Source organism: Pseudomonas sp. KU26590, assembly GCF_026153515.1.
Taxonomy (GTDB): domain Bacteria; phylum Pseudomonadota; class Gammaproteobacteria; order Pseudomonadales; family Pseudomonadaceae; genus Aquipseudomonas.
In genome coordinates this window covers 6044017-6101687 of the sequence record NZ_CP110644.1, presented here as the reverse complement: position 1 = coordinate 6101687, position 57671 = coordinate 6044017, and the positions used below count along the sequence as shown (strand labels likewise).

Annotated in this window: 42 protein-coding genes and 1 pseudogene (2 of these 43 only partly in view); 22 read left to right on the top strand and 21 right to left on the bottom strand. The window is 61.2% G+C overall.

Features of this window, described 5'->3' with window-relative positions; translation table 11 throughout:
- From betA to OKW98_RS26995, 6 genes are all read right to left on the bottom strand, one after another.
- Positions 1–1006, bottom strand: partial view of a choline dehydrogenase gene (gene betA / locus OKW98_RS27020; RefSeq protein WP_265387417.1) — the 5' portion only. The gene continues 698 nt to the left of window position 1, outside the view; only the first 1006 of its 1704 coding nucleotides appear in the window; it begins with the start codon at positions 1004–1006; its stop codon lies beyond the left edge, outside the window.
- Positions 1007–1168: 162 nt separating this feature from the next.
- Complete coding sequence (gene betB / locus OKW98_RS27015) at positions 1169–2641, bottom strand: betaine-aldehyde dehydrogenase (RefSeq protein ID WP_265387416.1); 1473 nt, start codon at positions 2639–2641, stop codon at positions 1169–1171.
- 75 nt (positions 2642–2716) lie between these two features.
- The gene (gene betI, locus OKW98_RS27010; RefSeq protein ID WP_265387415.1) at positions 2717–3310 is read right to left on the bottom strand and encodes a transcriptional regulator BetI; all 594 of its coding nucleotides are present in this window, start codon (positions 3308–3310) and stop codon (positions 2717–2719) included.
- A gap of 196 nt (positions 3311–3506) precedes the next feature.
- On the bottom strand, positions 3507–4688 hold the full coding sequence (gene choV / locus OKW98_RS27005; protein ID WP_265387414.1) for a choline ABC transporter ATP-binding protein: 1182 nt from the start codon (positions 4686–4688) through the stop codon (positions 3507–3509).
- On the bottom strand, positions 4685–5530 hold the full coding sequence (gene choW / locus OKW98_RS27000; protein ID WP_065987870.1) for a choline ABC transporter permease subunit: 846 nt from the start codon (positions 5528–5530) through the stop codon (positions 4685–4687). The genes choV and choW overlap by 4 nt, the downstream gene beginning before the upstream one ends.
- A 67-nt stretch (positions 5531–5597) precedes the next feature.
- Entirely contained in the window at positions 5598–6545 is a 948-nt protein-coding gene (locus OKW98_RS26995) for a choline ABC transporter substrate-binding protein (protein ID WP_265387413.1), read from the bottom strand.
- A 476-nt stretch (positions 6546–7021) separates the two neighbouring features.
- Here OKW98_RS26995 and OKW98_RS26990 point away from each other — a divergent pair, with 476 nt between their 5' ends.
- Together OKW98_RS26990 and OKW98_RS26985 are read left to right on the top strand one after the other, a co-directional pair.
- Positions 7022–8398: an L-serine ammonia-lyase gene (locus OKW98_RS26990; protein WP_265387412.1), complete on the top strand. Its 1377-nt coding sequence runs from the start codon at positions 7022–7024 to the stop codon at positions 8396–8398.
- Positions 8399–8858: 460 nt separating this feature from the next.
- A complete protein-coding gene (locus OKW98_RS26985) occupies positions 8859–9962 on the top strand; it encodes a GlxA family transcriptional regulator (protein WP_265387411.1) in 1104 nt (367 codons plus the stop codon).
- Positions 9963–9999: 37 nt separating this feature from the next.
- On the opposite strand, the gene OKW98_RS26980 is transcribed toward OKW98_RS26985, so the two are convergent.
- Complete coding sequence (locus OKW98_RS26980; protein WP_265387410.1) at positions 10000–10266, bottom strand: hypothetical protein; 267 nt, start codon at positions 10264–10266, stop codon at positions 10000–10002.
- A 332-nt stretch (positions 10267–10598) separates the two neighbouring features.
- Between OKW98_RS26980 and OKW98_RS26975 the strand changes: the two genes are divergently transcribed.
- Positions 10599–11438 (top strand): 23S rRNA (adenine(2030)-N(6))-methyltransferase RlmJ, encoded by an 840-nt coding sequence (locus OKW98_RS26975; RefSeq protein ID WP_265387409.1) that lies wholly within the window; start codon positions 10599–10601, stop codon positions 11436–11438.
- Between the two features lie 162 nt (positions 11439–11600).
- On the opposite strand, the gene OKW98_RS26970 is transcribed toward OKW98_RS26975, so the two are convergent.
- From OKW98_RS26970 to aceE, 5 genes are all read right to left on the bottom strand, one after another.
- Complete coding sequence (locus OKW98_RS26970; RefSeq protein ID WP_265387408.1) at positions 11601–12065, bottom strand: REP-associated tyrosine transposase; 465 nt, start codon at positions 12063–12065, stop codon at positions 11601–11603.
- 668 nt (positions 12066–12733) lie between these two features.
- Entirely contained in the window at positions 12734–13396 is a 663-nt protein-coding gene (gene msrA, locus OKW98_RS26965; protein WP_265387407.1) for a peptide-methionine (S)-S-oxide reductase MsrA, read from the bottom strand.
- 129 nt (positions 13397–13525) lie between these two features.
- Positions 13526–16219, bottom strand: a complete 2694-nt coding sequence (locus OKW98_RS26960) for a putative bifunctional diguanylate cyclase/phosphodiesterase (protein ID WP_265387406.1) — start codon at positions 16217–16219, stop codon at positions 13526–13528.
- A gap of 457 nt (positions 16220–16676) precedes the next feature.
- The gene (gene aceF / locus OKW98_RS26955) at positions 16677–18341 is read right to left on the bottom strand and encodes a dihydrolipoyllysine-residue acetyltransferase (protein ID WP_265387405.1); all 1665 of its coding nucleotides are present in this window, start codon (positions 18339–18341) and stop codon (positions 16677–16679) included.
- Between the two features lie 146 nt (positions 18342–18487).
- On the bottom strand, positions 18488–21133 hold the full coding sequence (gene aceE / locus OKW98_RS26950; protein ID WP_265387404.1) for a pyruvate dehydrogenase (acetyl-transferring), homodimeric type: 2646 nt from the start codon (positions 21131–21133) through the stop codon (positions 18488–18490).
- Between the two features lie 385 nt (positions 21134–21518).
- On the opposite strand from aceE, the gene glnE reads away from it, so the two are divergent.
- The 8 genes from glnE (at position 21519) to OKW98_RS26910 (ending at position 31665) form a co-directional block, all read left to right on the top strand.
- Positions 21519–24470 carry a bifunctional [glutamate--ammonia ligase]-adenylyl-L-tyrosine phosphorylase/[glutamate--ammonia-ligase] adenylyltransferase gene (glnE, locus tag OKW98_RS26945; RefSeq protein WP_265387403.1) on the top strand — a complete coding sequence of 984 codons (2952 nt, stop codon included), beginning with the start codon at positions 21519–21521 and terminating at the stop codon, positions 24468–24470.
- A gap of 126 nt (positions 24471–24596) precedes the next feature.
- Complete coding sequence (gene waaF, locus OKW98_RS26940) at positions 24597–25631, top strand: lipopolysaccharide heptosyltransferase II (RefSeq protein ID WP_265387402.1); 1035 nt, start codon at positions 24597–24599, stop codon at positions 25629–25631.
- 1 nt (position 25632) lies between these two features.
- On the top strand, positions 25633–26697 hold the full coding sequence (gene waaC, locus OKW98_RS26935; protein WP_265387401.1) for a lipopolysaccharide heptosyltransferase I: 1065 nt from the start codon (positions 25633–25635) through the stop codon (positions 26695–26697).
- A complete protein-coding gene (locus OKW98_RS26930) occupies positions 26697–27821 on the top strand; it encodes a glycosyltransferase family 4 protein (RefSeq protein ID WP_265387400.1) in 1125 nt (374 codons plus the stop codon). The genes waaC and OKW98_RS26930 overlap by 1 nt, the downstream gene beginning before the upstream one ends.
- Positions 27818–28624 carry a lipopolysaccharide core heptose(I) kinase RfaP gene (gene rfaP / locus OKW98_RS26925; protein WP_265387399.1) on the top strand — a complete coding sequence of 269 codons (807 nt, stop codon included), beginning with the start codon at positions 27818–27820 and terminating at the stop codon, positions 28622–28624. Before OKW98_RS26930 ends, rfaP begins: the two co-directional genes overlap by 4 nt.
- The gene (locus OKW98_RS26920; RefSeq protein WP_265387398.1) at positions 28624–29358 is read left to right on the top strand and encodes a lipopolysaccharide kinase InaA family protein; all 735 of its coding nucleotides are present in this window, start codon (positions 28624–28626) and stop codon (positions 29356–29358) included. Before rfaP ends, OKW98_RS26920 begins: the two co-directional genes overlap by 1 nt.
- Positions 29355–30110, top strand: coding sequence for a lipopolysaccharide kinase InaA family protein (locus tag OKW98_RS26915; protein ID WP_265387397.1), 756 nt, complete (start codon positions 29355–29357; stop codon positions 30108–30110). Before OKW98_RS26920 ends, OKW98_RS26915 begins: the two co-directional genes overlap by 4 nt.
- A gap of 103 nt (positions 30111–30213) precedes the next feature.
- A complete protein-coding gene (locus tag OKW98_RS26910; RefSeq protein WP_265387396.1) occupies positions 30214–31665 on the top strand; it encodes a lipopolysaccharide kinase InaA family protein in 1452 nt (483 codons plus the stop codon).
- Between the two features lie 4 nt (positions 31666–31669).
- Here the strand turns inward: OKW98_RS26910 and OKW98_RS26905 are convergent, their stop codons facing one another.
- The gene (locus OKW98_RS26905) at positions 31670–37714 is read right to left on the bottom strand and encodes a membrane-targeted effector domain-containing toxin (RefSeq protein ID WP_265387395.1); all 6045 of its coding nucleotides are present in this window, start codon (positions 37712–37714) and stop codon (positions 31670–31672) included.
- A 435-nt stretch (positions 37715–38149) separates the two neighbouring features.
- On the opposite strand from OKW98_RS26905, the pseudogene OKW98_RS26900 reads away from it, so the two are divergent.
- The 3 genes and pseudogenes from OKW98_RS26900 (at position 38150) to OKW98_RS26890 (ending at position 42302) form a co-directional block, all read left to right on the top strand.
- Positions 38150–39903: pseudogene (locus OKW98_RS26900) on the top strand (carbamoyltransferase).
- Positions 39896–40804 carry a glycosyltransferase family 2 protein gene (locus OKW98_RS26895; protein ID WP_265387394.1) on the top strand — a complete coding sequence of 303 codons (909 nt, stop codon included), beginning with the start codon at positions 39896–39898 and terminating at the stop codon, positions 40802–40804. Before OKW98_RS26900 ends, OKW98_RS26895 begins: the two are co-directional and overlap by 8 nt.
- Positions 40805–40841: 37 nt before the next feature.
- Entirely contained in the window at positions 40842–42302 is a 1461-nt protein-coding gene (locus OKW98_RS26890; protein ID WP_265387393.1) for a hypothetical protein, read from the top strand.
- On the opposite strand, the gene OKW98_RS26885 is transcribed toward OKW98_RS26890, so the two are convergent.
- Positions 42289–42957, bottom strand: coding sequence for a toluene tolerance protein (locus OKW98_RS26885; protein ID WP_265387392.1), 669 nt, complete (start codon positions 42955–42957; stop codon positions 42289–42291). The genes OKW98_RS26890 and OKW98_RS26885 overlap by 14 nt on opposite strands.
- A 121-nt stretch (positions 42958–43078) precedes the next feature.
- Between OKW98_RS26885 and msbA the strand changes: the two genes are divergently transcribed.
- The 7 genes from msbA to OKW98_RS26850 all read left to right on the top strand — a co-directional run bounded on the left by msbA (position 43079) and on the right by OKW98_RS26850 (position 51396).
- Positions 43079–44899 (top strand): lipid A export permease/ATP-binding protein MsbA, encoded by a 1821-nt coding sequence (msbA, locus tag OKW98_RS26880; protein WP_265387391.1) that lies wholly within the window; start codon positions 43079–43081, stop codon positions 44897–44899.
- On the top strand, positions 44893–45789 hold the full coding sequence (locus tag OKW98_RS26875; RefSeq protein ID WP_265387390.1) for a GNAT family N-acetyltransferase: 897 nt from the start codon (positions 44893–44895) through the stop codon (positions 45787–45789). The genes msbA and OKW98_RS26875 overlap by 7 nt, the downstream gene beginning before the upstream one ends.
- 1 nt (position 45790) lies before the next feature.
- Positions 45791–47194 (top strand): PIG-L deacetylase family protein, encoded by a 1404-nt coding sequence (locus tag OKW98_RS26870; protein ID WP_265387389.1) that lies wholly within the window; start codon positions 45791–45793, stop codon positions 47192–47194.
- A gap of 139 nt (positions 47195–47333) precedes the next feature.
- Complete coding sequence (hldE, locus tag OKW98_RS26865) at positions 47334–48758, top strand: bifunctional D-glycero-beta-D-manno-heptose-7-phosphate kinase/D-glycero-beta-D-manno-heptose 1-phosphate adenylyltransferase HldE (protein ID WP_265387388.1); 1425 nt, start codon at positions 47334–47336, stop codon at positions 48756–48758.
- 73 nt (positions 48759–48831) lie between these two features.
- Entirely contained in the window at positions 48832–49806 is a 975-nt protein-coding gene (locus tag OKW98_RS26860; RefSeq protein ID WP_265387387.1) for a glycosyltransferase, read from the top strand.
- Entirely contained in the window at positions 49806–50516 is a 711-nt protein-coding gene (locus OKW98_RS26855) for a hypothetical protein (protein WP_265387386.1), read from the top strand. The genes OKW98_RS26860 and OKW98_RS26855 overlap by 1 nt, the downstream gene beginning before the upstream one ends.
- 67 nt (positions 50517–50583) lie before the next feature.
- Positions 50584–51396 (top strand): hypothetical protein, encoded by an 813-nt coding sequence (locus tag OKW98_RS26850; protein WP_265387385.1) that lies wholly within the window; start codon positions 50584–50586, stop codon positions 51394–51396.
- A gap of 8 nt (positions 51397–51404) precedes the next feature.
- Here the strand turns inward: OKW98_RS26850 and OKW98_RS26845 are convergent, their stop codons facing one another.
- From OKW98_RS26845 to OKW98_RS26830, 4 genes are all read right to left on the bottom strand, one after another.
- Complete coding sequence (locus OKW98_RS26845) at positions 51405–52370, bottom strand: metal ABC transporter ATPase (RefSeq protein WP_265387384.1); 966 nt, start codon at positions 52368–52370, stop codon at positions 51405–51407.
- Positions 52371–52406: 36 nt separating this feature from the next.
- Positions 52407–53216, bottom strand: coding sequence for an aldo/keto reductase (locus OKW98_RS26840; RefSeq protein ID WP_265387383.1), 810 nt, complete (start codon positions 53214–53216; stop codon positions 52407–52409).
- Entirely contained in the window at positions 53213–54388 is a 1176-nt protein-coding gene (locus OKW98_RS26835; RefSeq protein ID WP_265387382.1) for an NAD(P)/FAD-dependent oxidoreductase, read from the bottom strand. Before OKW98_RS26835 ends, OKW98_RS26840 begins: the two co-directional genes overlap by 4 nt.
- Before the next feature lie 64 nt (positions 54389–54452).
- Complete coding sequence (locus tag OKW98_RS26830; RefSeq protein WP_133774590.1) at positions 54453–54785, bottom strand: DMT family transporter; 333 nt, start codon at positions 54783–54785, stop codon at positions 54453–54455.
- 163 nt (positions 54786–54948) lie between these two features.
- Between OKW98_RS26830 and waaA the strand changes: the two genes are divergently transcribed.
- Positions 54949–56223, top strand: a complete 1275-nt coding sequence (gene waaA, locus OKW98_RS26825) for a lipid IV(A) 3-deoxy-D-manno-octulosonic acid transferase (RefSeq protein ID WP_265387381.1) — start codon at positions 54949–54951, stop codon at positions 56221–56223.
- A 17-nt stretch (positions 56224–56240) separates the two neighbouring features.
- On the opposite strand, the gene OKW98_RS26820 is transcribed toward waaA, so the two are convergent.
- The 3 genes from OKW98_RS26820 to OKW98_RS26810 form a co-directional block, all read right to left on the bottom strand.
- A complete protein-coding gene (locus OKW98_RS26820) occupies positions 56241–56627 on the bottom strand; it encodes a type II toxin-antitoxin system RelE family toxin (RefSeq protein WP_265387380.1) in 387 nt (128 codons plus the stop codon).
- Entirely contained in the window at positions 56611–56838 is a 228-nt protein-coding gene (locus OKW98_RS26815; RefSeq protein ID WP_074892231.1) for a ribbon-helix-helix protein, CopG family, read from the bottom strand. Before OKW98_RS26815 ends, OKW98_RS26820 begins: the two co-directional genes overlap by 17 nt.
- Positions 56839–56915: 77 nt before the next feature.
- Positions 56916–57671, bottom strand: partial view of a TolC family outer membrane protein gene (locus OKW98_RS26810; RefSeq protein ID WP_265387379.1) — the 3' portion only. Its footprint extends 684 nt past the window's final position; only the last 756 of its 1440 coding nucleotides appear in the window; its start codon lies beyond the right edge, outside the window — the gene reads right to left on this strand; the stop codon is at positions 56916–56918.

Sequence of the window (57671 nt, the reverse complement as noted above, 5' to 3'; positions counted from 1 at the left end):
CGAGGAACATCCACTCTGCACCGATGGCCGGCTGGTTCCACCACAGCAGCGAAGGGTACAGCGAGACCGGCTCTGTGCAGGCGTACTGCAAATACATTTCCAGGTGGTCTTGCAGGTTCTCGCCAACGCCCGGCAGGTCGTGAACGACCGGGATGTCGAGCTTCTTCAGCAGCGGCGCAGGGCCGACGCCGGAACGCTGCAGGATCTGCGGCGAGGCAATTGCGCCGCCACACAGCAGGACTTCCTTGCGAGCGCGCGCTTCGATGCGGGTGTCGCTGTCGCCGACCATGTAGGCCACGCCGACGGCGCGCTTGTTATCGAACAGAATCCGGTCGGTCAGTGCGTGAGTGACGATGGTCAGGGTCGAGCGCTTCTTCGCTTCGTCCAGATAGCCACGGGCGGTGCTGGCGCGACGGCCGAACGGCGTGACGGTGCGGTCCATCGGGCCGAAACCTTCCTGCTGATAGCCGTTGAGGTCGTCGGTGCGCGGATAACCGGCTTGCACGCCTGCTTCAACCATCGCGGCGAACAGCGGGTTATTGCCGGCCTTGGGCGTGGTCACGCTGACCGGGCCTTCGCCACCGTGGTAGTCGTTCGGGCCGATGTCGCGGGTTTCGGCCTTGCGGAAGTACGGCAGGCAATCGAGGTAGGACCAGTCGTCCAGCCCCGGGTTTTTCGCCCAGCCGTCGTAGTCCATGGCGTTGCCGCGGATGTAGCACATGCCGTTGATCAGCGACGAGCCACCCAGGCCCTTGCCGCGACCGCATTCCATGCGGCGGTTGTTCATGTGCGGCTCTGGCTCGGTCTCGTAGGCCCAGTTGTAGCGACGGCCTTGCAGTGGGAACGCGAGCGCGGCCGGCATTTGCGTACGGAAGTCAGCGCGATAGTCCGGGCCGCCTGCTTCAAGCAACAGCACGGTGACGCCTGCGTCTTCGGTGAGACGGGCTGCCAGGGTGTTACCGGCCGAGCCGGCGCCGATGATGATGTAATCGAATTCTTGGGACATTGAAATGTTCCCTCTTTGAGATTGGTCTGAAATGAAGCAAATGTGCGCGGTCGAAATCTGTAGGAGCCGGCTTGCTGGCGAATGCGATGAGTCAGGTTCTGCAACGTTGAATGACCTGACGCATTCGCGGGCAAGCGCGCTCCTACAAGGGTCGGTGCGGGATCAGAACACCGACGCGTAATCGCCCAGCTCGACCTGTACCGATTTAATGCGGGTGTATTGCGCCAGCGAGCTGATGCCGTTCTCGCGGCCCACGCCCGACTGCTTGTAGCCACCGACCGGCATCTTCGCGTCGGACTCGCCCCAGGCGTTGATCCAGCAGATACCGGCTTCCAGTTGATGGATCACGCGGTGCGCGCGGTTCAGGTCCCTGGTCACGATGCCCGCAGCCAGACCCATTTCGGTGTCGTTGGCGCGACGGATCACTTCTTCTTCGGTGTCGTAGCTGAGGATGCTCATGACCGGGCCGAAGATTTCCTCTTTGACGATGGTCATTTCATCGGTGCAGTCGGTGAAGACCGTCGGCGCAACGAACGCGCCGTTGCCCAGTTCGCCCTCGGTCAGACGGTCGCCGCCGATCAGCAGGCGGGCGCCTTCTTCCTTGCCCTTGGTGATGTAGCCGAGCACGTTTTCCATGTGTGCGAAGCTCACCAGTGGGCCGAAGTTGGTATTGTCGTCCTGCGGATTACCAACGCGGATGCGTTTGACGCGCTCAAGAATTTTCGCTTCGAAGGCCGCCTTCAGGGCGCTCGGCACGAACACGCGAGTGCCATTGGTGCAGACCTGACCCGAGCTGTAGAAGTTGGCCATCATCGCGATGTCGGCGGCACGATCCAGATCGGCGTCGTCGAAAATGATCAGCGGGGACTTGCCGCCCAGCTCCATGGTCACTTCCTTGAGCGAAGAACTCGACGCGCTGGCCATGACTTTCTTGCCGGTCTGTACGCCGCCGGTGAAAGAGATCTTCTCGATGCGCGGGTGCTCGGTCAGCCAGCTGCCGACCTCGCTGCCGGCGCCAGTCAGCACGTTGAACACGCCGTCCGGCACGCCGGCTGCGGTGTAGATTTCTGCCAGTTTCAGCGTGGTCAGCGAGGTAACTTCGCTTGGCTTGAAGATCATCGCGTTGCCGGCGGCCAGCGCCGGTGCGGACTTCCACAGGGCGATCTGGATCGGGTAGTTCCACGCGCCGATGCCGACGGTGACGCCCAGCGGCTCGCGGCGGGTGTAGACGAACGAGGTGTCACGCAGCGGAATCTGCTCGCCTTCGATGGCGGGCACCAGACCGGCGTAATACTCCAGCACGTCGGCGCCGGTGACGATGTCGACGTATTTGGTTTCGGAGATCGCTTTACCGGTGTCCAGTGTTTCCAGTTCGGCCAACTCATCGTTGCGTTCACGCAGGATGTCGACGGCACGACGCAGGATGCGCGAGCGCTCCATGGCGGTCATGGCGGCCCAGATTTTCTGGCCCTTTTCAGCGCTGACAACGGCGCGTTCGACGTCTTCCTGGGTTGCGCGCTGCACCTGGGCCAGGACTTCGCCATTGGCCGGGTTGATGGCGTCGAAGGTTGCGGTGCTGCTGGCGTCCACGTAGCCGCCGTCAATGTAGAGTTTTTGCAATTCGAAACGGGCCATAAAATCCTCGCAGTAATCTGGAATGGGTGACGACCAGGTGCGCCGCGCGCTGCCTTGGTCGTGGTGCCGGCTGCTTCAGCTCGGCGCTTTTGCCAGTTGAAAGTCCATGTACTCGTAGGCGATCCGTAGCGCTTGTTCGGTGTCGAAGGCGTCGCCCGAAAGCGCGCCGCGCAGCCATAGGCCGTCGATCAATGCCGCCAGCCCCCGGGCTGCGCTGCGTGCTTCGTCCAACGGCAATGCGCGACGGAACTGGCAGCAGAGGTTGGAATACAGGCGGTGATCGTTGATCCGCTGCAGCCTGTGCAGCGAGGGCGAATGCATGCTGGTTGCCCAGAAGGCGAGCCAGGTTTTCATCGCTGGACCGTTGACCTGGCTGGAATCGAAGTTGCCTTCGATGATCACTTTCAGGTGAGCCCGTGGGCTGTCCTCGTTCAATGCCCGGCGCCGCTCGGCGACGCTGGCGATCAGCGCATTCATCAAATGGCGCATCGTCGCTGCGATCAGGCCGTTCTTGTCCTGAAAGTAGTGACTGATGATGCCGTTGGAGACCCCTGCCAGTCTGGCGATCAGCGCAATGCTCGCATCGCCCATCCCAACCTGATCGACCGCCGTCAGGGTGGCCTGGATCAACTGTTGACGCCGAATGGGTTGCATACCGACCTTGGGCATCTGTGGGGCTCCTTGGCGTGCCGGGTGTCGTGAATGGCTGAAAACGGCGTCCACTGTAAAGCTTTTTAATTGAACGTTCAATCAACAAAAAAGCAGGGGCGCACAAAAGCAGCTGCAAGCGGCAAGCTTCAAGCTGCAAGAGTGGGCGTTTAAGCCCTGCTCTTGCAGCTTGCTACTTGCGGCTTACAGCTGACTCTCAGCCGTGATTCTTGCCCAGCAACGCGTGGTACAGCTCGCTGTCGCCGAGGATGCCGACCAGTTGGTTATTCTCCTGCAACACCAGCTTGTTGCCGGTGTGGTAGCGGATCTGCAGAGCGTCGCGCATGCCGATGTCGGAGTGGACAACGGTCGGTTTGCGGCCGAGGGTTTCCACCGACTGGCCCGGCTCCCAGCTCTGCAGATCAAGGGTCGCGCCATGCTGGTGGGCGCCGGTGATGGCGTTGCCTTCAGAGAGATCAATCCATGTGTCGTCGCTCGGGTCCAGGCAGACCTGAGAACCGTTGATGCGCGTGCACTGGGTGATCGGGCGCATCAGGCTGCGACCGCACAGCACGTTGAGCGGGTTGGTGTGGGCGACGAATGTCCGCACGTACTCATCGGCAGGGTTCAGTACGATCTCTTCCGGCACGCTGTACTGAATGATCCGCCCGTCCTTCATGATCGCGATGCGGGTGCCGAGCTTGAGCGCTTCGTCCAGGTCATGACTCACGAAGACGATGGTCTTGTTCAGCTTCTTTTGCAGCGCCAGCAGTTCATCCTGCAAGCCCTGACGGATCAGCGGATCGAGGGCCGAAAACGGCTCGTCCATCAGCAGAATGTCAGCGTCCATCGCCAACGCGCGCGCCAGGCCGACACGTTGCTGCATGCCGCCTGACAGCTCGTCCGGCTTCTTGTTGCGCCACTGGGTCAGGCCCACCAGTTCAAGCTTTTCATCCACCAGCGCGCGCCGCTCTTTCTCGGGGCGTCCCTGCATTTCCAGACCGAAACTGATGTTCTCGCGCACCGTCAGCCAAGGCATCAAGGCGAACTTCTGGAACACCATCGCGATGCGCTTGGTGCGCATCATTTTCAGCTCGGCGGGGGTACAGGCCGCGATGTTGATCTGCTTGCCTTCGTGCTCGACGAACAGCGACCCGCGGCTGACCGTGTTCAGGCCGTTGATGCACCGCAGCAGGCTGGATTTGCCCGAGCCGGACAGGCCCATCAGCACACAGATCTCGCCTTTGTTGACCTCCAGCGTGGCTTTTTCGACGCCGACGATCTGGCCGGTTTTCTTGAGGATTTCTGCCCGCGTAAGGCCCTGGTCCAACAGCTTGAGTGCCTCACGCGGGTCTTTGGAGAAGACGACGTCAACCTGATCGAATTTGATGATGCTCATGCGTCGGTCCTCACTTTGGCGTCCGGTTGTTTGCAGATCCGGTCGAGCATGATCGCCAGCAATACGATCGCCAGGCCCGCTTCGAAGCCCAGAGCGATATCAGCAGTGTTCAGTGCGTTGACCACAGGTTTGCCCAAGCCGTCCGCACCCACCAGCGCGGCGATCACCACCATCGACAGCGACAGCATGATGCATTGGGTGATGCCGGCCGCGATGCTCGGCATGGCATGGGGCAGTTCGATACGGGACAGCAACTGACGACGCGAGCAGCCGAAGGCTTTACCTGCGTCGAGGAGTTCTTGCGGGACATCACAGATGCCCAGATACGTCAGGCGAATCGGCGCAGCGATCGCGAACACCACCGTCGAAATCAGGCCTGGTACCACGCCGAGGCCGAACAGGGTCAGGGTCGGGATCAGGTAAACGAAAGTAGGAACCGTCTGCATCAGGTCGAGCACGGGGCGCATGCAGGTGTAAAACATCGGCTTGTGCGCGGCAATGATGCCCAGCGGCACGCCGATCACCACACAGACCGCCGTGGCGAACAGCACCTGCGCCAGGGTCTCCATGGTTTCCTGCCAGTACCCCAGATTGAGGATCAGCAGGAAGGAAATGATCACAAAGGCGGTCAGGCCCCATTTGCGCTGAATGAAGTGGGCGAGCAGGGCAACCAGGCCGATCAGCACGAAGGGGTTGAACCAGGTCAGCCCGCCGGTCAGGCCGTGAATCATGGTTTCCAGTGAGGAAGCGATGGCGTCGAAGGTGCTGGCGCCGTGTTGCGTCAGCCATTCGACAAAGCCGGCGATGTACTCGCCCAGGGGGATTTTATGATCAGTCAGCATGGTATGGGTTGTCCGCGTGCGGGATGAAAAGAGGACAACAGGCGGGCGTACCCGCCTGCCTGTCGCGTTACTTCGTCAGCTCGGCTTTTGCGGCTTCCAGGCCAGGTTTTCCGTCCACGGTGGTGACACCCGCCAGCCAGGTGTCGAGTACTTGAGGGTTGGCTTTGAGCCACGCTTTGGCGGCGGCTTCAGGCTTTTTCTTGTCGTCGAGGATGTTGCCCATCAGCGCGCTTTCCATCGGCAGCGTGAAGGACAGGTTCTTCAACAGTTGACCGACGTTGCTGCACTCGGTGGTGTAGCCCTTGCGCACGTTAGTGTAGACGGTGGCTTTGCCGAAGTCGGGGCCGAAGAAGTCATCGCCGCCGGTGAGGTATTTGATTTTGAAGCGGGTGTTCATCGGGTGCGGTTCCCAGCCCAGGAACACCACGTCGGTGTTGCGTCGCGAGGCGCGGTCGACCTGGGACAGCATGCCCGCTTCGCTCGATTCGACGACCTTGAAGCCGGCGTCTTTCAGGCCGAAGGCGTTCTTGTCGATCATGCTCTGGATCAGGCGGTTGCCGTCGTTGCCCGGCTCGATGCCGTAGATTTTGCCGTCGAGTTCTTTCTTGAATTTGACGATGTCGGCGAAGTCGTGAAGCCCTTTGTCGTACAGCGCCTGGGGAACGGCGAGGGTGTACTTGGCGTTCTCGAGGTTGGCGCGGACGGTTTCAACGGTGCCGGCGTCGCGGTAGGCCTTGATGTCGTTTTCCATGGTCGGCATCCAGTTGCCGAGAAATATGTCCATGTTCTTGCCATCGGCCAGCGACTTGTAGGTCACGGGCACGGAGATCATCGTGGTTTTGGTTTTGTAGCCCAGCGACTGCAGGACGACGCTGGTGACGGCGGTGGTCGCCGTGATGTCGGTCCAGCCCACATCGGAAAAATTGACCATCTGGCAAGCGGCGGGCTCTGCGGCCTGGGCCAGGATAGGAAGACTCAGCGCAACGCCCAGCAACAGCCTTTGTGAACCTTTCATGTTGGACTCCTTTGGTGTTTTTTTCTCGGCATCAACCGCAGTTGATGCGTTTTCTGGTGTCGGCGAGTCAAGTTGGGAAAACCGCTCCATCACTGCGTCTGGCGATTGAGTCGACAACGATCATGTAACAGGGAAAAACAAACGCCTACAGGGGGCGTCGTATCCAGTACACAGGGCGTCGTATCCAGTATCAGTGACGTCGCTTACAGGTTTTTTCCCTGCTCGCCGAATGATTCCCGGGACAAAAGCAGAGTGACGATACGGCAAAAAGTGCCCGAATCGGCAGCCGATCGTGCTCAGGCGCCGGTTAAAGCAGACGCGACGTTGGTGGGCATGGGTGAGTCGGTGTGAGACGCCGCCCTGCAAAATAAAAGGCTGATGATGCCGCCATCTCGATGGATAGCTGCTTGAGCGTAGCAGCTCCGTCGCCGGCCGCGCGGCGCGCCGGGAGCCCTGTTTATGGAGGTTTGCGGTCAATGGCAATCAGCGTGTTCGACCTGTTCAAGATCGGTATCGGCCCCTCCAGCTCACACACCGTCGGCCCCATGCGCGCGGCAGCATTGTTCGTTCAGGGGCTGCGCGAACGCGATCAAGTGGCGCAGGTGCAACGTGTCGAAATACGGCTCTACGGCTCGCTGTCGGCAACCGGCGTCGGCCATGGCAGCGACAGCGCAGTGATCATGGGCTTGATGGGTGAGTGGCCCGATGCGATTGATCCTGCGCTGATCGGCCAGCGCATCGCCGAACTGCGTGAAACCGACACCCTTAAGCTGAATGGCGATCACCCGATCCCTTTCGTCTGGCAGCGCGACATGTTGCTGATTGATGAGAACCTGCCGTTCCATCCCAACGCCATGACGCTGGTCGCGTTCGATGATCACGGCGAATTTCACCGCGACACTTACTACTCGGTGGGCGGCGGTTTTGTCGTCGATGAAGCCCAGGCCGCCAGTGGCGTGCTGGATCGCGACGAAACCGTGCTGCCCTATGATTTCTCCAGTGCCGACGAACTGCTGAGGCTTTGCGAAACTCACGGCCTGCGGGTGTCGCAGCTGATGATGGAAAACGAGAAGGTCTGGCGCAGCGAAGACGAAATCCGCGCCGGGCTCATGCACCTGTGGCGGGCTATGCAGGCGTGCGTGGAGCTGGGCCTGAAGCATGAGGGTATTTTGCCGGGCGGCCTGAACGTGCGTCGTCGTGCAGCGCGTTTGCATCGCAGCCTTCTGGAGCTGAACAAGCCGAACGTGATTGGATCGACGCTGAGCGCGATGGAATGGGTCAACCTGTTCGCGCTGGCGGTCAACGAGGAAAACGCCGCCGGAGGGCGCATGGTCACGGCGCCCACCAACGGCGCGGCGGGGATCATTCCGGCGGTGCTGCATTACTTCGTCAAATTCAGCGACCAGGTCAGCGAAGCCAACGTGGTCGATTACCTGTTGGGCGCCGCTGCCATCGGCATTCTGTGCAAAAAGAACGCGTCGATCTCCGGTGCCGAAGTCGGCTGTCAGGGCGAGGTCGGTTCCGCGTGCGCCATGGCGGCGGCCGGGTTGGCGGACATCCTGGGCGCCACCCCGGCGCAGCTGTGCAACGCGGCGGAAATCGGTCTGGAACACAACCTTGGCCTGACCTGCGACCCGGTGGGCGGGCTGGTTCAGGTGCCGTGCATCGAGCGCAACGCCATCGCGGCAGTGAAAGCCATCAACGCCGCGCAAATGGCCCTGCGCGGCGACGGCCAGCACTTCATCTCTCTGGACCGGGTCATCCGCACCATGCGCGACACCGGCGCCGACATGCACGACAAATACAAAGAGACGTCCCGCGGCGGGCTGGCGGTCAGCGCCGTCGAATGTTGAGTCGTTAAGGCCCGCTCCCGGGAAAGAGGCAGGTGCGCATGTAGCCGCCTGCTCGCTTTTCGCCCACGGCTCAATGAGGCCGCTACGTTTTGGCGCGTGCTCGCCCATGAGCATGGCGCGATGCCAGCTAAATCCGCGTCCCTTCGGCAGTCGTTTATCACCCCGTGCGTCGGGTGACACTCCCGTACCTTCGGCCTATCCGATGGTTCACAAAAGTGCTACCCAATTGCTCACCCCGCCTGCTGCGTCTGCGGCTCAGCGATCGTGAGGTCGCGAATCGAATCATCATGTCGCTCCTGAATAGACGCTTCGCGACGTCGCAATCAGGGGTTGTTGAATGCCCATTCAACTTTAGGCATGGCATTTGCGTTGCAATGACAAAGCCCTCCACAGATGAGGGCGATACAACGAAAGCCTCTGCTGAGGCCTTCAACCGTTTTACGCGTGAGGAGAAAGTGTGATGACTACGTTCAACTCCGGGGCTCAACCCCAGAACCGTGCGCCCCAATCCATCGGCTTCCTGCTGCTGGACAACTTCACATTGATCTCCCTCGCGTCAGCGGTCGAGCCACTGCGTATGGCGAACCAGCTGTCAGGCCGCGAGCTGTATCGCTGGACCACACTGACGGCGGATGGCGGCCAGGTCTGGGCCAGCGACGGTCTGCAGATCACCCCGGACGCTGCCATGCACAAGGCCCCTGTGCTCGACACCGTAATCGTCTGCGGTGGCGTCGGCATTCAGCGCACCGTTACCCGCGAACACATCAGCTGGCTGCAGAGCCAGGCGCGCCAGTCCCGTCGTCTGGGCGCAGTGTGCACAGGGAGCTGGGCACTGGCCTGCGCGGGTTTGCTGGACGGGTTTGATTGCAGCGTGCACTGGGAATGTCTGGCCGCGATGCAGGAAGCTTTCCCACGCGTCGCCATGAGCACGCGCCTGTTCACCCTCGACCGCAACCGCTTCACCAGTTCCGGCGGCACCGCGCCGCTGGACATGATGCTGCACCTGATCAGCCGCGATCATGGCCGCGAACTGTCCGCCGCTATCTCGGAAATGTTTGTCTACGAACGCATTCGCAACGAACAGGATCATCAGCGCGTGCCGCTCAAACACATGCTCGGCACCAATCAGCCGAAACTGCAGGAAATCGTTGCGCTGATGGAAGCCAACCTGGAGGAGCCGATCGATCTGGACGAACTCGCGGTGTATGTCGCCGTGTCCCGGCGTCAGCTGGAAAGGCTGTTTCAGAAATACCTGCACTGCTCGCCATCGCGCTATTACCTCAAGCTGCGCCTGATACGTGCCCGCCAGTTGCTCAAGCAAACGCCGATGTCGATCATCGAAGTGGCCTCGGTCTGCGGCTTCGTGTCCACGCCGCACTTTTCCAAGTGCTACCGCGAATACTTCGGCATCCCGCCACGGGACGAACGCGTCGGTTCCAACACCGCCCAACAGGTGGCAATGCTGCCGATCCCGCCGTCGCTTGTTCTCGCGCCTTTGTCCGGGCCGCTGTCGGCGCTGAGTCAGGCGCGTAATGAATCGACGTTTGCGAGTGTGCGGTTGTAAGGCGACGTGCCCTTTCGTATCACCGCGCAAGGTTGTCTCAGGCCTGTGCCTGGCCCTGTTTGTAAGTGGCCAGCGACGGCAACAGTTGCTGATCGATCGCCTGCCTCACCGCCGGTAGAATCGTAGCGCTGCCGCTCAGCAGCTTTTCCACCAGTCTGCGTAATTCGCGGGCGCGGTCGTCATTAAGGCCACGCACGGCCTGGGCGCACGCCTGTTCGGCACTGACGCCTGATGGCACATCCAGACCAATCGCTCTGAGTTGGCTGATCAAGTCATCCTGGTCGATGAGGTCTGCGTGCATCATGAGGTGCGCTCCGTCTATTGAGATTGATCCGATTCTGGTGCTGTGCGTGTCGGCTCGGCAAGGGCTGGCTAGGTGGATGTCTGGCATGCGTATAACCGTGTCGTTTTCGGCTATGTAACCGGTTAGTCCATTTGGCATAATCGCCCCACTTACGTTGCGCGGAGTATGGTTTGGTCACCCTCTGGTCCGCGCAAATGCCTCATCCCCGGTTTTGTAACGGCTTAACCGGGGTTTTTTTTGCCTGTCATCTTGACTCTCGCGGTCGGCAGGGCATGAGCGGTCTGCGCAACTTCGGCTGTTTTGATAAACTCCGCAGCCTTCCAGGAGCCGCCATGAATTACCGTCACGCCTTTCACGCCGGCAACCACGCCGACGTCTTCAAACACATCGTTCTGACTCGCTTGATCGCGCTCATGTCGCGCAAGGAGCAGCCTCTCGCTTATCTCGACACCCACGCGGGCATCGGCCTGTATGACTTGCAGGGCGATCAGGCCACGCGCACCGGCGAATGGATCGAAGGTATCGGCCGCTTGTGGGATGCCGATGACGTGCCTGAAATGGCGGCTGGTTACATCGACGCGATCCGCCACATGAACCGCAAGACCGGCGAACTGCGTTACTACCCGGGCTCGCCCGAACTGGCTCGCCGCATCACCCGCGAGCAGGACCGCGTACTGCTCAACGAAAAGCACCCCGAAGACGGCGCGCTGCTCAAAGACAACATGAAATACGACCGGCGTGTCGCCGTGCACCTGGGCGAAGGCTGGCACGTGCCCCGCGCCTTATTGCCGGTTCACGAGAAGCGCGCGGTGATGCTGATTGATCCGCCGTTCGAGCAACTGGACGAGATGAAGCGCTGCTCCGTCGCTCTCAAGGAAACCATCGCGCGGATGCGCCAGACCGTCGCCGCCATCTGGTACCCGATCAAGGACCAGCGCGCGCTCAAGCGTTTCTATCAGGACCTGGCCGAAACCGGTGCGCCGAAGCTGCTGCGGGTCGAGTTGTTCGTGCATCCGCTGGACACGCCCAACAGCCTCAACGGCTCCGGCCTGGCAATCGCCAATCCGCCGTGGGGACTGGAAGAAGAGTTGCGCGAGTTGATGCCATGGTTGGCCAAGATGCTCGGCCAGACCCAGGGTGACTGGAAGATGGATTGGTTGATTGCGGAGTAATTGAGTTGTTGCGGTGACGCGTCCAACGTCTTCCCGGCTAAAGCCAGTCCTACAAGGGATACGCGATCTGTCCGTAGGACCGGCTTCAGCCGGGAAGGTGCCAGTGTGGACACCCTCGATCCTGCGGCGTGACGACCGACGTCTTCTCGGCTAAAGCCAGTCCTACTCGAGCTGCCATTCACAATCCCATAATGCGTAATCCCCCCGCTGCATCACCAGCCCTGCCCGCGTCGGGTTGTTAACGACATAGCGCGCCATCTCAATAAGATCCTCTTCAGCCCTGACCCCGTGATCGTGATAGCCCTTCTGCCATGTCAGCGTTTTTGCGCCGTATGCCTTGTTGATTACAAAAGCGCTTCTGCCCTTCAACAATTGCATAAGCGCAGGCAGCGATCCTGATTTGAGTTCGAACAGCCAGTGGAGATGGTCAGGCATAACCACCCAAGCCAGCGAACGCACGACGCCCGAGTCATGCAGGCGCTTCATCTCCATGACCACCATGCGACCTCTAGGGACATCGCTGAATATGGGAAGGCGGTCCTTCACGGCGCAGGTCACAAGATAGGCGTTCCCTGGTTGGGAATATCGACCTATACGTAGACACCGAGCATGTTTGAGTTCCTGCATTCCATTGCTCCTCTTCGTGTGAGGGCGAACAATAAAAGCAGAAAGGGGATTTAAGTATGGCGAGTGATTGTCAGAAGATTTCTGGCGGCCGGTGATTCAGTAGGACCGGCTTTAGCCGGGAAGAGGCCAGTTGGATCGCCATCAATTCTGCGGCGTGCCGCCCGACGTCTTCCCGGCTAAAGCCAGTCCTACAAGGGATACGCGATCGGTCAGTAGGACCGGCTTTAGCCGGGAGAGGCCAGCTTGATCGCCATCAATCCTGCGGCATGACGACCGACGTCTTGCCGGCTAAAGCCAGTTCTACAATGGTCACGCGCGCTCAGTAGGACCGGCTTCAGCCGGGAAGAGGCCAGTTGGATCGCCATCAATTCTGCGGCGTGCCGCCCGACGTCTTCCCGGCTAAAGCCAGTCCTACAAGGGATACGCGATCGGTCAGTAGGACCGGCTTTAGCCGGGAGAGGCCAGCTTGATCGCCATCAATCCTGCGGCATGACGACCGACGTCTTGCCGGCTAAAGCCAGTTCTACAATGGTCACGCGCGCTCAGTAGGACCGGCTTCAGCCGGGAAGAGGCCAGCTTGATCGCCATCAATTCTCCGGCCTGTCGCCCGACGTTTTCCCGGCTAAAGCCGTTCCTACGAAGAGCGCCCGGTGTATCAGTGGGACTGCTTAGTTACCCGCCAGACTCGGCGGCATACAAACGCCCGTCCCGCCAATACCACAGTAACCTTGTGGATTCTTCGCCAGGTATTGCTGGTGATACGCCTCGGCGAAGTACACGGTAGGCGCCTGGTCGATGTCGGTGGTGATTTCTCCCAGACCGGCCTTGGCCAGTTCGGCTTGATACACTTCGGCGCTGGCCTTGGCTGCCTGCAGTTGCTCAGGCGTTGTGGCGTAGATCACCGAGCGGTACTGGGTGCCAATGTCGTTGCCCTGACGCATGCCCTGGGTCGGGTTATGCAATTCCCAGAACATCGCCAGCAGTGCCTCGTAGCTGACCTTCGCAGGTTCATACACCACAAGGACGACTTCGGAGTGGCCGGTCAGGCCCGAGCAGACCTCTTCGTACGTCGGGTTCGGCGTGAAGCCACCCGCGTAACCCACGACGGTGCTGACCACACCCTCTTGCTGCCAGAAGCGACGTTCTGCCCCCCAAAAGCAACCCAAACCAAAGATGGCGAACTCGACGTCGTTGAAGAACGGCCCGAGAAGCGGAGTGCCGTTGACGAAATGGGTTTCAGGCAGGGCCATCGGTGTTTCGCGCCCAGGCAGTGCTTGCTGAGCGGTAGGGAGAGCGTTTTTATTCACAAGAATTTCCGAGCGCAAAACCATAAGGCACATCCTCTCTGGGGCAGGACAACCAACAGGCGTTGTCAGTGAAAAGCGTATATGGGGTCAGCATCGGCTGATGCAAATGCAGGGCGGCAAGTGTGCCGCACGGATGTGATGCGGGGAAGGGGCTCAGGCCAGTGGGCCAGGCGGGTAGCGACGCAATTTCTCGATCAGCTCTTCGCCCGGAATCGGCTTGTCGAACAGATAGCCCTGACCGACGTCGCAGCGATGGCGGCGCAGAAACGCCAGCTGTGCCGCCGTCTCGATGCCTTCCGCGACCACGGTCAGCTTGAGGTTGTGAGCCATGGCGATGACCGCCGAGGTGATTTCCATGTCGTCCTGATCATCCGGAATGTCCCGAATGAAGCTGCGGTCGATCTTGATCACGTCGATGGGGAATTTCTTCAGGTAACTGAACGACGAATACCCTGTACCGAAGTCATCCATCGCCAGGGTCAGGCCGAGGGTCTTCAGCGACTCGAGTTGCAGGCGCGTGTCCTCGGTTGCTTCCAGCAGCAGGCCTTCAGTCAATTCCAGCTCCAGCAGCGACGGGTCGAGCTGTTCGTCGCGCAGAATACCGGCCAGCGACGAGACCAGCTCCGGATCGGAAAACTGCTTCGGCGACACGTTGATGGCCACATGCAGCTTGCCGTAACCAGCTGCAGTCAGTTGCTTGCTCATGCGGCAGGACTGGCGCGCGACCCATTTGCCGATCGGGATGATCAGGCCGGTCTCTTCTGCGACGCTGATGAACTGATCCGGGCGGATCATGCCTTTTTCAGGGTGATTCCAGCGCAGCAACGCTTCCATGCCCAGCAGACGGCCACTGCGCAGGCACAGTTTCGGCTGGTAGAAGACTTCAAGTTCGTTCTGCGTCAGGGCGCGGCGCAGGTTGTTCTCGACGAACAGCTTGTAGCTCGCCTCGGCGTTCAGCGCTTCGGTGAACACCTGCACCTGATGCTTGCCGTTGGCCTTGGCCTTGTGCAGCGCCAGGCCCGCGTTTTTCATCAGCGTCTGCGGATCGCGGCCATGGATCGGCGCGCAGGCCAGCCCCACCGAGCCGGTGACGCTGATCAACTGATTGTCGACGAACATGGGCTTGTCCAGCGTGCTCAGCACCTGGCTGGCCACCCGTTGGCCTTCCTCGGGGCTGGTGTCGTCGAGCAGTACAGCGAATTCATTACTGGCAAAGCGCGCCAGAATACCGGTCGGGCTCAGGCTATTGCGCAGCCGACGGGCGAGACTGATCAGCAGCTTGTCGCCGGTCTGGTGGCCAAGGCTGTCGTTGATGCGCTTGAAGTTGTCGATGTCCACCAGCAAAAGACTGATCGGCGTCTCGACGTCCCGGGCAAAGTGCTCATCCAGGGTTCGGATGAACGCCGGACGGTTGCCCAGACTGGTCAGATTGTCGGTGTACGCCAAGCGCTCGATCCGCTGTTGGGAGAGCTTGGCCTGGGTGATGTCTTCATAGATGCCGATGTAATGGGTCAGCTCGCGGTCATCCCCGTACACCTTTGAAATCGACAGCTGGCCCCAGTACGGTTCCAGGTTTTTGCGTCGGCTCTTGAACTCGCCCTGCCAGCTGTTCCCGTTGACCAGGCTGGAGTTCGCGTCGAGCAGCAGCGGGCTGAGATTTTCCAGCGCCGGCAGCTCCGAGAGTTGCTGCCCGTGGACCTCATCGGCCGGGTATTGAGTGATCTCGGTGAAGCTCGGATTTACGTACTCGACCACGCCTTCGCGATTGACCAGCAAAAACGCATTGGCGCTCTGCTCTACGGCACGCTGAAACAAATGCAGGGCGCTGGTGGCGGTGCGGCGGTTGTGGTTGTTGATGGCGTGGGCAAACTGATCGGCCAGCTCACCGGCAAAAGCAATCTCATCGGACTGCCATTCCCGTGGCGTTCCGGTCTGCTCGAGGCACAGCACGCCCACCACCTGGCCATCAATGCGCACAGCGGCGTCGAGAATGGCGGTGATGTCCTGGGTGCGCAGTCGCTGAACCAGCTCGCGGGTACGTGGATCCCGCTCGACATCGTTAACGTCGATGGCCCGGCTGGTGTGCAGCACGTCCAAATAGCTGGGGAATTCGCTGATGTCGATCGCGTTGGTTTTGGGGAACGTGCTGGTATCTCGGCGATATTCAGCAATCGGCTCCAGGGTCTTGCCGTTGAGGTTCCACAGGCTCGCGCAGGAGATGTTGTAGATCTCGCAGGCGCTTTTGGTGATCAGCTCCGCCGCTTCCTGCAGCGAATTGTTCGAGCTGTAGCGATGGCGCGCCAGACGCAGAATCAGGCTTTGCTGTCCGCGGACCCGCTCCAGATGCAGCAGCTGTTCGTGCTGGGCGCGCTGATTGAGTTCCAGCGCGATCTGCAGGCGGGAGTTCTGCACCTCCAGATCAGGGCTGATGATCAGTTCGCCGGGCTCGACCCGCTCACCGACCACCATCAGGTAGCCGCGCAGCAGATGCCGATTGTGTTGCTTGTACCCTTCACCGATCTCCACCAGACCCAATGGGCCGCGTGTCGTGTGCAGGGTGTAGCGAATCAGGTAATGGGCACCGCCCGCCAGCTGCATCTGCACAGCGTCGTGCAGTTGATAGCGCGCTTCAGGCTCCATGAGGCTGGCGTAAGGCGTACCCACCAGCGCGCAGAGTTCGACGGCTGGCATGCTGAATTGCTTTTCGCAGTTCGGATCCAGGTAGAGCATGGCCCAGCTGGGTTCATTCAGCCGCTCGAAACGCAGCATGCCGAGCCGCGAGGGCACCGGTAATTGCGTCACGACCTCGGCCGCCGGTCTACCGGCAGCATCAGGTTGGCTTTTCATGGAAGGAACTCGCTTTCAGGGTGCTGTCGCGCACGGGCAAGGAGCCCGTCTTTAAGTCGCGTGCCGCAAGGTTGCATGATGGCGAACGGGCTGACAAGTCAGCGCGATGGCTTAGTGCTATAAATCTGTCGGCAGACGGTTGATTTACTGGAGGTAATTGGTCGGATTATCGGGGTGAGGGCGCAGCGGTTGTTTTGTGTGCATGATCAGTTATCGGCCGCGTGACCAAATACTGTAGGGGCGCTTTGGTCTGGGCCGCATTCGGACGAACGCATTGCCTCAGCCGATATCGTCGATTCTGTTTCACCGCGTTCGCCAGCAAGCCGGCTCAGTTTGTGCGGAGCCTCGCGCTTCTCACCCGGCAAAAAAAGCCCCGCCAGTGAGCGGGGTTGAGGTACGAGCGTGGCAGCTCGAGTAAAGCGAAGGCCCGTTTCGCGTGAAACGGGCCTTGTACGGCTTACAGCAGAATCGTGCGGATGTCCGCCAGCAATTCGCTCAGACGCTTGGTAAAGCGCGCTGCGGCGGCGCCGTTGATCACGCGGTGATCGTAGGACAGCGACAGCGGCAGCATCAGGCGTGGCTGGAAAGCCTTGCCGTCCCAGACCGGTTGCATGGTGGCCTTGGACACACCCAGGATCGCCACTTCCGGCGCGTTGACGATCGGCGTGAAGCCGGTCCCGCCAATGTGACCGAGGCTTGAGATGGTGAAGCAGGCGCCTTGCATGTCGTTGGCCGACAGCTTTTTGGAGCGTGCTTTTTCCGCCAGCTCGGCCGCTTCGGCCGCCAGTTGCAGCAGGCTCTTCTGGTCGACGTTCTTGATCACCGGGACCAACAGGCCTTCCGGTGTGTCCACCGCGAAACCGATGTTGAAGTATTTCTTGCGAATGATCGCTTTGCCGCTTGGTGCCAGCGAACTGTTGAAGTCCGGCAATTCCTTGAGCATATGCGCGCTGGCCTTGAGCAGCAGCGGCAGAATGGTCAGCTTGACGCCGGCCTTTTCAGCCACGGCTTTCTGCGCGATACGGAAAGCTTCCAGGTCGGTGATGTCGGCCTGGTCGAATTGCGTGACGTGCGGAATGTTCAGCCAGCTGCGATGCAGACCGGTCGCGCCCAGCTGCATCAGACGCGTCATCGGCACTTCTTCGGTTTCGCCGAAACGGCTGAAATCGACTTCCGGAATCGGCGGGATGCCCATGCCGCCGGCAGCGCCGCCAGCAGCAGGCGCGTCCTTGGACTTGGTCATGATCGATTTGACGTACGCCTGCACGTCTTCTTTGAGCACGCGACCATGTGGGCCGGTTGCCGAAACAGCGTTCAGCTCGACGCCGAACTCGCGCGCCAGCTGACGAACAGCCGGGCCAGCGTGAACCTTGGCGCCGTTGTTCGCAGGTGCAGCGGCTGGCGCAGGCGCGCTTTCAGCTTTTGCAGCCGGTGCCGGAGCAGCGGCGGCCGCCGGAGCAGCCGCTTCAGCCTTGGCCGGAGCCGGGGCAGCCGCCTGAGCAGGCGCGGCAGCAGGTGCAGCGCCGGCCACTTTCAATTTCAGAATCAGGTCGCCCGTGCCGACTTCGTCTTCGACCTTGACGTTGATGCTTTCGATAACGCCTGCGGCTGGAGACGGGATCTCCATCGAGGCTTTGTCGGATTCCAGGGTGATCAAGGATTGATCAGCTTCGATGCTGTCGCCCACTTTGACCATCAGCTCGATGATGCGAGCCTTGCCCGACGAACCGATGTCCGGAACATGAATGTCTTGGACGGTATCCGAAGCAGCAGGTGCAGCCGCTGCGGCAGGCGCCGCTTCGGCTTCGGCTGGCTTCTCGGCTGGCTTTTCAGCAGCAGGGGCAGGTGCGGCAGCAGCAGGTGCAGCAGCAGGCTCGGCCGCCGCTTCGCCTTCCACTTCCAGCTCAAACAATTCGTCGCCTTCTTTCAGGCGGTCGCCCAGCTTCACTTTCATCGCCTTGATGACACCGGCTTTAGGCGCAGGGATTTCCATGCTTGCCTTGTCCGACTCCAGCGTCAGCACGCTCTGGTCAGCTTCGATGCGATCACCGACCTTGACCATCAACTCAATGACTTCACCTTCACCGTTGCCGATGTCGGGTACGCGAATTAACTCACTCACAATGTCTCTCCTTAGGAGAACCTGTTCCTCGACTGCGCCGATTCTTCTGCAACGAAACAGCCTGGATGCTCATTTACCGAAGCAAATTCCGCATCGGCGGCTGTTTCGCGCACATTTCAGCGCTCTATTCGATCGTTACGCAGACCTTAGCAGTCCAGCGGGTTGCGCTTTTCAGGATCGATACCGAACTTGGCAATGGCTTCCGCCACGACTTTAGGTTCGATATCGCCGCGATCGGCCAAGGCTTCCAGGGCCGCCAGCACCACGAAGTGACGGTCAACTTCAAAGAAGTTGCGCAGCTTCTTGCGGCTGTCGCTACGGCCGAAACCGTCGGTGCCCAACACCTTGTATTCCTTGCTCGGAACCCACTGACGGATCTGGTCAGCGAACAGTTTCATGTAGTCGGTCGAAGCAATCACCGGACCTTTACGGCCACTGAGGCATTCTTCAACGTAGCTCAACTGTGGCTTCTGCCCCGGCTTCAGACGGTTGCTGCGCTCTACGGCCAGGCCGTCGCGACGCAATTCGTTGAAGCTGGTGACGCTCCAGACGTCCGCACCAATGTTGAACTGCTCGCGCAGGATCTTCGCCGCCTCGCGTACTTCACGCAGGATGGTGCCCGAACCCAGCAGCTGCACGTGGTGGGCGGCTTCCTTGGTGTCTTCTTCGAGCAGGTACATGCCCTTGATGATGCCTTCCTCGGAACCGGCCGGCATGGCAGGTTGCGTGTAGGACTCGTTCATCACGGTCAGGTAGTAGAAGACGTCCTGTTGTTCTTCGAACATCTTCTTCATGCCGTCCTGAATGATCACCGCCAGCTCGTAGCCGTAGGTTGGATCGAAGGTGCGGCAGTTCGGGATGGTCGACGCCAGGATGTGGCTGTGACCGTCTTCGTGCTGCAGACCTTCACCGTTCAGGGTGGTACGACCGGCGGTGCCGCCGATCAGGAAGCCACGGGTGCGGCTGTCGCCTGCGGCCCATGCCAGGTCGCCGATACGCTGGAAACCGAACATCGAGTAGAAGATGTAGAACGGAATCATCGGCTGGTTGTGGCTGCTGTACGAAGTACCCGCCGCGATGAACGACGACATCGCACCGGCTTCGTTGATGCCTTCCTCGAGGATCTGCCCCTTCTTGTCCTCGCGGTAGAACATCACTTGTTCTTTGTCGACCGGCTCGTACAACTGGCCTACGGACGAGTAGATACCCAGCTGGCGGAACATGCCTTCCATGCCGAAGGTACGGGCTTCGTCCGGGATGATCGGAACGATGCGCTGACCCACTTCCTTGTCCTTGACCAGTTGGGTCAGGATGCGCACGAAGGCCATGGTGGTGGAGATTTCGCGGTCGCCGGAGCCGTCAAGGATGGCCTTGAGGGTTTCCAGCGGCGGGGTCGGCAGGCTGAAGCTCTGCGCGCGACGCTGTGGCACGAAGCCGCCCAGTGCAGCACGACGCTCGGCCAGGTAACGCGCTTCGGCGCTGCCTTCTTCCGGCTTGAAGAACGGCAGGGCTTCGAGCTGATCATCCTTGATCGGGATGTCGAAGCGGTCACGGAAGTGACGCAGGCTGTCGACGTCAACCTTCTTGGTGTTGTGCGCGGTGTTTTTCGCTTCACCGGCGCCGGTGCCATAACCCTTGATCGTCTTGGCCAGAACCACGGTCGGCTGACCCTTGTGGTTCACCGCTGCGTGGTAAGCCGCGAAGACCTTGTACGGGTCGTGGCCGCCACGGTTGAGCTTCCAGATTTCGTCGTCGGACATATCCGCAACCATCGCCTTGAGTTCTGGCGAGTTGAAGAAGTGTTCGCGTACGAAAGCGCCGTCTTTTGCTTTGTAGTTCTGATATTCGCCGTCGATGACTTCGTCCATGCGACGTTGCAGGATGCCGTCGACGTCCTTGGCTAGCAGTGGGTCCCAGAAACGGCCCCAGATGACTTTGGTCACGTTCCACTGAGCACCGCGGAACACGCCTTCCAGTTCCTGGATGATCTTGGCGTTGCCGCGAACCGGACCGTCCAGACGCTGCAGGTTGCAGTTCACGACGAAGATCAGGTTGTCGAGCTTCTCGCGACCGGCCAGGGCAATGGCGCCCAGGGATTCCGGCTCGTCGGTCTCGCCGTCGCCCAGGAAGCACCAGACTTTCTGCTTGCCTTCAGGGATGTAGCCGCGGTGCTCCAGGTACTTCATGAAGCGCGCCTGGTAGATCGCCTGAATCGGACCCAGGCCCATGGAAACGGTCGGGAACTGCCAGAAGTCTTTCATCAGCCACGGGTGCGGATAGGACGACAGACCGTTGCCATCGACTTCCTGACGGAAGTTGTTCATCTGGTCTTCGGTGATGCGGCCTTCCATGAACGCACGGGCGTAGACGCCTGGCGATGCGTGACCCTGGAAGTAGATCAGGTCGCCGCCGTGTTCGTCGGTCGGGGCCTGGAAGAAGTAGTTGAAGCCGATGTCGTACAGGGTTGCGCTGGAAGCGAAGCTGGAGATGTGGCCGCCCAGATCCGGGTCGCCGATGTTGGTCTTGACCACCATCGCCAAAGCGTTCCAACGTACCAGCGAGCGAATGCGGCGTTCCATGAACAGGTCGCCGGGCATGCGTGCTTCGTGGGTAACGGGGATGGTGTTGCGATAAGGCGTGGTGATGGCGTAAGGCAGTTGCGAACCACTTCGTGTGGCCAGCTCGCCCATACGGGTCATCAGGTAATGAGCACGGTCTTCGCCTTCTTTGTCGAGAACCGATTCCAGGGCGTCCAGCCATTCCTGGGTTTCGACGGGATCGAGGTCTTGCATGGCTTGCTCCAGGGCGGAAAGGCTTCCAGAATCGGTTGCCTGAGTTTGTTGCGACTGGCCTTGTGGGCAGACGATATAAAATTCTTGGATGACCGGATGGGTCCCCGGTGTTGTGTAGTTTTACTACAAATCTCGGGCTAATTCAGCTTTTTGACTTGTATATACAGTAGTAAAACTACAGCGGAGCGATGTCTTCGCTCGTGGTGCAGTGTCCGGTAAAGCGGTGTTGTCGGTGCAAAAATCTGACGAGTCGCCTGATTGATCATGCTGGCAGCCAAGAATCTTCAGCCATCAGCAATTTTTAACCTTTGTTCGACAGTCCGTCCGTGGCGTGTACACAACCGCCAGAGCGGGCTGGCATTTGAACGCCGATCAAGGATAGACCATGAGCCTTCCCCTGCTGGCCGAGCTGCCTGATGTCCTTCTGACGTTGCTCACACGTGCGCGCCAATCCTGGCGCACTGCTATGGATTCCCTCACAGATGACGCCAGGCAGCAGTTTCAGGCCTGGCCCGAGGCGCGGCTGTTGGCGTTTGATCGTGTGTGTGCGGCCAGCGACTTCGTCGCCGATCAGGTTTCACGCGATCCGCTGATGCTGCTCGACCTCGTTGAATCCGGTGAGCTGGAGCGCAGTTTTGCGCCCGGCGAGCTGCTTGGGCACATCGCCAATGCCGTCGTTCAGGCTGCCAGCGACGATGAGCTGGGGCGTAATCTACGTCGTCAACGCACGCGCCAGCAAGTGCGAATTATCTGGCGGGATCTGACTCGGCAGGCTGATCTGGTGGAAACCTGCCGCGATCTCTCGGACATGGCAGATGGCTGCATCGATCTGGCTTACAAGTGGCTGTACGAGCGCCATTGTCAGCAATTCGGCACCCCGACCGGCCGTCGGACCGGCGAGCCGCAGCAGATGGTCATCCTCGGCATGGGCAAGCTGGGCGCCGTCGAGCTGAACCTGTCGTCCGATATCGACCTCATCTTTGCCTACCCCGAAGGTGGCGAAACCCAAGGCGTCAAACGCCCGCTGGATAATCAGGAATTTTTCATCCGCCTCGGTCAGCGACTGATCAAGGCGCTGGACCCGGTCACTGTCGACGGCTTTGTCTTTCGCGTCGACATGCGCCTGCGCCCGTATGGGTCTTCCGGTGCATTGGTGCTCAGCTTCAACGCGCTGGAGCAGTATTACCAGGATCAGGGCCGTGACTGGGAACGCTACGCCATGATCAAGGCGCGGGTGGTCGGCGGTGACCAAGAGAAGGGCAGCGAGTTGCTCGACATGCTGCGGCCGTTTGTCTATCGCCGCTATCTGGACTTCTCGGCCATCGAAGCGCTGCGCACCATGAAGCAGCTGATCCAGCAGGAAGTCCGCCGTAAGGGCATGGCCGAGAACATCAAGCTGGGCTCCGGCGGCATCCGCGAAGTGGAGTTCATCGCCCAGGCGTTCCAGCTGATTCACGGCGGTCGCGACCTGAGCCTGCAGCAGCGGCCGCTGCTCAAGGTGCTGAAAACCCTTGAAGGCCAGGGCTATCTGCCCGCTGCCGTCATTGATGAGCTGCGTGAGGGCTATCAGTTTCTGCGCTACACCGAGCACGCCATTCAGGCAATCGCTGATCGCCAGACGCAAATGCTCCCGGACGACCCCCAGGATCAGGCGCGTATCGCGTTCATGATGGGCTTTGCCGATTGGGCGAGTTTTCATGAGCAATTGATGTACTGGCGCGAGCGCGTCGGGTGGCACTTCCGGCAGGTCATCGCCGACCCTGACGAGGAAGAAGGCCAGGAGGATCACGGTGAGGAAATCGTCGGTGGCGAGTGGCTGCCCCTGTGGGAAGAGTCGCAAAACGAAGAAAGCGCCTGCCTTCAATTGCAGGAGGGCGGATTCGCCGATGCGCCGCGAGCGCTGAAAAACCTGAGTAACCTGCGCAGCAGTTCGCAGCTGCGCTCGATGCAGCGTCTGGGGCGTGAGCGGCTCGATGCCTTTATTCCGCGTCTGCTCGCCCAAGCGGTCGAACACGACAATCCCGATCTGGTGCTGGAACGCGTGCTGCCGCTGGTGGAAGCGGTGGCGCGTCGCTCGGCGTATCTGGTGTTGCTCACCGAGAACCCCGGCGCGCTGCGTCGATTGCTGACGCTGTGCGCGGCCAGCCCCTGGATTGCCGAGCAGATCGCTCGTTTCCCGTTACTGCTCGATGAGCTGCTTAACGAAGGTCGCCTGTTCAGCCCGCCCCAGGCCCTCGAACTGGCCGCCGAGCTGCGCGAGCGCCTGACGCGAATTCCCGAGGACGACCTCGAACAGCAAATGGAAGCCCTGCGCCACTTCAAGCTGGCGCACCGTCTGCGCGTGGCCGCCTCGGAAATCACTGGCAGCCTGCCGCTCATGAAAGTCAGCGATTACCTGACCTGGCTGGCCGAGGCGATTCTGGAGCAAGTGCTGGCGCTCGCCTGGCGCCATACCGTGGCCCGCCATGGTTCGCCGCGCCGTCCGGACGGCACGTTGTGTGACCCCGGTTTTGTCATCGTTGGCTATGGAAAGGTCGGCGGTATTGAACTGGGTCACGGCTCGGATCTGGACCTGGTGTTCATTCACGACGGCGATCCCCAGGCTGAAACCGACGGCGCCAAGCCGATTGATGGCGCGCAGTTTTTCACGCGACTCGGCCAGCGGATCATCCACCTGATCACCACCCAGACCAACTCGGGCCTGCTGTATGAAGTCGACATGCGCCTGCGTCCGTCTGGCGCGTCGGGGTTGCTGGTGAGTTCGCTCGGGGCGTTTTCCCGCTATCAGGAGAACGAGGCCTGGACGTGGGAGCATCAGGCGTTGGTGCGCGCGCGGGTGCTGGTGGGCAGCACCGATGTCGGCCGGCAGTTCGAGGCCGTGCGCGCCTCGGTGCTGGGGCGTGAGCGGGATCTGCCGAAGCTGCGTCAGGAGGTCAGCGAGATGCGCACCAAGATGCGCGACAACCTCGGCACCCGCACAACGGCGGCAGGCAAGGGGAGCAATGCGTTTGAACCGGCGGCGCGGTTCGACCTCAAGCAGGACGCCGGAGGTATCGTCGATATTGAATTTATGGTGCAATACGCCGCCCTGGCGTGGTCCAGAGAGCATCCCGCGCTGCTTCGCTACACCGATAACATCCGTATTCTCGAAGGCCTTGAAGAGGCGGGTCTGATGGCCGCCGCCGATGCCGGTCTGCTGCGTGAGGCTTACAAGGCCTACCGCTCGGCCGCTCACCGACAGGCATTGCAGAACGATCCGGGTGTTGTGGCCGGCGACCAGTTCGTCACCGAGCGGCGCGAAGTGATGCGGATCTGGGGGCAGCTGGGGCTGGGTTGATTGCTGGCAGGGTCCGGATCTAACGGATCTATATAAAGCTATGACAGGGAGGCGTCAGGCGGCGTGTGCAAACTTCACGCAGTCTGATGGGCCTCCCTGATCGTTTCTGGTCGTTTTTGGATGAGCATGAGAATTCTGATCGTAGGGCCCAGCTGGGTCGGTGACATGGTGATGGCGCAGACGTTGTTCCAGTGCCTGAAGCAGCGTCACCCGCAGTGCGAAATCGATGTGCTGGCGCCCGAGTGGAGCCGGCCGATCCTCGAGCGCATGCCCGAAGTGCGCACGGCCTTGAGCTTCCCGCTCGGCCACGGCGCGCTGGAGCTGGCCACGCGCCGGCGCATCGGCAAGTCCCTCAAGGGCCAGTACGATCAGGCGATGCTGCTGCCCAACTCGCTGAAGTCGGCGCTGGTGCCGTTCTTCGCCGGCATTCCCAAACGCACCGGCTGGCGTGGCGAATTTCGCTATGGCCTGCTCAATGACGTGCGCACCCTCGACAAACAGCGTTACCCGCTGATGATCGAACGCTTCATGGCGCTGGCCTACGACAAAAACGCCGAGCTGCCGCGCCCTTATCCCAAGCCCAGCCTGCAAATCGAGACCGCCAGCCGTGACGCGGCGTTGGCCAAGTTCGGCCTGAGCCTTGACCGGCCGGTGCTCGCGCTGTGCCCGGGCGCCGAGTTCGGTGAATCCAAGCGCTGGCCTTCGGAGCACTACGCCAAGGTCGCCGAAGCGAAGATTCGTGAAGGCTGGCAGGTCTGGCTGTTCGGCTCGAAGAACGATCATGCAGTGGGTGAAAGCATTCGCGAGCGGCTGATTCCGGGCCTGCGCGAAGAATCCATGAACCTCAGTGGCGATACGTCACTGGCCGAAGCCATTGACCTGCTGTCCTGCGCGGACGCCGTGGTCTCCAACGATTCCGGTCTGATGCACGTGGCCGCCGCGCTGAATCGCCCGCTGGTGGCGGTGTACGGCTCGACCTCGCCGGGCTTCACCCCGCCGCTGGCCGATGAAGTCGAGATCGTCCGGCTCGGCATCGAGTGCAGCCCGTGCTTCGAGCGCACCTGCCGCTTCGGTCATTACAACTGCCTGCGCCTGCTGGAGCCGGATTCGGTGATCCAGGCCCTCGGCCGTATTGGCGCCGCCCCGGTCGAGGTTGCCTGACTTGCGGGTACTGCTGATCAAAACTTCGTCACTGGGTGACGTGATCCACACCTTGCCCGCGCTGACCGATGCCATGGGCGCGCTGCCGGGCATCCAGTTCGACTGGGTGGTGGAAGAGGGCTTCGCCGAGATCCCGACCTGGCATCCGGCGGTCGCCAACGTGATTCCGGTGGCGATTCGTCGCTGGCGCAAGAACCTCTGGCAGACCCTCAAAAACGGCGAATGGCGCCAGTTCAAACAGCGCCTGCGCGACACCCGCTACGATCTGGTGATCGACGCCCAGGGCCTGCTGAAAAGTGCCTGGCTCACCCGCTACGTCAAAGCGCCCATCGCCGGGCTGGACAAGACCTCTGCGCGCGAGCCCCTGGCCGCCCGTTTCTACGATCGCCCCTACGCCGTTGCCCGCGGCCAGCATGCGGTTGAGCGCTTGCGTCAGTTGTTCGGCCAGGCGCTGGGTTACCAGGTGCCTGCTGGACTGGGTGATTACGGCCTTGATCGCAGCCGCCTGCTCACCGCCACCCATGACGCGCCGTTCGTGCTGTTTTTGCACGGCACCACGTGGGACACCAAACACTGGCCCGAGCTTTATTGGCGACAATTGGCCGAACGCATGATCGGTCAGGGGCTGGAAGTGCGCCTGCCGTGGGGTAACCCGGCCGAGAAGGCGCGGGCCGAGCGCATTGCCGATGGCCTTGATAATGCCGTCGTGTTGCCCAAACTCAATCTGGCGGGCGTTGCTCGCGTACTGGCGAGCGCCCAGGGTTGCGTCGCGGTGGACACCGGTCTCGGCCATCTGGCTGCCGCGCTGGACGTACCGACGCTGTCGCTGTTCGGCCCGACCAATCCGGGCCTGACCGGCGCCTACGGCCGGTCGCAGGTTCATCTGGCGGCGCAATACCCGACCTGCGCGCCGTGCCTGCAAAAGAAATGCACCTATCGACCGACGCCTGAAGATCAGCGTCAGGTCGATACCGAACGCGAGTGGCCCATGTGCTTCACTCGCCTGAATCCCGAGCGGGTAGCGAACCAGTTAGGCGCGCTATTGCTGGCAAAGGAACATCCCTGATGCAACTGGCATTCGTGCTTTATAAATACTTCCCCTTCGGTGGCCTGCAGCGCGACTTCATGCGCATCGCCTTGGAGTGTCAGCAGCGCGGCCATAAAATCCGTGTCTACACGCTGATCTGGGAGGGTGACGTGCCGCCCGGCTTCGAAGTGCTGGTGGCGCCGGTCAAGGCGATCTTCAATCACCGCCGCAACGAAAAGCTCACCGACTGGATGAATGCCGACCTGGCCAAGCGTCCTGTGGACCGGCTGATCGGCTTCAACAAAATGCCCGGCCTGGACGTGTATTACGCCGCCGATGGCTGCTACGAAGACAAAGCGCAGAACCTGCGCCACGGCCTGTACAAATACTGGGGCCGCTACCGTCACTTCGCCGAGTATGAACGCGCGGTGTTCGCCAAAGACGCGAAGACCGAAGTGCTGATGATCTCCGAAGTGCAGCAGCCGTTGTTCATCAAACATTACGACACGCCGCTTGCGCGCTTTCATCTGTTGCCGCCGGGGATCTCTCAGGACCGCCGCGCGCCGTCGAATGCCGCCGAAATTCGCGCCGAATTTCGGCGCGAGTTCAAGCTGGCCGACGATGACCTGCTGCTCGTGCAGATCGGCTCCGGCTTCAAGACCAAGGGCGTCGACCGCAGCCTCAAGGCACTGGCGGCGCTGCCTGCTGAATTGAAAAAACGCACGCGGCTGTTTGTAATCGGTCAGGACGACCCCAAGGTATTCCAGCTGCAAAGCACGACGCTGGGCCTGGGCGATCACGTCACATTCATGAAGGGGCGCAGCGACATCCCGCGTTTCCTGTTGGGCGCCGACCTGTTGATTCATCCGGCGTACAACGAAAACACCGGCACCGTGCTGCTTGAAGCGCTGGTGGCAGGGCTCCCGGTGCTGGTCAGCGCGGTGTGCGGGTACGCCCATTACATCGCCGAAGCCGACAGCGGTCTGGTGCTCGATGAGCCGTTCGAACAGAGCCAGCTCAATCAGTATCTGGCCCGCATCCTCAAGGACGACGCCGCGCGCAGTACCTGGAGCCGCAACGGGCTGACATTCGCCGACACGGCTGATCTTTACAGCATGCCGCAGCACGCTGCGGATGTGATTCTGGCGGAGCACCACGGATGAAATTGATCCTTGCTGAACCCTTCAAGAGCCGCTGGGCAGGGCGCGATGCGTTCCAGGCCGTCGAGGCGCTGGAAGGCCAGGTCTATCGCGAGCTCGAGAACCGACGCACGTTGCGCACCGAGGTCGACGGGCGCGGTTATTTCGTCAAGATCCATCGCGGCATCGGCTGGGGTGAAGTGGCGAAGAACCTGCTGACCGCCAAGTTGCCGGTGCTCGGCGCGGGTCAGGAGTGGGATGCGGTCAACCGTCTGCATGAGGTTGGCGTGCCGACCATGACTGCCGTGGCGTACGGCGAGCGCGGCAGCAATCCGGCCATGCAGCACTCGTTCATCATCACCGAAGAGCTGGCGCCGACCGAGAGCCTGGAAGACGTCAGCCTCAACTGGCGCACCGAGCCGCCCGAGCCGCGCATGAAGCGCGCGTACATCGCCGAAGTCGCGCGGCTGGTCGGGATGATGCACCGCGCCGGGGTCAATCACCGCGACTGCTACATCTGTCATTTTCTGCTGCACACCGACACGCCGGTGACGCCTGATGATTTCAGGCTTTCAGTGATCGACCTGCACCGCGCCCAGACGCGCCCGGCGATTACTCAGCGCTGGCGCAACAAGGACCTGGCCGCGCTGTATTTCTCGGCGATGGACATCGGCCTGACCCGGCGCGACAAACTGCGGTTTCTCAAGGGCTATTTCCAGCGGCCGCTGCGGCAGATCCTTGCCCAGGAGTCGGCGCTGTTGAGCTGGCTCGAAGGCAAGGCCGAGAAACTCTATCAGCGCAAACTGCGCTACGGGGACGCGCTCTGATGGCGGGCTGGAAGCTGGAACCTGGCTACGTCGCGCTGACGGAGGATTTCGGCACCCTCGACGCCGTGTTCGCCCTCAAAGGCGAGCGGCTGACCCGGGATCCGTTGTCCGAAGTCATCCGCGTCGAACGCGGTGGCGTGAACTACTACGTCAAGCGCTACGTCGCAGCGGGCAAAGGTTTGCGCCGGTATCTGGGACGGCCCCGGGTCAAGTCCGAATGGCAGAACCTCAAGCGCTTCGCCAAGTGGGGCATCCCGACGGCAGAAGTCGTCGCCTGGGGCCTGGAGCGCAACGGCGCTGCGTATGATCGCGGCGCGCTGATCACCCGCGAGCTGCCACGCACCGAAGACTTGTCCGAACTGGCGCGGGCCAACGACACGCGCCTGGACAGCCGTTCATGGGTCAACAGCGTCAGCCAGCAGGTCGCGCGCTACACCCGAACCATGCACGACCATCACTTCACCCATAACGATCTGAAGTGGCGCAACTTGCTGGTGGACGATCAGTCGACGGTGTTCCTGATCGACTGCCCCAACGGCGCGTTCTGGGTCAGCTTCATGCTGCGCTACCGGATCACCAAAGACCTCGCGTGTCTGGACAAAGTCGCGAAATATCACCTGTCGGCCACTCAGCGCCTGCGTTTTTATCTGCAATACCGTGGGCGCGAACGCTTGAATGATTCTGACAAAAAGCGCATCCGCCACATCGTCAGTTTTTTTGAGGGTCGTGAATGACTGTTTTCATTGCTGACGCCGACCGGGGGCTGCTCGAGCGGCACGGTCTGGCGGACTTCGATGCGTTGTGGAACGTAGAGCTTGACGCGGTGGATGAGCCCAACACCGGTCGCGGCGGCTGGAGCAGTGTGTTTCGCCTGGAGCTGGAAGGCTCCGGCTATTACCTCAAGCGCCAGAGCAATTACCTGACGTACACCCTGCATCACCCGTTTGGCGAGCCGTCGTTCTCCCGTGAGTTTCGTAACATCAGTCTGTATCAGAAGCTGGGCATTCCGGCGCTGCATGCGGTGTTCTACGCGGACAGAAAGGTCGACGGCGAGCGTCGAGCGATTCTGATGACCCGTGCGCTGGATGGCTGGACCGATCTGGACACGCTGTTGCAGGACTGGCAAGAGCGGCCGGCCACCGAGCGTCTGGCGATTCTGCAGGCGTGCGGGCAACTGGCGCGCACGCTGCACAAGGCCGGTCAGGTGCATGGCTGCTTCTACCCCAAGCATATTTTCATGCGGGCGCGGGGCGGCGAGTATATGGCGCAGCTGATCGACCTTGAGAAGACACGCAAGTCGATCTTCGGCCAGCGCGACCGAGTCAAAGACATTGAGCCTTTGCTGCGCCGCGCACCGGTCTGGAACGAAACGGAAATCCGCGAACTGCTCGCCGCGTACCTGCACGCCCCGACCGACAGCGGACTGGTCGACGCCTGGTGGCAGCGTGTCGCCAAACGCGGCAGCCACAAGCGCCGGGATCGGTAGGCAAATTGTTTTGCCGCGCTTGATTAATCACCGTCCTGCGCAAACCTGTAGCACATTTACTGCCTGTCAGATCTGCGATCTGGCCTGATCAAAGAGGGCGCCGATGCGTTTGTCTGAACTGAAAAACGCCGGTCGCACCCCGGCGCTGCCGATGAGCATTGCGCTGGAGGATGCGGCCGGTTCTGCCGAGCTGCAATTGCTCAGCCTGCTGCGCGTTCTGCCGGGGCAACGCTACGTCGGCGCCGGTATCTGGCGCGGGCGCACGGTCCTGGCGAAGCTGCTGGTCGGTCCGAAAGCCCCTCGGCATTTCCAGCGTGAGCGGGACGGCGTGCAGGCACTGGCGAAGCAAGGCTTGCCGACGCCGTTGCTGTTGGTCGACGGGCTGCAAGAGGGCGAGGGCGGCTGGTTGCTGTTCGAGTTTCTGGATCAGGCCCAAAGCCTGGGCGATGCCTGGAAATCGGTAGAGAGCCTGCCACCGCTGGCCGATGAACAACAGTCGGTGCTCGGCGATGCCTTGGCCGCCGTGGGCCAGATGCACGCCAAAGGCCTGTGGCAGGAAGACTTGCACCTCGACAACCTGCTGCGTCAGGGTTCCACGCTGTATTTGATAGATGGCGCGGGCATTCGTGTCGAAGAGGCGGGCAAACCGTTGTCCCGGCAGAAGGTGCTGGAAAACCTCGGCGTGTTTTTCGCCCAGTTGCCCAAGTCCCTTGAGCCGTTCACCGAAGAATTACTGGTCTATTACCTGCTGAGCAACGGCGAGCATGGCTTGCCGGTCGAAGCGCTGCAAAAGCAGATCGACAAGGTGCGCAGTTGGCGCTTGCGGGATTACCTGATCAAAATCGGCCGTGAGTGCAGCCTGTTCAGCGTCGAGGACGGGGCGTTTGCACTGCGCGCGATTCGTCGCGAGGAAGTTGCGGCGATGCTGCCCGTGCTGGAGAAGGCGGACGCACTGGTCGATGGCGGTCATTTGTACAAGACCGGTGGTGCGGCCAGCGTCGCCAAGGTAGACGTCGCCGGCCGCGAACTGGTGATCAAGCGTTACAACATCAAGAACCTGGCGCACTGGCTCAAGCGTTTCTGGCGACCGTCCCGTGCCTGGCACTCCTGGCGGGAAGGCAATCGTCTACGTTTCCTCGGCATCGCAACGCCTACACCGCTGGCGCTGCTGGAAAAACGCTTTTTATGGCTGCGCCGCGAGGCGTATCTGGTGACCGAGTTCCTGCCAGGGCCCGACATCATCGAGCGCTTTGCGCCCTACGTGGTCTCGGGCGATGCGCCGGAAGCTGAGTTGCAGGCGCTGGACCTATTGTTTGCGCAGTTGATCCGCGAGCGCATCAGCCACGGCGATCTCAAAGGCCACAACGTGTTCTGGCACATCGATCGCTGGTCGCTCATTGATCTGGACGCCATGTGCCAGCACGGCTCCCAGAGTTCGTTCGCGACGGCATTCGCCAAGGATCGCGCGCGCTTCATGCGCAACTGGCCGGCGGACAGCGCGCTGCACCAAGTGCTGGAGCAGCGCATTCCAACGGTTTCAAAAACGCCGGACTGACCCGTCAGTTCGCGTGTTTGAGGTTCATCTCTACCAGTGCGTCAATCAGTGCCTGCACGTTGTCGAACGGCTGGCGATGAACCTGCGGCCATGACTCGCGCTCGATGTAGGCTTTGCCAGCGGTATTGAACTGCACCGGCGTGTGCTTGAGGGTGCGGTCCCTGGAGCGATGCACGATCGTCGGCCGCAAGGGATCGGACTCGTCGAGCAGGAACATGCCCGGACTGTGCAATCTGCCGCTTACCGGAGCGGCGATTTGAGGGTGCTTGGGCAGTTCGATCTCCACGAGGAAGTCATTCTTCACCAGCGCCGCCTCGTGACCCACCCCCGCAGGAACCTGCTCGCCAGGGTCCATCATGATGCCGCGGCCTTTGCCCTGCGCCACGTCCATCACCCGCACGCCAATCCCCTGTTCAAGCTCGGCGATGCCTGGCACGCTGTTTTTGAAGGTGTTGGCATGGGTTTCCCCCACCAGCGCCATCCACTTGTGGGGGCCCATCACTTGCTGATGCTTGTGGATCGTGCGGGACGCAAAATAGCTGAACACCTGCTGGCGCGTGGTATTGGAGTGGGTCGGCAGATGGCGGATGAAGTAACCGGCGGCGCAATCGATAGCGCGGATTTCAATGCCATGCCGCTTGGCCTGGACCACCAGCCTTTCGAATGAGTAGACCCCTGTCGGGTCGGTCCGAAATGTTTTGTCCATGCGCTTGAGGTCATGCAGCAGACGTTTGCTCATCAGCCCGGTTTCGGCGAAGCGGTCCAGGTCGGCCTGATGGAGATCGGTCAGCAGGTGTTCCATGTACAGCGTCTTCACGTCCTGGCGCACCAGATGCTCCATGTTGTCGAGAATGAAACGCTTGCTGGCGAGGGCCGAATGGGATTCGCCAATGACCACGCCCGAGGTGTTTTCGTACAACTCTTCGATGAACATGCTCAACGGCGTGTCGGTCTTCACCTCAGGCAACATTACCCGCTCAGGCAAGGCGAGCGTGAGCACCGAGCGCGCGTCCTTCTGCAGCGTGCTCGCCAGTCCAAAGAACCTCTCACGCACCTCCACCAGATGACTTTCTACGAAGAAGTAGTCAGGGTTAAGGCCTCTGTGACGGAAGTGGGCGAGGTCATGAAAGGTGCTCTGCATCTCGGCAGGCATTTGATAGCGGTTGTCGATCAGTGACTGCTGAATGGCGCCCAGCGGGTAGTCGTTGCTCCAGATGGCGCCATCGGCGCGGGTCCAGTAGCCGGCCGGATTCCATTCAAAACCGTGGTCACCGGTGTAAGGGTTCACCTCGCTCCTGCGATGGGAAACGATAGCGCGGCGGTTAGGGTCAAGGCCCCATGCCATGGGCGAGCGTCGTTCAAGCAAGCCATACAGTGCATCGTCCAGCGAGGTATCGGATGGACTGACAGGCGACGACGCGCCGGCCACATTGTCGATGTTCGGGTTGCCAATCTGTGCCTTGAAATCCGCACGCGACGCAGCGCTGCTGATGACGGCATCGCTGTCGACGGAGATCTGGATCGGCGTGCCCGACGGCACGTCTTCGACGCGCAGGCTGAGTACGCCTTGCAGTTCACTGATGCCGGGCTGTTGCTGCCAGGTGTTGGCGGTCCGGTGGTCGAGCAGCGCGATCCAGCGTCGGCCAGGGTGCGTCTGCAGGTCGCCACTGATGACCTTGTTGCCGAAGAACACCGCCATCTTTTGCGGCGCGAGGACGTCACCGGCAGCGGAGGCTACTTCGTTCCCGGCGTAGTCATAACTGACCGAGGAACTGAACGGCCGAACATCGATGCCGTGCCGGTGGGCCGCTTTGATCAGGTGGTAATAGTCGTACCTGTCGCTGCCATTCTTGAGCGCGCCCTCGTTCACGGTATCCAGATAGTGCTTGATCATGTGGGAGCCGCTGCGCGTCTTGCCGCCGAGCGCTCTGTATTTCTGCAGCTTGTGCGTGTGCTGGTCGGTCTGCAGATGCTCGATGTACAACACCTCGACCTTGTGCTCTGCCAGCAACGGCATGTTGTCGATCAGCAGCTGCTTGCTGGCGATGGACGTCGGTGCTTCGCCAATCACCAGACCGCTGGACTTCTCCAGTGCGGCCTCGAAGAACGCCTGCGGCGTCACGCCATCTTCCAGCAACGGCAAGTCGGGTTTGCTCGGGAGGGGCGGCTGCTCGAAGAATGCCTTGGCATCGCGGTAGAGATTCTGGCGCAAGGTCTGGTAGGTCGAACGACCGCCCTGGAAAATGTCGTCGAAAAACTCATGCAGACCGAACGGGCCTCCTTCAAAGTGCTCAGCCTGCCTTGGGCTGACGATGCCGAAGACGTAGGGTTGCAGCGATTCCGGCATTTCGTAATCGCTCACGTCGCCCACTGCTGTGGCGGGACCTGCCGGGGTTTCGTCCAGACGGCTGAACGGCGGGAGAACGCCGCCGCGCAACCTGGCAGTCTCAAGCAGTTGCCACTGCCCCTGGCTGTTGAGGCGCACGGTTTGCCGGCCGAAAAATGCAAACGGGTTGCGCGGGTCAACAATCTGCCAGGCGGCCAGCCGGACGTCGTACTGGACCTGGTAGGTCTGGCCTTGCATGGCAATGTAAAAGTTGCCACGAACAACGCTGACCCCTTGCCCATGCGGGCGGGTCAAGGGGAGGGCGTCTGTCAGAGACACACCCACGGCATGCAGCGGTTGGGCAGGGGTATCCCCGACCCGCACTGGCGCGGTGTCCTGCTGCAATGCCCTCCATATGCCGGTGACATCGGTTTGCGCGTAGCGGCCGGTGGGCTGAAGCGTTTCCGGGATCAACGCTCGGGTCCGGTACAGCGGGACATGGCGGTTGGCAGGTTGAGGCGCAGCCCAGAAGAGTTCGTTCTCTACGGCGACTGGCTGCAGCGTCTCATCGGTGGCATGGGTAACCGAGCGGGCGTACCTGCCGGCGGCTTTTTGTCCGGTCAGGTCCCTCATCACGCCGCCCAGCCCTTTGATTCCCGAGTGCAGATCGCCCGCAGCGCCCGCCGTGTTCAACCAGGCGCTGAGCACGTAGAAGCTGGCGGTGGCGTGATCACGCTCGTCCAAGGCTTGCAGCGCGCGATAACCATCAGCGCTCGCGATGATCATGCCGACGGCAAAGCTGGCGGGCGGGAAGGGTAACGTCACTGCCGTCGCGATCAGCTCCAGACTGCTCCAGACCTGTCGGCAGAGCATGTCTGCGCGACCGGTCCGGGTGTCCGCGACATCCTGGATCTTGCGCTCGATCACTTGGTTGAAGCACACGTCATACAGGTTGCTGAACGGCTGGTTCGGCAGCGCCGGTTTGCGACCACCGCCTTTCTTCAGTTCAGCCAGGGCAAATGCCAGCGGCATCCCGGCCTTCAAGCGGGCGCGGCTGAGGTAGTAATCGCCCATGCCTGCGCCCAGCAGTGTGTTGCTGAACGTGGTGAGCGGGCGGAAGAGACGACCGTCCGGCGCCTGCGGCGTGTACAACAGAACCTGTTCCAGCGAGCTCGCGTCAGGCGGCGCGAGCAGGAAGCAGCCGTGAATAATCTCTGCACGGGAGGCGATAACCATGACGTCCACGTTCAATTGCAGGGGATAGACCGGATAGCGCAGGCGCTCCGCCGGGCTGCTGTGATGCATGTTGAGGATAGAAATGGTGAGCCAGCTCAGTTGCGAGGCGTCGATGTGGCCTTCGAGGAAACTGCGCAAGGCGTCGGCGCGCATTTGCAGCTGTGTCAGCAGCAGGCTCTGTTGACGGCGCCAGTCGTACCCCTCGCTTGCAGGCGCCAGCAGTTGTCCACGAATCATCTCGATGTACTGATCGGCCAGCCACTGACCGCGAACCGAGCCGGCCACTTTTTCCGGGCTCAGTGGCGTGAGGTCGACGCCCTGGGGGCCGCTGAAGGTGGCGGTGGTATCGGCAGACGCGTTGAGCAGGCCAAGCGTGTCGTCGTAACCGTCGCGCAGCATCTGGGTGTAGGACAGGGTTTCGCGGGGCGTCTGAATGATGATGCGGTCAGGGTCCACCGTTTCGGGTGGCAGGCCCAGCAGCGCATTGATCTTGCGGCTGGCGGTCCGATGAACGTAGGTGTTGAAGTCGGTCACCTGGGTGTGTGGAGTGGCTTGGTAGATTTCACCCGCCGCCATGATCGCATCCTCCAGCGCCACCATTTTCTGACGCTGTTCGGCGGATGCCCGCAGGAACCAGTCCGGTGTGTGCAGCCGTTGCTCGGAGAGCATCACCTCAACGCGCGCCGACACCAGCGTACGCAGACCGCTGTTGTAATCGGGGAGGGTTGCGTAGCTGATCCAGCCCTGGGCAGGCGCCGGCTTTTCGCTTAAATCATGCAGTTGATCTTTCAGGGCGTCCCTTCTGTCCGCGGTGACCTGTTCCAGCAGGAACGGGTTCATGTCGTGGGACCGGCTCCAGCTCACCAGCTCGCCGAGCAACTGACGTTCGTTGTCGAAGCGTTGGAAATGCCGGGCGCGCGGGCTGTCCGGGGTGAACATCAGCAAGCCGTCCGACTGACCAGAGGCATCAACTTTGCGCAACAGCAGCACGCTGCTCAGGGTGTCATGCTCATTTAGCTTGATCTGTTGAACGCTAACGGCCGGGTTTCTCGGGGCGACGCTGTCCGGATTCAGTGACTCGATGAGGGCCAGGTCCGAGGGTTGAATGTGGCCTTGCAACTCTGCCCCGCGGGCTTGTGCGATGAGCTGATGATGCATCGCTTCGCTCATCAGGCGCTGGGTGGTTGGCGAGCCGAGCGCTTGGCGCTGGGCAGGTCCGAATCGGCTTCGCAGGTCTTGCTCGTTGATGACGTCGGCTAGGTAGGCCGGGGTCAGGTCGCTGTACTCAGGCTCAAGCGGCAGGCCGTTGTAGGTGATTCGACTGTGGGTCTGGAAGGGCGAACCTGGCGCTGTGTCGCCGGGGTGCAGGCCGTACAGCGCCAGGTGCGTCAGCGTTCGGCTGACGGTGAAGGTTTCACCGGTGATGGGCTGTGTTCGTTGGGTGCTGATCAGGACCTCGTCCGGGTCGAGGTCAATGCCCGGATCATTGGCCAGTCGCGCGCGCAGACGGCTTCGCGCGAACTGTTGCGGGGACGCGGCGCCGTCCATGACGCTCATCAATGCGCTGCGCGCGCGCTCGTAATTCATGAGGCCCGAGGCGTAACGCTCACGTTGTTCGGTGCTGGCCATTTCCAGCCAGTCGGGGCGTGCGCGGCGTTGCTCGCGGTGGGCGCGGCGATCTTCTGCCGCCGCAATGGCGCCGTCGGGGCCCCAGCCTTTCGGCTGGTGGAGCAGGTCTTCAAGTCTGGCCCGCAGGTCCTGAGGCGACAGGCTGTGGGCGGTCTCGAACAGCGCGTCGATGTCCACACGCTGCTTGTCCAGCAGGCGATCAAAGGCATGGTCGTAGGGCGATCCCTTGATCGGCGTCAGTTCAAACTCCGACGGCAGGTGGGGTTCCAGGAACACATCGCCGTCCGAAGCGGTCTCGAGCCAGGCTTGGCGTGTGCTGTTGTGCATCAGGCGCAGGAGGGGCAGGCGCAGGAGTGGGTGATTGATGCGACGGGCGAGTGCTTGCTGCAATGCCTCGTTCGACACGAAGCCCTCAACGCCTTGTCCGGGCAACCAGAGCAGGGTCTGCCCCGGCTGGGCGGTCGCAACGATCGCGCCGGCGAATTCGATGCGACGCGTTGTATCGAGTTGGAGCTCAAGTGCGCGGAACACCACGTGCTCCCGCGCCTCCATGCCCGGCAGGCAGCGGGAATAGTCGCGGTGCAGTTCACCTTCTTCGATGTTCAGCAGCAGGTCATCGCGCAGGGTCAGTTCGAGGCAGGTCACGAACAGCTCGCGGCGTGAAATATCACGCGCACTGGCCTGCGCCCAAAAGCGCTCGATGGCCGAGTGCAGAGGCGTTGCCTGCTCCAGGGGCGGGAGGCCGGGTGATGCGTCAGTGAGATTCTTTGGGTCCAGCTGCTGGCATTCGGCGTCGAGAACAGCGGCGAGCGTTGTCAGCCGATCCAGCGCAGGCGGGTTGAGTGAAAATGTTTCCATGGTGCAGCATTCCTGATTGATCTCCGCGCGCAATAAGGTTGCGCAAGAGCCGGGCGAGAAGCCCGATGATTCGTCGAGCGATCAATCAATCAGAGCGCCGGGGCGCGTGGTGCTACATAGTTAACGCACGGGATGATGAGCGAACGTGTAGGACTGCGTGCATCCAGGGGGGCTGTTGGAACGCCAACATGTGGGACCGGCTTCAGCCGGGAAGGCGTCAGGTGCCATGTCACAAAACCGGTGGCGCTCACACTGGCCTCTTCCCGGCTAAAGCCGGTCCTGCACACGCATCGCGCTGCACTTCATTCCCCGCGACCACTTCCAGAGCCATTACGCTATAATCCCGCCCTTTAGCTGTCTGCCGCCGTGGCGCCAGACACACCTTATTTGTCAGGCGCGTGATGCCTGCATGCAGACTTAAGAGGCTAGACCCTAGTGGCATTGACGATCCTTGGCCTGTCCGGCGCCCTTAGCCATGATCCTTCCGCAGCCCTGTACATCGACGGCAAGCTGGTTGCTGCGGCCGAAGAAGAGCGTTTCGTTCGCGACAAGCATGCCAAGAACCGCATGCCCTATGAATCAGCGAAGTTCTGCCTCGAACAAGCGGGCATCAAGCCTTCCGATGTCGACGTCGTCGCCATTCCCTTCGCGCCCATCAGCCTGTTCGGCGAAGCGCGCTGGCACTACGCCAAACGCTACTGGTATGCACCGGACCGCGCACTCGACGCGATTCTGATGGGCAACCGCCGCTACAAGCGCTATCGCAACAAGATCGTCTGGTGCCTGGAGCAACTGGGTTTCGATCCGAAAAAGATCAAGATCGAGCCCGTCGAGCACCACTTGGCCCACGCCTCCAGCGCCTACCACTGCTCCGGGTTCCAGGAGAAAACCGCGATTCTCGGGATCGACGGCAAGGGTGAGTACGCCACCACGTTCTTCGGCTATGGCGAAAACGGCAAGATCCACAAGATCAAGGAATTCTTCGATCCGGATTCCCTCGGCGGCCTGTATGGCGCGATCACCGAATTCCTCGGCTTCGAGATGCTCGACGGCGAGTTCAAGGTCATGGGCATGGCGCCCTACGGTGACGCGACCAAGTACGATTTCTCGCGCCTGGCCACGTTCGAAAACGGCGAATTGGTGATCAACACCGAATACGCCAACGTGATCGGCCTGCGTCGCTACAAAGAGAAGGGCAAAGGCTTCTACTTCTCGCCAAAACTGATCGAGTGGCTGGGTCCCAAGCGCGAAGGCGACATCGCCGACGAGCCCTACATCCACTACGCCGCCAGCATGCAGGCGCTGTTCGAGAAGCTGTCGCTGCAGATGATCGACCACTATCTGGGTGACATCCTCAAGGAAACCGGCAAGCTCGCCTTCGCCGGCGGCTGTGCGCTGAACGTCAAACTGAACCAGAAAATCATCGCGCGCCCTGACGTTAAAGAGCTGTTCGTTCAGCCCGCGTCGGGTGATGCCGGCACTGCCGTCGGCGCCGCCGCCTACGTCTCCCACGCCCGTGGCGTGCCGGTCGAGAAGATGGAGCACGTCTACCTCGGCCCGTCCTACAGCAACGAAGACGTGATCGCCGCCTGCGCCCGTCACCCGAGCAAGCCGGCCTGGCGCCAGATCGACAATACCCCGAGCGCATCGCCAAAATCATGGTCGCGGGCAACCCGGTGGCCTGGTTCCAGGGCCGCATGGAATTTGGTCCTCGTGCCCTCGGTGGTCGTTCGATCATCGGCTGCCCGAGCATTGCCGGCGTGGCCGATCGGATCAACCATCAGATCAAGTTCCGCGAGCGCTGGAGGCCTTTCTGCCCGTCGATGCTCGACACCGTCGCCCCGCAGATGATCAAGATCGATCACCCGGCGCCGTTCATGACCTTCACGTTCGAAGTGGCGGAAGAGTGGAAAACCCGCGTGCCGGAAGTCGTCCACGAAGACGGTACCTCCCGCGCCCAGGTGCTCAAGCGCGAGTACAACCCGCGTTACTACGACATGATGAAGGCGCTCGAAGACCTGACCGGCAATGGCGTCTCGCTCAATACTTCGCTCAACCGTCGCGGCGAGCCGATGATCTGCTCGCCTACCGATGCGCTGAACATGTTCTTCGGCTCCGATCTGGAGTACCTGATCATGGAAGACATCCTGGTGGTCAAAGACGGCGTGGAAGGGTCTGGACTTGACTGAAACACTGATCAGCGTTGTGATTCCCGCATACAACTATGCCCATTCCCTGCGTCGCGCAGTGAAATCGGTATTGGCGCAAATCCATGACGCTGCTGCTGATCTGTTGGTGATAGATGACGGTTCAACCGACGGTACATCAGAGGTGCTCGCGAGGCTTTCGGCTGAGAACCCCGGGCGCTTTCGGGTGCTGCACAAGCCCAACGGTGGCTTGTCATCAGTGCGCAATCGCGGCATAGAGGAAACCACAGGTCGATACCTCGTGTTTCTTGACGCAGACGATGAAATGGCGCCGGGCGCACTGGCGGGGCTCGCCAGTCATATCGCACGCCATCCCGACACTCATTTAGTGATTGGTGCGCACTGGTCGGTTTTCGCCGATGGCCGACGCAGTTTGCAGGCAGCCAAGCCGCTACCGGCGACTGCACGACAGAGAGTCAAAGGCTACTTGCTGGACAAGACCCTCTCCATTTCAAACGGTGCCTGTGCCATGCACCGCGACGTGTTTGCGCCGGGTAATTATCCTGAGCGTCTGCGTAATGTCGAAGATCTTCCTGTCTTCGCTCAGGTCCTGGGGCGCTTTCCTTGCACGGTGCTGGATCAGCCGCTGGCGTTCATTTACAAGCACTCCGACAGCATGCGTCATGACTTGCGCCAGAGCCTTGCGGCCGGCACGGTGCAAGTGGTGTGCGAGGTGTTCTCGGCCCAGCGCATGCCCGTTGAGTTTCATGACCTGCGCCAGGCATTCATGGCGCAGCGTTGCCTCTCATTGTTTCGTGATTGTTATTCCCACGGCGAGTACACACTGGCCAGGAAGTTTTATTTGATGGCGTTGAAGGCGCACTGGCGCACGTTCGCGCGCTGGTCATACACACGCAAAGCTCTGCGTTCGTTGTTTCGATAACCGGTTTCAGTTTTGCGCATGTGGTTGAGGGAAGGTCATGAAAGCGGCAGTTGTTAAAACCGGCACCCAGGTCTCTGGATGGGTTCGTGAAAATCCGGTCCGGCTGGCTTTCTGGGGCAGTCTGCTGCTTTCGTTGATTGCCATTCTGGGCACTGCAACAGTTGGGCGTGACGCCGCCCTGTACATCGATACCGCGCAGCGAGTCATCGACCACGGCGCTCAAGCGGCCTGGCAATCCTTTGACTGGCCCTGGTTCTCCCTCTTGCTGGCCGGGACCCACATCGTGCTGCACCTGCCTCTGGAAATGAGCGCGTACCTCTGGTGTGGCCTTTTCTTTGCCGGCGTCAGCGCGTTGATGGTTGACTGTGTTCGTCAGCGCTCACCAGAGCTTGCACCTTGGGCCTGTCTGGTGATGCTGGCGATGCCAGCCGTCAATTCGTTTCGCAACGACATCATTCGTGAATGCGGTTTCTGGTTCTTCTGCACGCTTGCGATCTGGCTTGCACTGCGTTGGCATGCCCGTGGTGGCTGGCTGCGCGCCGCCTTAATTCATCTGGCGATCATCTGCGCCATGCTGTTCCGGCTTGAGGCGCTGCTGCTGATGCCCGCATTGGCGCTCTGGCAGTTACCGGGGTTACGGGATGCGACCCGCCGCAAACAGGTGTTTCAGTTTGCACTGCTGCCGGTTCTGGGCTTTATCGCGGTCGCGGTCTCAGGCGCGTTCCTGTCCGGACGCCTGATGATCTATCTGAACATGCTTAATCCCCACACTGTCCTGGCCTCCTTTGATCTGCTGTCGAACCAGTTCGCCAATTCCCTGATCAACAAGTACTCGCAAGACGAAGCGGGACGCATCATTTTCTTTGGCATCCTGGCCTCCATGATGATCACGTTCGTCAAGCTGATGGGGCCTTTCGCGTTGCCCTTCGTGCTACGTCGCAACTGGGGCGTGCTGGGTACGTACTGGCGCGATTACCGGCCGTTTGCCTGGGCGGCGCTGTTGTACCTGATCGTGCTGGTGCTGTTCTATGTCAAAGAGCAGTTCATGAACAGCCGCTACATGAGCTTTCTGAGTTTGCTTTTTGTGCCGTTAATGGCAATGGGGTTGGCGTCGTTTGTTGGACAGTTCCCGCGCGTTGGCAAGGCGCTTGTTGTCGTAGCGCTGCTCGTGATGCTGTCAAACGTGATAACGACCGGTGCTGGCAAGACCCATTACGTGGAGGCAGGTCGCTGGATGTCGACCCATGTCGAGCCGAGCGCCCCTGCCTTCTTTGAAGACGGGCGCATCAGTTATTACGCCGGCCGAGGTTATGTGATTCCGGGGTTGACGCGTGAGCAAGCGATGTCCCCGCAGCACGCGGACGAGTATCAATACTTCCTTATCGACGCCAAAGAGAACGAGCCATGGCTCGTCGAGTGGCTTGAAGCACACCATTTCAAGGTTTTGGCGCACTTTACCAATCGCAAGGGCGCAACCATTCTGGCTATCGGTCGATAGGGGCGGTCAGCAGCAGGTGCAGGCGCTCGGTCATTCTGGACCGCCTGTCAGTCGGCAAGCCCTGGGCGTAGCCCTGCAAAAACGCCGCTCCCTGATCACTGCCAAGCAGCCACTGCTTGTCCTGTTCGTAACGTAACAAGTGGGCGAAGTTGCGCAAGCGCTTGCTGTCACTCAACGCCAGTTTCTGGCAGCGCAGGTCCGCGATGTCGATCAATCCAAGTTCATCGGCCGGCGTGAGCACAACGTTGCCCAGATGCAGTGAGCGGAAATACACGCCCTTCTGGTGCAAACTCGCGATAAATGCGCCTATTTCAGCGTGCAGCGGCGTGCTGTCACCGCGCTCTTTCAGCACCTGGCGGATGGTCAATCCGGGCAGCGGTGTGTAGCGCACGCCGTCGCGGCTGATGCTGGCAATTCGGTAGGTGGCGATGACATCGGGGCAGGGAATGGCGCGCTTTTTGAGGGCGTCGATGTTGTCGGCGAAGCGTTGCGCGTAAGGAAACAGCAAGGCCGAGCTGATCAGGCGCTTGCGGCGGAACAGTTTGAGAATGGTGCCGTCTTCAAGCAACAGAACCTTGTCCCCTGATCCGTCCGCTTCGAGCACGGTGGCATTTTCTCGCAAGGCCAGATAGGCGCTGTGTTCCATTGACTGCATCGACATACTTACCTGAACAAATGCGGCATGGTACCCGAGTCGGCCCGCCTTGGGTCGCAGCAGGAGTCGACAAATATGGGTTGTGCTACCATGCCCGCCTAATTTTTTCGTGCGGATTCCCATGAGCAGTCCTGATCCTCAAGCTAAAACGACCCTGGCGATTTACTTTCGTCTGTTGACCTATGTGCGGCCGTATATAGGCCTTTTCTGCTTGAGCATTGTCGGCTTTCTTATCTTTGCTTCCACCCAGCCGATGCTCGCCTACATCCTCAAATACTTCGTGGATGGCCTGTCCAATCCCGAAGCCAGCCTGTTCCCCGGCAACCCTTATATTGGCCACCTGCAATTGCTGCAGGCGGTGCCGCTGATGATCGTGCTGATCGCGGCGTGGCAAGGCGCCGGCTCGTATCTGGGCAACTTCTTCCTGGCCCGCGTCTCCCTCGGGCTGGTGCATGACTTGCGTGTCGTGCTGTTCAACAAATTGCTCACGCTGCCCAATCGCTTTTTCGACAACAGCAACTCCGGGCACCTGATCTCGCGCATTACCTTCAACGTGACCATGGTCACCGGCGCTGCCACGGATGCGATCAAGGTCGTGATTCGCGAAGGCATGACGGTCATCTTTCTGTTCGGCGCGCTGCTGTGGATGAACTGGAGACTGACCCTGGTGATGCTGGCGATATTGCCGCTCATCGCCGTCATGGTGAACAGCACCAGCAAGAAGTTTCGCAAGCAGAGCAAGAAGATTCAGGTGGCCATGGGCGACGTCACCCACGTGGCCTCCGAAACCATTCACGGCTATCGCGTGGTCCGCAGCTTCGGCGGTGAAGATTACGAACAGGACCGCTTCGAAAAGGCCAGCCGCAGCAACACCAAAAAGCAGCTGGCGATGACCAAGACCGGCGCGGTTTACACCCCGATGCTGCAATTGGTGACCTACAGCGGCATGGCCGTTGTGATGTTCCTTGTCCTTTATTTGCGCGGCGATTCCTCGGCCGGCGATCTGGTGGCCTACATCACCATGGCCGGCCTGCTGCCCAAGCCGATCCGTCAGTTGTCCGAAGTCAGCTCCACCATCCAGAAAGGCGTCGCCGGTGCTGAAAGCATTTTCGAACAGCTGGACGAGCCGCCCGAGCAGGACCTGGGGACCCTGGAGCGCGACAAGGTTTCGGGCCGTCTGGAGGTCAAGAACCTCACGTTCACCTACCCGGGCACGGAAAAACGCGTGCTGGACGACGTAAGTTTTGTCGCCGAAGCCGGCCAGATGGTCGCGCTGGTGGGCCGCTCCGGCAGCGGCAAATCCACCTTGGCCAGCCTGATTCCGCGTTTCTATGATCACCTGCAGGGCCAGATCCTCCTTGATGGCGTCGAGACTCAGGACTACACCCTGCGCAGCCTGCGCCGCCAGATTGCGCTGGTGAATCAGAACGTCACGCTGTTCAACGACACCATCGCCAACAACATCGCGTATGGCGATCTGGCAGGTGTGCCGCTGGAAGAAATCAAGAAGGCCTCGGCCGATGCCTACTCCGACGAGTTCATCGACAAGTTGCCTCAGCAGTACCAGACCCTCGTCGGCGAGAATGGCGTGCTGCTGTCCGGCGGCCAGCGTCAGCGCTTGGCAATTGCTCGCGCGCTGCTGAAAAACGCGCCGCTGCTGATTCTCGACGAAGCGACTTCGGCGCTGGATACCGAATCCGAGCGCCACATCCAGAAGGCACTGGAAAAAGTCATGCAGGGCCGTACCACGCTGGTGATCGCCCACCGCCTGACCACCATCGAAAAAGCCGATGTCATTCTGGTGATGGACGAAGGCCGTATCGTTGAGCGCGGCTCCCATGACGAGTTGCTCGGGAAAAACGGTTACTACACGCGCCTGCACGCCAAGCAGTTCGAAGAAACCGAGCCTGCCGAAATCGACCGGGCAGTCGATGCATGCTGAGTCACTTGCGCGCATGGCGTGAGCGAGGCTGGACCCCGATCGATGCAACGACCTACGCCACCGCGTGGCAGCAGTTCGGCGGCAGCGTTGCGACACACCCGCAAGTGATCGAGCGTCTGGCCGGGCTTGCGGATATTCCGGTGCGTTACCTGGGGTGGCTGCAAGACGACAACGTTGTCGCTGCGGTTGCCTGCTGGGACCGGGATCTGGCGCTGGCCAAGAAAGTGCTCAAGCAGCGTGATCGGCGGGTCTTCGATCTGGGTAACGCGGAAATCATCCTGCCGATAGCGCCCGGCGTGAAGGTGCCGGTGCGCCAGCGCATGAGCTATGTGTCGGAGTTGAACGCCGGCCAGATCGACACGCTCAAGCCGCAAGCCGAAAGCCTGGCGATCGCCCGTGCGCCCGAGGACTATTCCAAGAAATTCCGCTACAACCAGCGCCGCGAGCAGCGTTTGCTTGAGGAGGCGGGCGGGGTCCTGCAGCCGATGCTGGACTTCACGTCCGAGGAACAAGCCCGCATTTATTCAGGCCTGTTTCATGCCCGCTGGGGCTTCGACGTGCCGGGCAAGGATCACCTGGCCAAGGTGTTCGAGCTGATGCGAGAGTTCATGACCGGCTCGATGATCCTTCTGGAGGGCAAGCCTATTGCCGCTCAGGTGCTGTACAGGGTCGAGTCGCCACAGTGGGTGTCGGTCGAATACATCAACGGCGGTGTCGATCCAGCCCATCAGGCGCTGAGCGCCGGCAGCGTGCTGAGCTTCGTCAACACCCAGAACGCCTGGGCTGACGCGAGGGCGCTGAACAAGCCATTGCGCTATTCCTTCGGCCGCTCTGATCGCGAATACAAAGACCGCTGGTGCCAGACGGTGCCTGTCTACAAGGTTGGATGACATGTCCGGGCGCAAGCAGCAGCTTCTGAAACGACATCGGCGCAACAAGCGTCTGGCGCTGATCATCGGTCTGGTGCTGCTGATCGGCATTGGCATCTGGGTCGCGTGGTGGTTGGTGCCTCTGCTGATCGTGGCCGCCTGGGTGGCCCATGAAGCCTGGTTCTCCGACCATCTTTTTTATTCGCCCAAGAGCGATTACCACTATCAGTTTCCCGACGCGGCTCAGGCGCAGCGTGTTTCCGTCGTCAACGGCATGCTGGAACTGAGCGAGCCGTTGGCCGAAGGCGAAACGCTGATGCTGGAGCTCGACCTGCGCAGCACCTGGCTCGGTCGCTGGCTGGACCCGTACGTGTTGGCAGGCGACGACCGCCAGGATTTCGAACGAGGGTTTGCCGGGCGTCGCTACGTGAACCTGACCGGTCAGCGCGACGTGGTCGCTGACAGCACGCTGCGCCTCAAGGGTGGGTTCTGCCGCATCGCCAATGCCGGCTGTTTGTACGTGCTGAGCAATCCGGATTACCGCCAGCAACGGTTGATGATCCTCGCGCCCCACGCCGACGACGCCGAGCTGGCAGCGTTTGGCCTGTACAGCCAGGCGGCGGATTGCAGCATCGTCACCGTGACTCAGGGCGAAATCGAGGCCGAGCGCTACGAACAGCTGGGGCTGAACCGCGCCGATGCTGCGCGACTCAAGGGGCGCTTGCGTACGTGGGACAGTCTGGCGATTCCGTTGTGGGGCGGTGTGCCGCAGAGTCAGTGCGTGCAATTGGGCTACTACTGCCTGCAACTGCCGGCCATGGCCCAGTCGCCGGATCAGCCGTTTGGTTCTCGCGACTCTTCAGAGACCGACATTCGCAGTGCGCGGCAGCACAATCCGTTGCCGTTGCCAGGGGATCAGGACGGGGCGCCTACCTGGAACAATCTTGTCGCCGATCTCGCGGCGCTGATCGATGCCTGTCGCCCGGACGTCATTGTCATGCCGCACCCCGAGCTCGATCCCCACGCCGACCACATCGCCACGACCCAAGCGTTATATGCGGCAGTCAGCAGAAGCGCGCACACGCCCGAGGTGGCGCTGTTCTACGCCAATCATCTGCACGACAACGACCGCTGGCCCATGGGGCTGGCCGGTAAAGGTGTCGCGCTGCCGCCGTTTGTTGAAGCGCCCTCGGTTGATCAGATCTGGAGCACGTCGCTCGGTGCGGACGTGCAACTTGATAAGGCCATGGCCCTGGCGATGCAGCATGACCTGCAGGGATCACCACCCCTGAAGAAGCGCCTGCGCCGGCAGATTCAACGCTGGCTGGCCGGTCGCGAATGGCCGCTGACGGGAGACGACGAATTCTTCCGCAAGGCCGTTCGACGTCACGAGGTGTTCTGGGTCCGCCGCTTTCCGCGCCCGTAGTTGCAACAGTCGACGCACCAATAGAAGCGCCCTGTGAGGCGCCGTTTGAAGCACTAAGGGATTCGAGGCCAACCGGCCAGCCAGCGCTGATCGCTGTGCTAAGATTCCGTCCTTGTCCATTTCTGCCACGGGTTGTTCGATGAAGTTGTCCATGCCGCGTTTTGATCAGGCTCAAGTGTTAGTTGTCGGCGACGTCATGCTCGACCGCTACTGGCACGGTGGCACTTCCAGAATCTCCCCTGAAGCGCCGGTTCCGGTGGTCAAAGTCGACCAGATCGAAGACCGTCCGGGTGGCGCGGCCAACGTGGCGTTGAACATTGCAGCGCTGGGCGCCAAGGCGTCACTGGTCGGCGTCACCGGCACCGACGAAGCCGCCGACAGCCTGAGCAACAGCCTCAAGGCGGCCGGCGTCACCGCCAGTTTCCAGCGCATCGCCCATCAGCCAACCATCGTTAAATTGCGCGTCATGAGCCGGCACCAACAGCTCCTGCGTATCGACTTCGAAGAACCCTTTGCCACTGACCCCGAGGCCCTGAGCCGCGAGGTCGATGCCATGCTCGACGGTATCAAGGTGCTGGTCCTGTCCGACTACGGCAAAGGCGCGCTGAAGAACCATCAAGTCCTGATCAAAGCCGCCCGGGATCGTGGCATTCCCGTGCTCGCCGACCCGAAGGGCAAAGACTTCGCGATCTATCGTGGCGCCAGCCTGATCACGCCCAACCTCAGTGAATTCGAAGCCGTCGTCGGCCATTGCGTCGATGAGGCAGAGTTGGTCGCCAAAGGCGCTTCGCTGATGAAGGACCTCGATCTCGGTGCGTTGCTGGTCACCCGTGGCGAACACGGCATGACCCTGCTGCGTCCGGATCAGCCAACGCTGCACCTTCCGGCCCGCGCGCGGGAAGTGTTCGACGTCACGGGTGCTGGCGACACAGTTATTTCCACGTTGGCAGCGGCCATTGCATCGGGTGAGGAATTGCCGCACGCGGTCGCGCTGGCGAACCTTGCGGCGGGCATCGTCGTGGGCAAGCTCGGCACCGCCGCGATCAGCGCGCCCGAGTTGCGTCGCGCCATCCAGCGTGCCGAAGGTTCCGAGCGCGGTGTGCTGACCCTCGATCAGTTGCTGCTGGCCATTGACGATGCCCGTGCCCACAACGAAACCATCGTGTTCACCAATGGCTGCTTCGACATTTTGCACGCCGGCCATGTCACCTACCTGGAACAGGCCCGCGCGCAGGGCGACCGGCTGATCGTGGCGGTCAACGACGACGCGTCGGTGAGTCGCCTCAAAGGCCCGGGCCGCCCGATCAACAGCGTGGATCGGCGCATGGCCGTGCTGGCCGGTCTGGGCGCAGTGGACTGGGTCATCAGCTTCCCGGAAGGCACCCCGGAAAACCTCTTGGCCCATGTGCATCCGGACGTGCTGGTGAAGGGCGGAGACTACTCGGTTGACCAGGTCGTCGGCGCTGACATCGTCGCCTCTTATGGCGGTACCGTGAAAGTACTGGGGCTGGTCGCCAACAGTTCAACGACAGCCATCGTCGACAAGATCCGCAGTCAGGACTGATCCGACGCTCACCGTGCAGTGTGGCCCCCATTGCCGCTGCCATTTATGTATTCGCAGTTCGGTATATGAACGAATGAAAGTCATGTTACTGGTGATGGATGAGCAGCGCGTCATACTCGACGGCTTGTACGACACCGTGCGGCAGCATTGTGACGACTGCGTCATTTTTCGCCTGAGCAAGCAACAGCAACTGAATCTCGGGCCGTTTCTGGCCTCGGTCGATTATCAGCGCTACGACCGGGTGGTGATCTTCTCCCGGGTCAAACGGCTTGCTCGCCAGCGCGCGGTGCTCAAGTGCATTCCGGGGCTGATCTTTCTTGAGCACGATGCGTATCAGAACTACATGGCCGCCAGCAAATACCACGGCATGTATTCACGCCTGTACCGGCAGCTGCCGTGGAGTCGTGCGCTGGTTTCCGGCGCGGTGGTCGCGCGGCGCATGCGCGGCGAAGGCCTGGACGCGGTGTTCGTGTCCAAGGGCTATGACCAGGAAATGCTGCGCAACCTCGGTCAGTCTCGGGACATTGCGGTGGGCTTCCTCGGCAGCCTGAAGAGCCGCGAATATTCACAGCGTAAACAGCTGATGGAAAACCTCGCGCAGCGTGCTGGTGTGCTGGTGACGCGCACGGCCTCCGGCGCCGAATACCTTGAAACCCTCAATCGCATCAGGATTTTCGTCAGCGCCGATATTGGCATGGGCGAGTTCATGATCAAGAATTTTGAAGCCATGGCCTGCGGTTGCGTGCTCCTCGCGTGGAGTCAGGGTGAAGAGGACGATCTGCTGGGTTTCGAGGAGGGGCGCAACGTCATGTTCTACCGCTCCGAAGACGAAGCCGTCGAGAAGATCCGCCTGCTGCAGAGCGACCCTGATCTTGCCGCGCGCATTGCGGGCGAGGGGCAAACATTCGCCGAAGAGCGCTATGCCTTTGGCCGCGTGGGCCGCGATCTGGCCGACGAAATTCAGCGGCCAATGCGTCCGTGGCAGCGTCCGTCGGCGCTGACCCGTGCCTGGGTCAAATGGCGCCATGGCATGCAGGTGCCGGCCTGATGACGCTGCCGTCAGACCACGACAGCGCCGCACACAGTGAACCCCTTGTATTGCCGGGCGCCGATCAGGACGTGTTCGGCGCGCTTCCCGCTGCGCTGCACCAGTGCCTGGCGAACGCGGCACGGGTCATCCTGATCGCCAACAACCCCGCCATCACCCAGGCGGATTTCGATGCCTTGGGCGTGGGCGTGGACGATGTGGTGGTCAGCTTCAATCTGTGCACAAAGGCCGCGTTGCTGAAGCCTGAAAGCGTCAACCTGTTCGTCCACGGCTTCAACGCGCCGGACTGTTATTTCTTCGGGCTCCCCGCAACAGTTGAGGTACAAGAACGAGCCGCCCAGCCAGGCTCGCGTTGCTTCACGCTGCTGGTGGGCTGCGCCGTGCCGCTGTGCCCGCTGCCTGACGTCGCGCTGTATTGGGACCGCATCCCGCTGCCGGCTTTGGCCGAGCATTACCCGGTCGATCGGCCCAACGGCAAACGCTTCGTCGGCCCCTCCACGGGTTTCAACGTGCTGGTGTTGCTCGACTCGCTGCGCGCTCATGCCGGTTACCGCTACAGGCTCATGACCCTCGGTTTTTCCAACGAGGCCGGCAAGCTCTGGGGCGGTCATGCCTGGGATTACGAGCGCAACTGGCTGTTGGGCGCCGACGTCGAAGTGATCGCCCTCAAGCCCCGGAGCTGGTGGCGCACGCTGTTATTTCGTAAATGAACGAGCCCGTCCGCCGCTTGCGCGCGCGTGTCCAGGCGCATCGCCATTGATCCCGGAGAGTTTGTCAGTGCTGAACATTGCGGTCGCGTTTTTTGGTATCCCGCGCAACTCGGAAATCTGTTTTCCTTCCATTGAGGAAAACGTCCTTGGCCAGTTGCCGAAGGGCAGCAACGTCAAATGCTTTTACCACCTCTACAAGATCGACGAAGTGCACAACCAGCGCTCGGCGGAGAAGGGCGAGCTGAAGGCGCAGAACTACGAAGTTTTCCAGCCGATGACGGGCGTTCTCCAATCCACCGACGGCGTGCTTGATCGCTGGGATTTCGAACGGGTGAAGGCGATGGGCGACACCTGGGGCGACGAGCACGTCTCCCTGCGCAACCTGATTTATCAGCTCAATTCCTTGCACACCGTGACGGGCATGATGGAGTCGTTCGATCCGGACTTCGTGGTGTTTGTGCGGCCGGACAACTTCTTCCATTCGCCGCTGCCGGGCTATGCCTTTCATTCACCGCACGCACGGCGGCTGAACGCCTATATTCCGGACTGGCAGTGGTGGGGCGGGCTGAACGATCGTTTCGCCATTTGCGGCCGCGATGTTTACCGCGCCTATGGCAAACGGATCGAGCGTATCTTCGAGTTCTGCGAAGCGACAGGCCGCAAGTTGCACTCGGAGCGCTTGCTCAAATACGCGCTGCTTGAAGCCGATGCCCGCGTCTGCACGCTGCCGACCACCGCCTCGCGGGTGCGCATCACCGGCGCCTTCGCCGAAGAGTCGTTCTCACCGAAGCGCGGAATGGGCAAGCGTGAGAACCGGTATTTCCACTTCTTCGCCCGACTGCGCACCTGGCGCGATAAACGCCGCACCGAGAAGAGCTAATCGGCGGCCTACTTATGCAGGCCGCTGCGAACCAGTCTGACCAGCCGCCGCGCCTTGATCCGCAGCTTGGTCAGCCCTGACTTGGGCTTCTTCTTCGGTGTCATGCCCTGCTGCACCAGCCAGTCCTTCCAGCGAATCCGCTCCTCGCGCACCACCCAGCCCTCCTGGGGAGCAAAACTCTCGGCCAGATAAAGCCCACGCGTACCGGCAGGCGAAAGCTTGTCGTTCTTCAGGGTGTACAGCTCGGGCAAGGGCGAGCCGTTTTCCAGCGGCATCAGGTACAGATCCGGTTTGCTGCGGTTAAGGCGCGCGACCAGCTCGTTGTTTTCCAGGCTTTCATCAACGTGAAACATGCTTAACGGGCGAGCCTCTTTCGGCACCTCCAGGCGCATGTCATAGATCAACTGCAATGACGCGGTCGGCAAATGCACGTAAGCGCGGGGATTTTCAATCAGGGTCAGGCTGCCGCAGCGCACAGGGAGTGCCGCGCCGGGAAGCGGGGTGAGACGAAAGGGCATCGCTTCGCGGTAGTGCAGGGCTGCCGCGTAGGGCGCTGGCAGCCAGGTTTCATTGAAGCGCCCGCCGAGCCAGCCTTGGGGCGTCTCGATCAGGCACTCCTCAGCGACTTCCTGCACCGCCGTGTGCAACGGCAGGTTGAGTTCGTGGGCGGGGACGTAGCCGGAAATCAGCTTGAGCACCACGTCGCCTCGGTCCTTCCGACGCTGGCGAACCAGCACCCAGTAATCGCGGTTCTGCCAGCGCAGGGTCAGGCGCACCGAGACGCCAAGATTGGCCAGCTCAGTGGAGAACCGCTCGGTGTCCTCTACGTCGATCTTGCTGCGCCGCGCCAGGGTCTGGGTGAAATTCAGCGGCATCCCGATGCTCTGGTAGGTCAGGCTTTCCGGGGTGGCTTCGACAAATAACGGCAGGGTCTTGAAGTTGCTGGGGTTTCTCCGAATCAGGGTTCGCGGCATATCGGCTCCTTCTTGCGTTGGGGTCGGCCGTTTGTCTCAGGGCTGACGACGGATCACGGCAGCGGCGGTGGCCACGTTATGGGCCAGATGCAGCGGGTTGATGGTGCCGACGATAGCACCGGTGACGCCGGGATGTTCAAACAGCAACTCGAAACTGGCACGCACAGGATCGACACCGGGGCTCAGGCAAACGTGCCCGCTGGCCAGCGCTTTTTTGACCAGTACCGCTTTGCTGTGTGCAGCAGCGTAGTCGAGGACCGGCTTTTCGCCCTGTTCGTTGAGGTTGTACGTGACCATCGCGCAGTCGCCGCCCTGCAAGGCCAGCAGCCCGCCCTCGACGGTCTTGCCGGAGAAGCCGAACCCGCGAATCTTGCCCTCGCGCTTGAGCTCGGCGAGGGTCTGATACACGGCGCATTCGTTGAGCACGTGCAGGTCGTTGCCGTCGGAATGCACCAGCACCAGATCGATGAAGTCGGTTTCCAGGCGCTGCAGACTGCGATCCACCGAAAACCGCGTATGTTCGGCGCTGAAATCGTGCCGGGACTGGCCCGCTTCAAATTCCTCGCCGACCTTGCTGACGATCACCCAGTCCTTGCGCTGCCCGCGCAGCAGCGGTCCGAGGCGCTCTTCGCTGCGACCGTACGCCGGGGCGGTGTCGATCAGGTTGATGCCCAGATCCCGCGCCAGCTTCAGCAGCATCTGCGCTTCAACGTCGTCGGGAATCGTGAAGCCATTGGGGTACTTCACGCCCTGATCGCGGCCCAGCTTCACCGTGCCCAGGCCCAGGGGGGAAACGTTGATACCGAGGGTGCCGAGCGGCCGATGCAGATCGTGCAGGGTCTTCATGGCAGCAGTTGATCCCAGACAGGAATGGCGAGGGGCGGCTTGGGGAAGTCGGTGTGCGGCGGCTGCGGGGTGGGATGAATGTCATCCCGGGACAACGAGGCCAGCACACGGTCGGCAAAGTCGGGGGCCAGCGCCAGCTTGGTGGGCCAGCCGACCATCAAGCGGCCCTGCACGTCGACAAAGGCGTTGTCGGGGCGGACCAGACCGCTTTGCTGCGGCTCGGCGCGGTCCACGCGCAGGGTGGCGAACTGCGCCTCGCTGAGATCGACCCACGGCAACAGATTCGCGAGCTCTTTTTTCGCGGCGGCGATCTGCTCGGCGGGGTTGCGGGCAACGCCTTCGGCTTCGGCAATGTCGCCGCCCAGGTACCAGACCCACTGGCCGTCGGCGGCCGGATGCGTGGTGACGGTGATCCGTGGCTTCGGCCCGCCACCCAGGCAGTGGGCGTACAGCGGTTTGAGCGTCGGGCCCTTCACCAGCACCATGTGCAGCGGCCGGCGTTGCATGGCCGGCTGGCTCACGTTCAGTGCCTTGAGCAGATCAGCCATGCCTTCGCCGGCGCTGAGCACTACGCGCTGCGCATGGATCTCGCGGCCGTCGACGCGCAGCCCGACCAGTTCGCCGTCGTGGCGCAGCGGCTCGATGTCCTGACCCGAAAGCAAGCTATCGCCTGCCAGCTCCGCCAGTTTTTTCACCAGACTGGGGATGTCGATGACCAGCTCGGCCAGACGGTACACCTTGCCTTTGAAGCGCGGATCCTGAAGCGCCGGCGGCAGGTCGCTGCCCTTGACCTGATCAACGCGCCCGCGCACGGCCTTGCTGGCGAAAAAGCTGGTGAGATTGCCGGCGATGGTGCCGGGCGACCACAGGTAGTGGGCTTCCGAAAGCAGGCGTACGCCCGACAGGTTCAGCTCGCCTTTGCCGGCCAGCGCTTCGCGCCAGCGGCGAGGCATGTCGGCGATGGCTTCGGAGGCGCCGGACAGAGCGCCGTGCAGGGCGTATTTGGCGCCGCCGTGAATAATCCCCTGGGATTTGAGTGTCTGGCCGCCACCGAGGCTGGCCTTTTCCACCACCACCGTCGAAAAGCCCTGATGCCGCAGTCGCGCGTTGAGCCAGAGACCGGCAACGCCCGCGCCGACAATCAGGACGTCAGTGGAAATAGCAGATGACATGGGCACCTCAAATGGCGAAACGAATGCGGGCATTATAGGGGAAGGCCCTTTTCAGTAACCCCCTTTAATGACCGGCCGTCTTCGAGAACAGCTGGATCACCACGACGCCTGCGACGATCAGCCCCATGCCGGCGATGGCAGGCAGATCCAGTTTCTGGCCGTAGATAAAGAGTGCGGCAATGCTGACCATGACGATGCCCATACCCGCCCACACGGCATACGCTACGCCGACCGGGATGGTGCGCACCACCAGCGTGAGCATCCAGAATGCAATGGCGTAGCCGACGATCACCAGCAGCAGCGGGATCGGCGTGCTCAGGCCTTTGACGGCTTTCATCGACACGGTGCCGATGACCTCGGCACAGATGGCGATGGCCAGCAGGTAGTACGCAGACATGGTGTAGCTCCTTTTCAATGGCCGTCATTAAAGCGGCTTACCCGGCATGGAACAACCGGGCCTTTTGGGGCAGGGACGATGGTGGCTGGCGGAATGCGCCCGGCAAGATATGTGCGAATCTCGATGGAAATCTGACAGCAATTGGCTGATAAACTCCGCGCCCATGAATAGAACCCTCTACAGCATCCTGTTCCACCTCGGCCTCCCACTGATCGCCCTGCGCCTGTGGCTGCGTTCGCGCAAGGCCCCGGCCTACGCGCAACGGGTCGGCGAGCGCTTCGCCATCGGCCTGCCCGCCATGCAACGCGGCGGGATCTGGGTGCATGCCGTATCGGTAGGCGAGAGCATTGCCGCTGCGCCGATGATTCGTGCGTTGCTGGCCCGCTATCCGCAATTGCCGGTCACCATTACCTGCATGACGCCGACCGGCTCTGAGCGCATTCAGTCGCTGTTCGCCCACGAGCCGCGCGTCCAGCATTGCTATCTGCCCTATGACTTTCCATGGGCAGCCGGGCGTTTTCTCGATCATATCCAGCCAAAGATCGGCGTGATCATGGAAACCGAGCTGTGGCCCAATCACATTCATCAGTGTGCGAAACGCGGCATTCCAACGGTGCTGGCGAATGCGCGGTTGTCAGAGCGGTCCGCTCGCGGCTACGGACGCTTCGCCGGGCTGACTCGACCGATGCTCGCCGAGATGAGCCTGATTGCCGTGCAGACCGAAACCGAGGCCCAACGCTTCCGTGACCTGGGCGCTCGGCCCGAGTGCGTCAACGTGACGGGCTCTATCAAGTTCGACCTGACCATTGATCCGCTATTGCTGGAGCGTGCTGTCCAGCAGCGTGAGCACTCGCAGACCCTGCAACGTCCCGTGTGGATTGCCGCCAGTACCCATGGGGGCGAAGACGAGGTGGTGTTGGCGGCCCATCGCACGCTCATGCAAAGCCATCCCGACGCGCTGTTGATTCTCGTGCCCCGTCACCCCGAGCGGTTTAACAGCGTGTTTGAACTGAGCCAACAGCAGGGGTTTGCCAGCGTTCGCCGTTCGACGGCCGAGCCGGTAACCCCGGAAACCTCGGTTCTGGTGGGCGACACCATGGGGGAACTGCTGTTTCTGTATGCGCTGGCCGACATCGCCTTTGTCGGCGGCAGCCTGGTGCCCAACGGCGGTCATAACCTGCTGGAGCCTGCGGCGCTGGATAAGCCCATTCTCAGTGGCCCGCACCTGTTCAACTTCCTCGAAATCGCCGCGATGTTGCGTAACGCCGGTGCTTTGGAAGAGGTCGGTGACGCGGCTGCATTGGCCGCCGCAGTGCGGGGTTTGATCGACCAGCCCGAGAAGGCAAAGGCGATGGCCGATGCCGGGCTGGCCGTGATGAAGGCCAATCAAGGGGCGTTGCAGAAGTTGCTGGATGGGATTGGGCGGTTGTTGGGCTGATTTTGGCAAGCAAGCGGTCATCTGGATGGCTTGCGCTTAACGACAATCGTGCGTTCCGCGCAAATCCAATGCATGAGCGCGCTTGCCCGGGTCCTGGCGCGAATCGATAGCAGAGTTGTTGAGCAGGTCATGAAGGTGCTACCGGTAAACCTCCCGACGATTGCCCAGTTCGATGACCAAAATGGTAGCTCGCCGTTTTGGATATCGCAGATCACTCGTAGATCCCCAATTCGATAGCGCCACAGCCCGCCCTTGGGACCTGTTAGCGCTTTGCCCACGCTGCAAGGGTCGTCTCTGACAGCTACCCGTTCGTCCATGAAGTCAAGCACGCGCCGGGCGGTTTGCTTGTCGAGCTTCTTGAGCTGTTTCTTTGCCGTCTCGGTGTACTTAATCGTCCAGGCCAAGCTCTTTCCTTACATCGCTGGATGAATAAGTGGCTTCCTTGCCCTTTCGGACGCGTTCGAGTACGTCCGCTGCCAGGTAATACTCTTCAAGCTCAGGTAAACCTTGCTCGATAATTTCACGCAAATAAAAGGCTTTGGTCCGGCCGGTGCTAGCCGCGAGAACGTCGAGACGTGCTTCAGTCTCGGGGGTGAGGCGAATTGAGGTAGGCATGCGACTTCTCCGCAATACATGTATTCACTGTATCGCGCGGACGCTACTCGGGTCGCCGAAACGTTTCAATCGGCTTGTCACCGCTCCGTCGGCCGCTCGAAATTCTCCGCCGCTTCTCTCGCCAGATCCGGCGGCAGGAAGTCTTTATCGGGGTTGTAATCGGCTTTCAGGAAGCGCGACAGGTCCTGCAAATCCCCCGGGCTCAGGGTGCCGGCGGCTTGTTTCAGGCGCAGGTTGTCGAGGATGTAGTCGTAGCGGGTGTTGTTGTAGTCGCGCACCGACGCATAGAGCTGGCGCTGTGCATCGAGCACGTCGACGATGTTGCGGGTGCCGACCTGATAGCCGATTTCCGTGGCTTCCAGCGCGCTCTGGTTGGAGATGATCGACTGTTTGCGCGCCTGTACCTGCTCCACATCGGTGTTCACCGCGCGGTGCAGGTTGCGGGTGTTTTCCACCACTTGTCGGCGCATTCCTTCACGCTGTTGTTCGCTCTGGCCTAAACGAGCATAAGCCTCGCGGACCTGCGAACTGGTCAGCCCGCCGCTGTAGATCGGGATGTTCACTTGCAGACCGATGGTGCGTTGCTCGACGCTGCCGTGAAAACTCTGACCGGTGTAATTGGGGTTGGTAAAGCCCAGTGGGTCGTTGTCGCCTTTCTCGTACTGGGCCACTGCATCGACGGTGGGTGCGTGGCCCGCCTTGCGCTGCCGCAGGGTTTCTTCAGCGGCGCTGACGGCGTAATTGCTGGCCAGCAGATTCAGGTTCTGCTGCGTCGCGGTGTCGACCCAGGCTTTCGCGTCGTTGGGCGTTGGCGCAAGCACCGGCAGGGTGTG

Excerpts from the sequence above, each read along its gene's own strand:
- OKW98_RS26995 (WP_265387413.1), bottom strand. The coding sequence starts at position 6,545 with ATGAAAGGTTCACAAAGGCTGTTGCTGGGCGTTGCGCTGAGTCTTCCT.
- waaA (WP_265387381.1), top strand. The coding sequence starts at position 54,949 with ATGAATAGAACCCTCTACAGCATCCTGTTCCACCTCGGCCTCCCACTG.
- waaF (WP_265387402.1), top strand. The coding sequence starts at position 24,597 with ATGAGAATTCTGATCGTAGGGCCCAGCTGGGTCGGTGACATGGTGATG.
- OKW98_RS26970 (WP_265387408.1), bottom strand. The coding sequence starts at position 12,065 with ATGCAGGAACTCAAACATGCTCGGTGTCTACGTATAGGTCGATATTCC.
- OKW98_RS26855 (WP_265387386.1), top strand. The coding sequence starts at position 49,806 with ATGACGCTGCCGTCAGACCACGACAGCGCCGCACACAGTGAACCCCTT.
- OKW98_RS26835 (WP_265387382.1), bottom strand. The coding sequence starts at position 54,388 with ATGTCATCTGCTATTTCCACTGACGTCCTGATTGTCGGCGCGGGCGTT.
- OKW98_RS26930 (WP_265387400.1), top strand. The coding sequence starts at position 26,697 with ATGCAACTGGCATTCGTGCTTTATAAATACTTCCCCTTCGGTGGCCTG.
- OKW98_RS26975 (WP_265387409.1), top strand. The coding sequence starts at position 10,599 with ATGAATTACCGTCACGCCTTTCACGCCGGCAACCACGCCGACGTCTTC.
- OKW98_RS26980 (WP_265387410.1), bottom strand. The coding sequence starts at position 10,266 with ATGATGCACGCAGACCTCATCGACCAGGATGACTTGATCAGCCAACTC.
- OKW98_RS26815 (WP_074892231.1), bottom strand. The coding sequence starts at position 56,838 with ATGCCTACCTCAATTCGCCTCACCCCCGAGACTGAAGCACGTCTCGAC.
- hldE (WP_265387388.1), top strand. The coding sequence starts at position 47,334 with ATGAAGTTGTCCATGCCGCGTTTTGATCAGGCTCAAGTGTTAGTTGTC.
- rfaP (WP_265387399.1), top strand. The coding sequence starts at position 27,818 with ATGAAATTGATCCTTGCTGAACCCTTCAAGAGCCGCTGGGCAGGGCGC.
- betB (WP_265387416.1), bottom strand. The coding sequence starts at position 2,641 with ATGGCCCGTTTCGAATTGCAAAAACTCTACATTGACGGCGGCTACGTG.
- msbA (WP_265387391.1), top strand. The coding sequence starts at position 43,079 with ATGAGCAGTCCTGATCCTCAAGCTAAAACGACCCTGGCGATTTACTTT.
- OKW98_RS26910 (WP_265387396.1), top strand. The coding sequence starts at position 30,214 with ATGCGTTTGTCTGAACTGAAAAACGCCGGTCGCACCCCGGCGCTGCCG.
- OKW98_RS26960 (WP_265387406.1), bottom strand. The coding sequence starts at position 16,219 with ATGAAAAGCCAACCTGATGCTGCCGGTAGACCGGCGGCCGAGGTCGTG.
- OKW98_RS26905 (WP_265387395.1), bottom strand. The coding sequence starts at position 37,714 with ATGGAAACATTTTCACTCAACCCGCCTGCGCTGGATCGGCTGACAACG.
- OKW98_RS26885 (WP_265387392.1), bottom strand. The coding sequence starts at position 42,957 with ATGCAGTCAATGGAACACAGCGCCTATCTGGCCTTGCGAGAAAATGCC.
- OKW98_RS26875 (WP_265387390.1), top strand. The coding sequence starts at position 44,893 with ATGCTGAGTCACTTGCGCGCATGGCGTGAGCGAGGCTGGACCCCGATC.
- OKW98_RS26840 (WP_265387383.1), bottom strand. The coding sequence starts at position 53,216 with ATGAAGACCCTGCACGATCTGCATCGGCCGCTCGGCACCCTCGGTATC.
- choV (WP_265387414.1), bottom strand. The coding sequence starts at position 4,688 with ATGAGCATCATCAAATTCGATCAGGTTGACGTCGTCTTCTCCAAAGAC.
- OKW98_RS26860 (WP_265387387.1), top strand. The coding sequence starts at position 48,832 with ATGAAAGTCATGTTACTGGTGATGGATGAGCAGCGCGTCATACTCGAC.
- msrA (WP_265387407.1), bottom strand. The coding sequence starts at position 13,396 with ATGGTTTTGCGCTCGGAAATTCTTGTGAATAAAAACGCTCTCCCTACC.
- OKW98_RS26830 (WP_133774590.1), bottom strand. The coding sequence starts at position 54,785 with ATGTCTGCGTACTACCTGCTGGCCATCGCCATCTGTGCCGAGGTCATC.
- glnE (WP_265387403.1), top strand. The coding sequence starts at position 21,519 with ATGAGCCTTCCCCTGCTGGCCGAGCTGCCTGATGTCCTTCTGACGTTG.
- choW (WP_065987870.1), bottom strand. The coding sequence starts at position 5,530 with ATGCTGACTGATCATAAAATCCCCCTGGGCGAGTACATCGCCGGCTTT.
- OKW98_RS26845 (WP_265387384.1), bottom strand. The coding sequence starts at position 52,370 with ATGCCGCGAACCCTGATTCGGAGAAACCCCAGCAACTTCAAGACCCTG.
- betI (WP_265387415.1), bottom strand. The coding sequence starts at position 3,310 with ATGCCCAAGGTCGGTATGCAACCCATTCGGCGTCAACAGTTGATCCAG.
- OKW98_RS26920 (WP_265387398.1), top strand. The coding sequence starts at position 28,624 with ATGGCGGGCTGGAAGCTGGAACCTGGCTACGTCGCGCTGACGGAGGAT.
- OKW98_RS26915 (WP_265387397.1), top strand. The coding sequence starts at position 29,355 with ATGACTGTTTTCATTGCTGACGCCGACCGGGGGCTGCTCGAGCGGCAC.
- OKW98_RS26890 (WP_265387393.1), top strand. The coding sequence starts at position 40,842 with ATGAAAGCGGCAGTTGTTAAAACCGGCACCCAGGTCTCTGGATGGGTT.
- OKW98_RS26870 (WP_265387389.1), top strand. The coding sequence starts at position 45,791 with ATGTCCGGGCGCAAGCAGCAGCTTCTGAAACGACATCGGCGCAACAAG.
- OKW98_RS26985 (WP_265387411.1), top strand. The coding sequence starts at position 8,859 with ATGACTACGTTCAACTCCGGGGCTCAACCCCAGAACCGTGCGCCCCAA.
- OKW98_RS26990 (WP_265387412.1), top strand. The coding sequence starts at position 7,022 with ATGGCAATCAGCGTGTTCGACCTGTTCAAGATCGGTATCGGCCCCTCC.
- aceE (WP_265387404.1), bottom strand. The coding sequence starts at position 21,133 with ATGCAAGACCTCGATCCCGTCGAAACCCAGGAATGGCTGGACGCCCTG.